The 57,671-nt window shown below is 73.2% G+C and carries 40 protein-coding genes, 1 pseudogene and 1 riboswitch (2 of these 42 running past the window's edge); of the genes and pseudogenes, 28 read left to right on the forward strand and 13 right to left on the reverse strand.

Annotated elements, in window-relative coordinates:
* The 4 genes from LCH29_RS02220 to LCH29_RS02235 all read left to right on the forward strand — a co-directional run.
* Positions 1 to 1,605, forward strand: the 3' portion of a protein-coding gene (locus LCH29_RS02220) for a beta-galactosidase (protein WP_446459959.1). It extends 459 nt beyond the left edge of the window; only the last 1,605 of its 2,064 coding nucleotides appear in the window; the start codon falls outside the window, past its left edge; it ends in the stop codon at positions 1,603 to 1,605.
* Between the two features lie 107 nt (positions 1,606 to 1,712).
* Entirely contained in the window at positions 1,713 to 3,746 is a 2,034-nt protein-coding gene (locus LCH29_RS02225) for an RICIN domain-containing protein (RefSeq protein ID WP_446459960.1), read from the forward strand.
* 144 nt (positions 3,747 to 3,890) lie between these two features.
* Positions 3,891 to 5,789, forward strand: coding sequence for a glycoside hydrolase family 9 protein (locus tag LCH29_RS02230; protein WP_446459961.1), 1,899 nt, complete (start codon positions 3,891 to 3,893; stop codon positions 5,787 to 5,789).
* Between the two features lie 90 nt (positions 5,790 to 5,879).
* Positions 5,880 to 7,214 (forward strand): NAD-binding protein, encoded by a 1,335-nt coding sequence (locus tag LCH29_RS02235; RefSeq protein WP_446459962.1) that lies wholly within the window; start codon positions 5,880 to 5,882, stop codon positions 7,212 to 7,214.
* Between the two features lie 10 nt (positions 7,215 to 7,224).
* Here LCH29_RS02235 and LCH29_RS02240 read toward each other — a convergent pair whose 3' ends face one another.
* Together LCH29_RS02240 and LCH29_RS02245 are read right to left on the reverse strand one after the other, a co-directional pair.
* Complete coding sequence (locus tag LCH29_RS02240; protein ID WP_446459963.1) at positions 7,225 to 9,183, reverse strand: phosphatase PAP2 family protein; 1,959 nt, start codon at positions 9,181 to 9,183, stop codon at positions 7,225 to 7,227.
* A 122-nt stretch (positions 9,184 to 9,305) separates the two neighbouring features.
* On the reverse strand, positions 9,306 to 9,947 hold the full coding sequence (locus tag LCH29_RS02245) for a YceI family protein (RefSeq protein WP_446459964.1): 642 nt from the start codon (positions 9,945 to 9,947) through the stop codon (positions 9,306 to 9,308).
* A 456-nt stretch (positions 9,948 to 10,403) separates the two neighbouring features.
* Here LCH29_RS02245 and LCH29_RS02250 point away from each other — a divergent pair.
* Positions 10,404 to 10,603 (forward strand): annotated as a pseudogene (locus LCH29_RS02250) (FAD-binding protein); the annotation flags it as partial.
* 19 nt (positions 10,604 to 10,622) lie between these two features.
* On the opposite strand, the gene LCH29_RS02255 reads toward LCH29_RS02250, so the two are convergent.
* Together LCH29_RS02255 and LCH29_RS02260 are read right to left on the reverse strand one after the other, a co-directional pair.
* Positions 10,623 to 11,768, reverse strand: a complete 1,146-nt coding sequence (locus LCH29_RS02255) for a Glu/Leu/Phe/Val family dehydrogenase (RefSeq protein WP_446459965.1) — start codon at positions 11,766 to 11,768, stop codon at positions 10,623 to 10,625.
* Between the two features lie 120 nt (positions 11,769 to 11,888).
* A complete protein-coding gene (locus LCH29_RS02260) occupies positions 11,889 to 12,803 on the reverse strand; it encodes a LysR substrate-binding domain-containing protein (RefSeq protein ID WP_446459966.1) in 915 nt (304 codons plus the stop codon).
* A 250-nt stretch (positions 12,804 to 13,053) separates the two neighbouring features.
* Here LCH29_RS02260 and LCH29_RS02265 point away from each other — a divergent pair, with 250 nt between their 5' ends.
* The 3 genes from LCH29_RS02265 to amaB are packed head-to-tail and all read left to right on the forward strand — an operon-like array spanning position 13,054 to position 17,167.
* Positions 13,054 to 14,160, forward strand: coding sequence for an NAD(P)/FAD-dependent oxidoreductase (locus LCH29_RS02265; RefSeq protein ID WP_446460277.1), 1,107 nt, complete (start codon positions 13,054 to 13,056; stop codon positions 14,158 to 14,160).
* 42 nt (positions 14,161 to 14,202) lie between these two features.
* Positions 14,203 to 15,606 (forward strand): 2-oxoadipate dioxygenase/decarboxylase, encoded by a 1,404-nt coding sequence (gene hglS, locus LCH29_RS02270; RefSeq protein WP_446459967.1) that lies wholly within the window; start codon positions 14,203 to 14,205, stop codon positions 15,604 to 15,606.
* Positions 15,607 to 15,637: 31 nt separating this feature from the next.
* Positions 15,638 to 17,167, forward strand: coding sequence for an L-piperidine-6-carboxylate dehydrogenase (amaB, locus tag LCH29_RS02275; protein WP_446459968.1), 1,530 nt, complete (start codon positions 15,638 to 15,640; stop codon positions 17,165 to 17,167).
* Positions 17,168 to 17,170: 3 nt separating this feature from the next.
* On the opposite strand, the gene LCH29_RS02280 is transcribed toward amaB, so the two are convergent.
* Together LCH29_RS02280 and LCH29_RS02285 are read right to left on the reverse strand one after the other, a co-directional pair.
* The gene (locus tag LCH29_RS02280) at positions 17,171 to 18,055 is read right to left on the reverse strand and encodes a fructosamine kinase family protein (protein WP_446459969.1); all 885 of its coding nucleotides are present in this window, start codon (positions 18,053 to 18,055) and stop codon (positions 17,171 to 17,173) included.
* Entirely contained in the window at positions 18,052 to 18,516 is a 465-nt protein-coding gene (locus LCH29_RS02285) for a low molecular weight protein-tyrosine-phosphatase (protein WP_446459970.1), read from the reverse strand. Before LCH29_RS02285 ends, LCH29_RS02280 begins: the two co-directional genes overlap by 4 nt.
* A gap of 68 nt (positions 18,517 to 18,584) precedes the next feature.
* Between LCH29_RS02285 and LCH29_RS02290 the strand changes: the two genes are divergently transcribed.
* Positions 18,585 to 19,076 (forward strand): MarR family winged helix-turn-helix transcriptional regulator, encoded by a 492-nt coding sequence (locus LCH29_RS02290; protein ID WP_446459971.1) that lies wholly within the window; start codon positions 18,585 to 18,587, stop codon positions 19,074 to 19,076.
* A 4-nt stretch (positions 19,077 to 19,080) separates the two neighbouring features.
* On the opposite strand, the gene LCH29_RS02295 is transcribed toward LCH29_RS02290, so the two are convergent.
* The gene (locus tag LCH29_RS02295; protein WP_446459972.1) at positions 19,081 to 20,631 is read right to left on the reverse strand and encodes a carboxylesterase/lipase family protein; all 1,551 of its coding nucleotides are present in this window, start codon (positions 20,629 to 20,631) and stop codon (positions 19,081 to 19,083) included.
* A gap of 151 nt (positions 20,632 to 20,782) precedes the next feature.
* Here LCH29_RS02295 and LCH29_RS02300 point away from each other — a divergent pair, with 151 nt between their 5' ends.
* A complete protein-coding gene (locus LCH29_RS02300; protein WP_446460278.1) occupies positions 20,783 to 20,938 on the forward strand; it encodes a DUF6131 family protein in 156 nt (51 codons plus the stop codon).
* A 17-nt stretch (positions 20,939 to 20,955) separates the two neighbouring features.
* Here the strand turns inward: LCH29_RS02300 and LCH29_RS02305 are convergent, their stop codons facing one another.
* On the reverse strand, positions 20,956 to 21,810 hold the full coding sequence (locus LCH29_RS02305; protein WP_446459973.1) for a LysR family transcriptional regulator: 855 nt from the start codon (positions 21,808 to 21,810) through the stop codon (positions 20,956 to 20,958).
* A gap of 68 nt (positions 21,811 to 21,878) precedes the next feature.
* Between LCH29_RS02305 and LCH29_RS02310 the strand changes: the two genes are divergently transcribed.
* The 3 genes from LCH29_RS02310 to LCH29_RS02320 all read left to right on the forward strand — a co-directional run bounded on the left by LCH29_RS02310 (position 21,879) and on the right by LCH29_RS02320 (position 26,318).
* Entirely contained in the window at positions 21,879 to 22,817 is a 939-nt protein-coding gene (locus LCH29_RS02310) for an EamA family transporter (RefSeq protein ID WP_446459974.1), read from the forward strand.
* Positions 22,818 to 22,886: 69 nt separating this feature from the next.
* Positions 22,887 to 23,086, forward strand: a riboswitch (cobalamin riboswitch).
* A 28-nt stretch (positions 23,087 to 23,114) separates the two neighbouring features.
* Positions 23,115 to 24,215 carry a HoxN/HupN/NixA family nickel/cobalt transporter gene (locus LCH29_RS02315; protein ID WP_446459975.1) on the forward strand — a complete coding sequence of 367 codons (1,101 nt, stop codon included), beginning with the start codon at positions 23,115 to 23,117 and terminating at the stop codon, positions 24,213 to 24,215.
* 126 nt (positions 24,216 to 24,341) lie between these two features.
* Positions 24,342 to 26,318: an aconitate hydratase gene (locus LCH29_RS02320; protein ID WP_446459976.1), complete on the forward strand. Its 1,977-nt coding sequence runs from the start codon at positions 24,342 to 24,344 to the stop codon at positions 26,316 to 26,318.
* Between the two features lie 162 nt (positions 26,319 to 26,480).
* Here the strand turns inward: LCH29_RS02320 and LCH29_RS02325 are convergent, their stop codons facing one another.
* Together LCH29_RS02325 and LCH29_RS02330 are read right to left on the reverse strand one after the other, a co-directional pair.
* Positions 26,481 to 27,167, reverse strand: coding sequence for a GAF and ANTAR domain-containing protein (locus tag LCH29_RS02325; RefSeq protein WP_446459977.1), 687 nt, complete (start codon positions 27,165 to 27,167; stop codon positions 26,481 to 26,483).
* A 40-nt stretch (positions 27,168 to 27,207) separates the two neighbouring features.
* Complete coding sequence (locus LCH29_RS02330) at positions 27,208 to 27,753, reverse strand: aconitate hydratase (RefSeq protein WP_446459978.1); 546 nt, start codon at positions 27,751 to 27,753, stop codon at positions 27,208 to 27,210.
* Positions 27,754 to 27,815: 62 nt separating this feature from the next.
* Between LCH29_RS02330 and LCH29_RS02335 the strand changes: the two genes are divergently transcribed.
* The 8 genes from LCH29_RS02335 (at position 27,816) to LCH29_RS02370 (ending at position 47,188) form a co-directional block, all read left to right on the forward strand.
* Positions 27,816 to 28,829, forward strand: a complete 1,014-nt coding sequence (locus tag LCH29_RS02335) for a glycoside hydrolase family 44 protein (protein ID WP_446459979.1) — start codon at positions 27,816 to 27,818, stop codon at positions 28,827 to 28,829.
* A 445-nt stretch (positions 28,830 to 29,274) separates the two neighbouring features.
* The gene (locus tag LCH29_RS02340) at positions 29,275 to 36,222 is read left to right on the forward strand and encodes an SDR family oxidoreductase (protein ID WP_446459980.1); all 6,948 of its coding nucleotides are present in this window, start codon (positions 29,275 to 29,277) and stop codon (positions 36,220 to 36,222) included.
* A 2-nt stretch (positions 36,223 to 36,224) separates the two neighbouring features.
* Positions 36,225 to 41,366, forward strand: a complete 5,142-nt coding sequence (locus LCH29_RS02345; RefSeq protein WP_446459981.1) for a beta-ketoacyl synthase N-terminal-like domain-containing protein — start codon at positions 36,225 to 36,227, stop codon at positions 41,364 to 41,366.
* 86 nt (positions 41,367 to 41,452) lie between these two features.
* Complete coding sequence (locus tag LCH29_RS02350) at positions 41,453 to 41,752, forward strand: acyl carrier protein (protein WP_446460279.1); 300 nt, start codon at positions 41,453 to 41,455, stop codon at positions 41,750 to 41,752.
* A gap of 2 nt (positions 41,753 to 41,754) precedes the next feature.
* On the forward strand, positions 41,755 to 42,621 hold the full coding sequence (locus LCH29_RS02355; protein WP_446459982.1) for an alpha/beta fold hydrolase: 867 nt from the start codon (positions 41,755 to 41,757) through the stop codon (positions 42,619 to 42,621).
* Positions 42,618 to 43,874, forward strand: coding sequence for a glycosyltransferase (locus LCH29_RS02360; protein WP_446459983.1), 1,257 nt, complete (start codon positions 42,618 to 42,620; stop codon positions 43,872 to 43,874). The genes LCH29_RS02355 and LCH29_RS02360 overlap by 4 nt, the downstream gene beginning before the upstream one ends.
* Positions 43,871 to 44,983, forward strand: a complete 1,113-nt coding sequence (locus LCH29_RS02365; protein WP_446459984.1) for a class I SAM-dependent methyltransferase — start codon at positions 43,871 to 43,873, stop codon at positions 44,981 to 44,983. Before LCH29_RS02360 ends, LCH29_RS02365 begins: the two co-directional genes overlap by 4 nt.
* Positions 44,984 to 45,202: 219 nt before the next feature.
* The gene (locus LCH29_RS02370) at positions 45,203 to 47,188 is read left to right on the forward strand and encodes an RICIN domain-containing protein (protein ID WP_446459985.1); all 1,986 of its coding nucleotides are present in this window, start codon (positions 45,203 to 45,205) and stop codon (positions 47,186 to 47,188) included.
* A 127-nt stretch (positions 47,189 to 47,315) separates the two neighbouring features.
* Here the strand turns inward: LCH29_RS02370 and LCH29_RS02375 are convergent, their stop codons facing one another.
* Positions 47,316 to 47,921, reverse strand: coding sequence for an MFS transporter (locus LCH29_RS02375; RefSeq protein ID WP_446459986.1), 606 nt, complete (start codon positions 47,919 to 47,921; stop codon positions 47,316 to 47,318).
* Between the two features lie 38 nt (positions 47,922 to 47,959).
* Here LCH29_RS02375 and LCH29_RS02380 point away from each other — a divergent pair, with 38 nt between their 5' ends.
* The 7 genes from LCH29_RS02380 to LCH29_RS02410 all read left to right on the forward strand — a co-directional run bounded on the left by LCH29_RS02380 (position 47,960) and on the right by LCH29_RS02410 (position 56,256).
* Entirely contained in the window at positions 47,960 to 49,315 is a 1,356-nt protein-coding gene (locus LCH29_RS02380; protein ID WP_446459987.1) for a hypothetical protein, read from the forward strand.
* A 171-nt stretch (positions 49,316 to 49,486) separates the two neighbouring features.
* Positions 49,487 to 50,314: an SDR family NAD(P)-dependent oxidoreductase gene (locus LCH29_RS02385; protein ID WP_446459988.1), complete on the forward strand. Its 828-nt coding sequence runs from the start codon at positions 49,487 to 49,489 to the stop codon at positions 50,312 to 50,314.
* Between the two features lie 33 nt (positions 50,315 to 50,347).
* Positions 50,348 to 51,715 (forward strand): MFS transporter, encoded by a 1,368-nt coding sequence (locus LCH29_RS02390; protein ID WP_446459989.1) that lies wholly within the window; start codon positions 50,348 to 50,350, stop codon positions 51,713 to 51,715.
* Between the two features lie 24 nt (positions 51,716 to 51,739).
* On the forward strand, positions 51,740 to 52,600 hold the full coding sequence (locus LCH29_RS02395; protein WP_446459990.1) for an isocitrate lyase/PEP mutase family protein: 861 nt from the start codon (positions 51,740 to 51,742) through the stop codon (positions 52,598 to 52,600).
* Positions 52,601 to 52,608: 8 nt separating this feature from the next.
* Positions 52,609 to 53,607, forward strand: coding sequence for a C-terminal binding protein (locus LCH29_RS02400; RefSeq protein WP_446459991.1), 999 nt, complete (start codon positions 52,609 to 52,611; stop codon positions 53,605 to 53,607).
* Between the two features lie 13 nt (positions 53,608 to 53,620).
* Positions 53,621 to 55,489 carry a bifunctional sugar phosphate isomerase/epimerase/4-hydroxyphenylpyruvate dioxygenase family protein gene (locus tag LCH29_RS02405; protein ID WP_446459992.1) on the forward strand — a complete coding sequence of 623 codons (1,869 nt, stop codon included), beginning with the start codon at positions 53,621 to 53,623 and terminating at the stop codon, positions 55,487 to 55,489.
* A 38-nt stretch (positions 55,490 to 55,527) separates the two neighbouring features.
* Complete coding sequence (locus tag LCH29_RS02410; protein WP_446459993.1) at positions 55,528 to 56,256, forward strand: GntR family transcriptional regulator; 729 nt, start codon at positions 55,528 to 55,530, stop codon at positions 56,254 to 56,256.
* 4 nt (positions 56,257 to 56,260) lie between these two features.
* Here LCH29_RS02410 and LCH29_RS02415 read toward each other — a convergent pair whose 3' ends face one another.
* The gene (locus tag LCH29_RS02415; RefSeq protein WP_446459994.1) at positions 56,261 to 57,541 is read right to left on the reverse strand and encodes a DUF1266 domain-containing protein; all 1,281 of its coding nucleotides are present in this window, start codon (positions 57,539 to 57,541) and stop codon (positions 56,261 to 56,263) included.
* Between the two features lie 39 nt (positions 57,542 to 57,580).
* Positions 57,581 to 57,671, reverse strand: partial view of a hypothetical protein gene (locus LCH29_RS02420; RefSeq protein ID WP_446459995.1) — the 3' portion only. 389 nt of this gene lie beyond the right edge of the window; 91 of the gene's 480 nt are visible here — the last part of the coding sequence; the start codon falls outside the window, past its right edge — the gene reads right to left on this strand; its stop codon occupies positions 57,581 to 57,583.

The raw sequence follows: 57,671 nt of genomic DNA on the forward strand, positions 1-57,671 counted from the left end.
CTGGTCGCCTGGCACGTCTCCAACGAGCTGGGCTGCCACAACATCTACGACTACTCCGACGACGCCGCCCGCGCCTTCCGTGACTGGCTGCGCGCCCGCTACACCACCCTCGACGCCCTCAACCACGCCTGGGGCACCGCGTTCTGGTCCCAGCGGTACGGCGACTGGGACCAGATCCTGCCGCCCCGGCTGGCCGCCTCCCACCCGAACCCCACCCAGCAGCTGGACTTCAAGCGCTTCTCCTCCGACGCGCTGAAGGAGCACCTGCGCGCCGAGCGGGACGTCCTGCGCGAGCTCACCCCGGGGATTCCGGTCACCACGAACTTCATGGTGATGGGCGAAACCAAGGGCATGAACTACGCCGACTGGGCCGGTGAGATCGACTTCGTCTCCAACGACCACTACGTCAGGCCCGGCCCGCAGGCCCGCGACGAGCTGTCCTTCTCCGCGAACCTCGTCAGCGGCATCACCGGCGGACGCCCCTGGTTCCTCATGGAGCACTCCACCAGCGCCGTCAACTGGCAGCCGGTCAACGTCGCCAAGCGGCCGGGCGAGCTGGCCCGTGACGCGCTGCTGCACGTGGCCCACGGCGCCGACGCCGTGTGCTTCTTCCAGTGGCGGCAGTCGGCGGCCGGCGCCGAGAAGTACCACTCGGCGATGGTGCCGCACGCCGGGCCCGACAGCGAGGTGTTCCGCTCGGTGGCCGCCCTCGGCCGGACCCTGCGGACCCTCGCCCCGGTGGCGGGCTCGACGCGCGAACCGGCCCGGGTCGGGATCGTCTTCGACTGGGAGTCGTGGTGGGCGAGCGAACAGGACTCCCACCCGACCTCCCGCCTCGACTACCGCCAGGAGGCGCTGGACTGGTACTCCGCGCTCCTCGCCCTCGGCATACGCGCCGACGTCATCACCGCGACCGCCGACCTCGGCCGGTACGAGGTGCTGATCGCGCCGGTGCTGCACATGGTCCCCGCGGCGCTCGCCAAGGACCTCACCCGGTACGCCGAGCAGGGCGGCCACCTGATCGCCACCTACTTCTCCGGGATCGTGGACGAGAACGACCACGTCTGGCTCGGCGGCTACCCGGGAGCCCTGAGCGAGCTGCTCGGCATCCGCATCGAGGAGTTCGGCCCGCTGCTCGACGGCGAGACGGTCGAAATCGAGAGCGCAACAGGCGCCGACGGCACGGCCACCGGCACCCTGTGGACCGACCGGATCACCGTCACCGCCCCCGAGGTGGAGGTGCTGGCCCACTACCGCGACGGAACGTACCCGGGCCGCCCCGCCGTCACCCGCCGCGCGGTGGGCGGGGGATCGGCCGCGTACGTCTCCACCCGGCTGGGCCCGGGCGGCCTCACCGGACTGCTGCCCGCGCTGCTCGCCTCCGCCGGGGTCACCAGCGAACTGCCGGACGGCGCCCGGGGAAGCGTCGAGCTGGCCGTGCGCCGCGACGGCGGCAGCCGCTATCTGTTCCTGGTCAACCGCACCGATACGACGGTGCCGCTGACCGGGCTCGCCGGGGAACCCCTGATCGGCGGTGCCGCGGGCGACGGGGTGTTCGCCCTGGCCCCCAGGGGTGTCGCCGTGCTGCGACAGCCCACGACCTGACGGCGGGATCCGCCACGTCTGTCACCGCCTCCTGAAACTCCGCCGTCGCCCCCGCGGGCACGGCGGCCGGTCCACCGAAGCGTCCGCACACGAGTTGGGAGCACACGTTGGCACGCCGTACCCGCACACGACGCCTCCTGGGAACCATCGGAGTCACCGCCCTGGCCACCGGGGCGGCCCTCATCACCGCCCCGCCGGTGACCGCGCAGGCCACGGCCGATGCCGTCACCGTCTCACCCGATCCCACGTACCAGGCGGACAGATTCGAGGGCTGGGGCACCAGCCTGGTCTGGTTCGCCAACGCCACCGGCGACTACCCCCAGGAGATCCGCGAGAAGCTGGCCCGGCTGCTCTTCGGGGACAGCGGCCTCGCCCTCAACATCGCCCGCTACAACATCGGCGGTGGCAATGCCCCGGACGTCAAGGACTACCTCCGCGCCGGGGGAGCGGTCGAGGGCTGGTGGAAGGCCCCGGAGGGCACCACGCGCGAGGACACCGACTGGTGGAGCGCGGACGACAAGGCCGACTGGAACCCGGACGCCGACGCCACCCAGCGCTGGTGGGTCGACCGCATCAGAGGCGACATCGACCACTGGGAGACGTTCAGCAACTCGCCGCCCTGGTTCATGACCAAGAGCGGCTATGTGTCCGGCGGCTTCAACGCCACCGACGAACAGCTCAAGCCGGAATCCGTCGACGACTTCGCCGCCTATATGGCGGGCGCCACCAAGCGGCTGGAGAAGGCACACGGCATCAAGGTCGACACCGTCGACCCGTTCAACGAACCCAACACCAACTACTGGAGCACCCGCCTGGGAGCCGACGGCGAGCCGGTCGGCGGACGGCAGGAGGGCGCGCACATCGGCCCGGAGGTCCAGCAGAAGGTGATCGGCGCGCTGGCGCCCGCCCTGAAGAAGGCGCGGACCGGCGCGAAGATCTCCGCCATGGACGAGACCAACCCCTCCATCTTCACGCAGAACTGGAACACCTACCCGCAAGCGGTGCGCGACCTCGTCGGCCAGATGAACGTCCACACCTATGGCACCGGCGGCCGCACCAGCGCGCGCGACCTCGCCAAGGCGGCGGACAAGCCGCTGTGGATGAGCGAGGTCGAGGGCGACTGGGGCGACGGCCAGAGCTTCACCGATATGCGGCCCGGCCTCGGCCTCGCCCGGCAGATGGTGGACGACCTGCGCGAACTGGAGCCCAAGGCCTGGGTGTTCTGGCAGCCGGTCGAGGACTACGACAACATGAAGCCCGGCGGGGAGTCGGCCAAGGGCGGGAACTGGGGCAGCATCCAGATCCCCTTCAGCTGCACCTCCAAGGACACGCTCAAGACCTGCCCCATCCGAACCAACACCAAGTTCGACACGGCCCGCAACTTCACCCACTACATCAAGCCCGGCGACCGGCTCATCAAGACCGATGACACCTCCAGCGCCGCGGCCGTCTCCAAGAAGGGCAACGCGGCCACCGTCGTCCACGTCAACAGCGGCGCCGCCGAGCGTGCCGTCACCCTCGACCTGTCCAAGTTCGGCAAGGTCGGCCGCCACGCGACCGTCACCCCCGTGGTGACCAGCGCCGAGGGCAAGCTGGAGCGGCAGGACGCCATCGAGGTGACGGAGAAGAAGGCCACCTTCACCGCGCCCGCCCAGTCCGTGACGACCTTCCTCGTCAAGGGCGTGTCCGGGGTGGCCAAGGACGCCGCCGAGCTGCGCAAGGGCCACACGTACGAGCTGACCGGTGTCCAGAGCGGCAAGGCGCTCACCGTCGCCGACGACGGCACCAAGCTCGTCATCAAGGGCGCGGACACGGCCGCCACCGGCCAGAAGTGGCAGCTGCGCCAGATCAGCGGCGACACCGGCAACCGGCAGCGGTACGTGTTCACCAACCCCGTGGCGGGCAAGCGGCTGGCCGTCCGGGACGGCGCACCGGTGCTGGAGCCGGACCACGGGAAGCGTGACAAGGCCACCCAGTGGATCATGTCGACCACCGGTGACGGCACCTGGACCCTGGTCAACGCGGCCACCGGCCGGCTGCTGGAGGTGGGCGGACAGGCCACGCAGGACGGCGCCGCCGTCACCGTCTGGACCCCGACGTCCGGCGCGAACCAGCGCTGGAAGGTCTCCGACGTGAGCTGATGTCGGTGAGTTGGCGTCTGTGAGCTGACGTCCGGAGTCCCGTCTACCTCAATTGAGGTAGACGGGACTCCGTCGATATGCGTAGCCAGATTTCGACTAAGCGTACGAAGCAGCAGGTCAGGGCCACTTCCTAGGCTCTGGGACATGGCTCTACATGTCGAACGATGCCCGCGCGTGCTGGGCGCGGCCATCGCCACGGCCGTCGCCGCCGGTCTGGCGCTCGGCGCCCTGGCCGCACCCGCCGCCGGGGCCGCGGACGGCCGCACCGCCCAGGGCGCCGAGAAGCCCCGCCCCAAGGCCCACACCGGCTCGCCGGTGCGGGTCAACCAGGTCGGCTATCCGACGTACGGCCCCAAGCAGGGCACCGTCGTGACCGGCGCCACCCAGCCCCTGACGTGGACGCTCAAGGCGGCCGACGGCACCAAGCGGGCCAGTGGCCTCACCACCCCCGCGGGCGTCGACCCCAGCTCCCGGCAGCGCGTGCAGACCTTCGACTTCAGCAAGGTCACCGACGCGGGCGAGGGCTACACCCTCACCATCGGCGGGCAGAAGAGCGAGCCGTTCACCATCGGCGACCACCTCTACGGCGCGCTGCGCGACGACTCGCTGGCGTACTTCTACCACAACCGCAGCGGCATCAAGATCGACAAGGACCTCGTCGGGGCCCGGTACGCCCGCCCCGCGGGCCATGACGAGGCCGCCGCGCACCGCGGCGACACCGACGTCCCGTTCCGGTGGCACGGGTCCGACTACCGGCGCAATGTCTCCGGTGGCTGGTACGACGCCGGTGACCAGGGCAAATACGTCGTCAACGGCGGCATCTCCGTCGCTCAGCTGATGTCCGCCTACGAGCGCACCCGCACCACCCAGGGTGCCAACGGCGACGCGCTGAGTGACGGCAAGCTGCGGGTGCCCGAGCGCGGCAACGGCGTCCCGGACATCCTCGACGAGGCGCGCTGGGAGATGGACTTCCTCATGCGCATGCAGGTCCCCCGGGGCAAGCCGTACGCCGGAATGGCGTTCCACAAGATGCACGACAAGAAGTGGACCGGGTTCCCGACGCGGCCGGACCAGGACAAGCAGCCGCGGGTGCTGCGTCCGCCGTCCACCGCGGCCACCCTCAACCTGGCGGCCGCCGCCGCGCAGTGCGCGCGCCTCTTCCAGCCCTACGACCCGGACTACGCCGCCCGGTGCCTGGAGACGGCCCGGACCGCCTGGGCCGCGGCCAAGAAGCATCCGAAGATGTTCGCCAGTGACAAGGACTCCATCGGGGGCGGCGCGTACGGCGACCGCCACGTCGGCGACGAGTTCTACTGGGCCGCCGCCGAGCTGTTCCTCACCACCGGTGAGGACACCTACCGCACGGCCGTCCTCCGCTCACCGCTGCACGGCGACGTCGACGCGCTCTTCCCGCGCGGCGGCGCCCTGTCCTGGTCGGCGACCGCGGGCCTCGGCGCCCTCGACCTGGCCACCGTCCCCAGCAAGCTCACCGCTGAGCAGCGCGCCGCCGTGCGCGCGACGGTGACGAAGGCCGCCGACGCTTATGCCTCGGACTCCGCGAAGTCGGCCTACGGCGTTCCGTACGCGCCGAAGGGCGGAACGTACGAGTGGGGCTCCAACAGCCAGGTGCTGAACAACATGGTCGTGCTCGCCACCGCACACGACCTGACCGGCAAGCCCCGCTACCGCGACGCGGTGCAGCGCGGCATGGACTACCTGCTGGGCGGCAACCCGCTCAACCAGTCCTATGTCACGGGCTACGGCGAACGGAACTCGCACCGTCAGCACCACCGCTTCTGGGCGCACCAGATCGACGCCAGGCTGCCGAGCCCGGCCCGCGGTTCGCTGGCCGGTGGCCCGAACTCCGGGCTGGAGGACCCGGTCTCGGCCAGGAAGCTGAAGGGCTGCGCCCCGGCCATGTGCTACACCGACGACATCATGGCGTTCTCCACCAACGAGATCACCATCAACTGGAACGCGCCCCTGGCCTGGGTGTCCTCCTACCTCGACGACGTTGAGCATATGTCTGAGCGGCGCCCCTGACCGTGTGGCATCTGTTCATGGTGGCGCGGTGTCCGCACGCCTACCGTGTGCGGGCATACGCCACGGTCGAGCGCGTCGAGGAGGAGCCGGATGCGGGAGGTGCACACCCCCGACACGCTCGGTGAGCGGTACTTCGTCGTGATCGGCGGCGAGGTGGCGCGCAAGGTCTGCGGCTCCCTGCGGGCGGCCGGACACCGGGTGCGCCACTTCGCCCAGCCCACCGACGAGGACCTGCGCCAGGCGCTGGACCGGGAGGTGGCGGGTGTCGCGATCCTGCTCGAGGACGACGCCGAGTCCCTGCGCTACGCGCTCGCGGTGGAACACATCCACCCCAAGGTCACCCTCGTGGTGACGATCTTCGACCGGACCGTGGCCGACCAGCTGGTGCGTGTGGTCCCGAACTGCCAGGTCACCTCCCCGGCCGACGTGGCCGCGCCGGTCCTCCTGGCGGGCTGCCTCCAGCCCGATCTGCTCGCGCTCACCAGGACGGCCTCGGGCCACGCGGGCGCCCGCTGGGACGGGGACACCGTGCGCCTCCAGCCGTACCGGCCACCGCGTTCCCTGCGGTACCGGGCGTGGCTGGGGAAGTTCCGGGGGCAGCTGCGGCCGCACGACGGCAGTTCGCGGATCATGCTGATGGGCTTCGCCGGGCTGCTCGCCGTGCTGCTGACGGACTGGGTCTGGCTGGTGGCCCTGCACCACCGCACCCCCGTCGAGGCGTTCTTCGAGGCGGCGCGCACCGTGGCCGCCGTCGGCCCGGCGCTCGCCCACGGCTCGCACGCGTATCTGATGTTCTCCGGCCTCGCGATGCTCATCACCATCGTCTTCACCGCCGTCTTCACCGCCGGTGTGGTCGACCGGCTGCTCGCCCCGCGGGCGGTCGGCATCGTGGGCCCGCGCGCCCTGCCCCGGGGCGGCCATGTGGTCGTCGTCGGGCTGGGACAGGTGGGGCTGCGGCTGTGCACCCAGCTCCAGGACCTGGGCATCGGTGTGATCGCGGTCGAGCGGAACCCGGCGGCCCCGAACCTCCGGCTGGCCAGGGCGCTCGGAGTGCCCGTCGTCGTCGCCGACGCCACGGACAAGTTCGTGCTGCGCAAGCTCCGCCTCGGGCGGGCGCAGGCGATGGCCGCGGTGGCGTCGGACGACCTGGACAACATCTCCGTGTCGGTGGCGGCGCTGGCCGTCGCGCCCGAGCTGCGCGTGGTGATGCGCGCGGGGGACCACGAGGCCATCGCGGAGACCCGCTCGCTGTTCAAGATCGGTCTGGTGCACGACCTGGGCAGCCTGAGCGCCGCGTACACCACCGCGAGCCTGACCGGACTCCGGCCGCGCGGGGTGCTGGCCCACGGCAAGCGGCTCCTGGTGGAGGGCGCGGACGGCGCGTTCGTGCCGTGGCCGCAGCCGGAGCGCTGCGGCCACCCCTGACCTCGGGGGATCACCTCAGCGTTACGGTGAGCGTGTCCCGGGAGTACGACGGCACGGCGGTGTACGTGTGCCCCTCCGCGCGGACCCTGATGGCGGCGAACCGGCCGTGCAGCCCGCCGCGGGCGTGCAGCACCCTGATGCGGGTGTGCCGGGCGGGGGAGTGGCGGCCGTCCAGCCGGATGTCCAGGACACTGCCGTCGCCGAGCACGGCGGACCGGGCCACCGTGAGCGCCGGCGTACCGCCGTCGGCGGTGGCTGCGACCACCTCCAGCGTGGCGCCGGAGGCCACGACGAGGCCCCGCCGCGCCCGTACCCCGCCGGGCGACGCGAGCCGCAGGGTGCCGCCGTGGACCCGGACCTCGCCGGTGCCCAGGGCTTCCGGAGACCCCGCGGCCAGGGTTCCCGCCTCCACCCGGGTGCCGCCGCCGTAGCGGTTGCGGCCGGTGAGGGTCAGGGTGCCCGTGCCCCGTTTGACGAGGCCGCCGTCGCCGGTGATGTCGTTGCGCCAGGTGTCGGCCGCGCCGAACCCGCCTCGCCCCGCGTCCATCTCCACGCGTACGTCGTGGTCGAAGGCCCCGTAACCGTCCGCCGCGGCGAAGAGGTTGAGCCGCCCCCACTGCTCGGGCCCCTCCAGCAGGGCGTACCCGGAGGGGACGGCGGTGGTGCGCAGCACCTCCCGGCGCTGGTGCGCGGTGAGGTAGGGCAGCCGGGTCTCGATGAGCACTTCGGCACCCTTGGGGACGGTCATCTCGCGGTGTCCGCCGCCCCTGGGCAGGACATAGGTCAGACGTGAGGTGAACGCGCGGGCGTTGGCGGCGCGATCGGCGTACGGGTCGGTGTCCGGGCCCGCCGCGTGCGCGGTGTCCCACAGCGTGTCGGCCGTGGTGCCGGTCCGGGAGCGGAGGTAGTCGGCGGCCTGCCGGCGCGCGGCGGCCTTGAGCCCGGCGTTGGCCGGGTCGTACAGCGCCGCGGCGGCCAGCGCGGTGGCCAGGATGCGGCCCCCGATGACGTCGAGCGCGGAGTGCATGCCGGACAGGATCCGGGTGTGGGAGGCCGCGGAGGCATGGGTCAGCAGTTCCTGGAACCGCTCGGGTATGGCGTACGCCAGCGCGAGACCGGCCAGGTACAGCGCGTTGGTGTGACCGCTCGGGAAACCACCGTCCTCGGCCGGTGTGCTGCCGCGCTGACGCAGCAACTGGGGGGTGACGGCCACCTCGGAGGCGTAGACGGGGAAGCCGAAGGCGTCCGTGGCGCCGGTGGCGACGACCTCGCTGTGCTCCGTCATCCGCCAGGGACGCGGGTACTGGTACCCGTACTTGGCGGGGTTGCCCGACGCGTACGGGCCGCGCAGCCTCTGCACGAGCCGGACGACGTCGCCCAGGTCCGAGTCGGTGGCCCCGGCCCCGATGGCGGAACCGGCGGGTGCGCCGGGCGGCACGGCGTCACTGACGGTGGTGGCCGGCGTGGTGTCCGGGGCGCTGGTGATGCTGGTGACGGCCTTGGCACCGGTGCGGTAGACCTCGGTGAGCGGGCCGAGGCCGCCGGTGGCCGCGTAACTCTGGTCCTGGCGGTCGTAGATGAACGATTCCCGCGCCTGGGCGTCGGTGCGCCGCCCGGTGAGGGCGATCGAGTAGCGCATGTTGGCGCGCAGCACACCGGCCGCGAGCGGGGTGCCGTTGTTCCAGGCCGTGCCGGTGTGCCAGAGCCGCTGCACACCGCTGAGGATGCGGAGGGCCGCGTTGGTCTCGGGGGTGAGGTTGGCCGTGGTGTTGGTCTTGTAGTCGTCGACGAAGGCCGTGAGGGCCCGCTCGGCCGTCTTCTCCGCCGCCCGGGCCAGGGGGCCGGGCAGGAGGGCTAACGCGGTCGGGAGGGTGATCAGACCCGCCGGGACCGAGGCGGAACGCCGGAGGAAACCCCTGCGGTCCAGGGTGGGTTCCGCGGACCGGCCGGGGGAGGTACGCGCCGTCATGCTGCCCTCGCGATTCTCGTCGTAAGCGCTTGCTGAAGACTTGACGCGACGGAAGTGTAGAGGGCCTCCGCGGCAAGGAGTGACGGGAGGCGGCGGTTGTCATGGGGGCGTGCGGCGCGGGGTCAGCCCGCGGCGGGGTTGCGGATGGCCGCGATGTCGAACTGGAGGCGGACCTTCTCGCTCACCATGGCCCCGCCCTGGGCCAGTTTGGCGCTGTAGGTCAGGCCCCAGTCGGAGCGGTTGATGGTGGTCGTGCCGTCGAAGCCGACGCGCTCGTCGCCGAAGGGGTCGGTGACGTGGCCGATGTAGGTCAGCTCCAGGACCACCGGGCGGGTGGCGTCTCTCATGGTGAGGTCGCCGGTCATGCGGTACACGTCCTGGCCCGCGAGCTCCACCTCGCGGCTGCGGAAGCTGATGCGCGGGTAGGTCCGGGCGTCCAGGAAGTCGCGGCTCATCAGGTGGGCGTCCCGCTGCTCGACACCGGTGTCGACGCTGGCGCTGGACAGCACGATCTCGGCCCGGGAGCGGGCCGGGTTCCGGCCGTCGAAGTAGAGGAGGCTCTCATATTCGGTGAACGCGCCGCGCACCGTGGTCACCATGGCGTGCCGGACCGAGAAACCGATCCTGCTGTGCGCCGCGTCGATGATCCATTCCCCGGTGAGGGCCGACAGCCCGGGAGCCGCCTCGGCGGCGCGGTCGGGGGCGGCCGGGGTGTCCTGGGTGGCCGTGGAGCGGGGCGAGAAGTTGCGAGTAAAAAGTTTCATAGGGCATCTAGTTACTGCACGGGTGAGTTTCGCTGCAAGTCCTGTTCTGGAACCGACCCGGGACTGTTGGACGTCACCCTACCGTCCGGTCCGTAATTCCCCTCGCGAAGAACGGTTCCGTGGTCGCGGCTCCGGCACCGGGTCTTCACATGTCAACGGCGGGCGCGGAGTGCCGGATGACGGTGAATCAGCGGACGAAACACTCTTTGCGTACCGGGCTTCGCGCCGAATTCCGGTACCACTGCTTTAACTTTGCGATACCTGCCTTCACTGGTCGTTTCACTTCTTCAAAATATCTCCACGAACCCGTCCGGCTGTGGTGGATCATGTGGGGGTGCCGTCATTCCCGGCCCAGCCAGGTGGTCAGGGCCCACCACCGGCGCAGGGTGTCCAGCGATCCGCCGCGGCCGCCGGGACGGGTGTCGGTCAGTGAGGTGCCGGTGATCTGCTGGAACCGGCCTCCGGACCGATCTGTCAGGGCGTGTCCTGGACGCCACCGGCGGGCCGGTCCCCGGGCTGTACGCGGCGGGGAGGCCGCGGGGTTCGGTGGCGGCGGTGTCCATGGATACCGCTCCCTGGAGGGCACGTTCCTGGGCGGCTGCCTGTTCTCGGGCCGTCGGACGGGGCGGGCCGCGGCGGAGGCCACCGCGACCTGACCCCTCTGATGGGAAGCCCTCAGACGGGCAGGCGTCCCTTGCTGCGCATGGCCGCGCGGACGCGGTCCTCGGCCAGCCCGCGCCCGGCCGCGTGCGGAGTCGTGCCACGGCGCTCGGCCTCGTCCAGGACGGTGACCGCGTTCGCGCGCAGCCGACCGGAGATCGTCTCGAAGATGGTGCGGGTCTCGGGCCGGAACCCGGAGTAGCGGGCGTCCATGGCGAACGCGGCGGCCACGACACCCCCGGCGTTGGCCACGAAGTCGGGCAGCACGGTGATGCCGCGCCCGGCGAGGACTTCCTGGGCCGCCGGGGAGGTGGGCAGATTGGCGCCCTCGACCACCAGTCCGGCCTTGATCAGGTGGGCCGTACGGTCGTCGATGACGTCCTGGAGGGCGGCGGGCACCAGGATGTCGCAGTCGACGGTGAGTTCCTGGCCGGAGGCGAGCACCTCGCCCTCGGTGTGCCGGACGACGAAGTCGTCGCCGTGCTCCTCGCGGGCGGCCAGCAGGGAGCGTACGTCCAGCCCGCTGGGGCCGTGCAGCGCACCGCGGGCCGTGGACACGGCCACGACGGTGGCGCCCAGTTCGGCGAACCGCGCCGCCGCGGCGGCGCCCACCGCGCCGAACCCCTGGATGGCCACCCGGCAGCCGGACAGGGGCAGCCCGCGGCGCTGCGCGGCGGCGTCGGTGGCCTCGGCGATGCCGTAGCCCGTGACCCCGAGCTTGTCGTAGGCGACGCCGCCCAGGTGTTCCGGGGTGCCGACGGCCGCGCCGCGGTCCCCCAGCTCGTCCTGGATGATGGCGGCGTCGCTCTCGGTCAGCCCCATGTCCAGCCCCATGACGTATTCGCGGGGCACCTCGTTGGACAGCGCGCGGGCGAACGCGCGCAGGATCGCCTCCTTGTCGCGGGACCCGGGATCGGCGGCGATGCCCGCCTTGGCGCCCCCGTAGAAGAGGTCGACCCCGGCCCACTTCCACGTCATGACGCGGGCCAGACGGGCGACTTCCCCGACCGTCACCGTGGGGCTCATCCGGGTTCCGCCCTTGGCCGTGCCCCGGGCCGTGTTGTCGATGACCAGCACGCCCTTCATGCCGGTGCGCCGGTGGGAGACGACGACGATCTTCTCGGGACCCCAGTCGTCGACGAGGGAGAGTGCGTCAGCCACGTCCGTCCGTCCTTCTCCGTAGATCGATGGATCCGTGGTCCACCTCACGATGTGGCCGGTGGCACCGCCCCGACAAGGGGCGGCAGGGCGACAGAATTGATACCGCGGAACAAGGGACGCTTATGCTCGCCCGCCCAGCCCCGTCTGCGCCACGGCGCGCAGGACGTCGACGAGCGCCACCACGGTGGGCCGCCGCTCGGCGGCGCAGCGGAACACCACGACGATGTGCCGCTCGACCGTCTCCCGCAGCCGCACCACATCGAAGCGGGAGGGCCGCAGCCTGAGCATCAGATCCGTCACCGTGCTCACCCCCACCCCCGCCTCCACCAGCGCCAGCGTCGCCGCGGTGTCCGTCACCTCGTGCAGCACCTCGGGCTCGACGCCCGCCCGGCGGAACGCGGTGCGCACGGCCCGCCCGTAATAGCTCTCGGCGGACGGCAGGATCCACCCCAGGCCGCGGGTCTGCGCCATGGTGACGCTCTCCCGGCGGTCCATCGAACCCGTCGGCACCGCGAGCGAGAAGCGCTCCCGGTGCAGCCGCATCACCCGCAGGGCCGGATCGCGCGGGATCGGTACGTCCGGATAGTCGAGCCCGAGCGCCAGATCCACGGCCCCGGAGGCCACCGCGTCGTACACCTCGTCCACGTCCATGTCACGGCTGTGGACCGTCAGCCCCGGATGCTCCTCGCGCGCCGTGCGCAGCGCCGGGGGCAGGATCTCGGCGGCGGCCGTGGCGAACAGGCCGACCAGCAGCGTGCCCGAGGCGTCGTTGCGGGTGCGCTCCAGCGCCTCGACGGCCTCGGCCTCCGTGGACAGGATCCGCTCGGCGTGCCGGGCCAGCGTCATCCCCGCGTCGGTCAGCTCCACCCGTCGCCCGGTCCGCCGCAGCAGCTCCATGCCGGTGGCCTTCTCCAGCGCCGCGATCTGCTGCGAGACCCCGCCGGGGGTATATCCGAGGGACTCCGCCACCGCGGTGATGGTGCCGCGCCGGGTCAGTTCGACGAGGGAACGCAGCTGGGCACTCGTCCAGTCCATATAGGAACCCTAATAGATCACGAGCAATAACTGTTCATGGACGTCAACGGTCGGGGTGCTGCACGATGACCGGCAGATAACTGATCGGCATCGTCCTGCACTGCGACAGCCGCGGCGCGCCGGGCCGGAGGTCCCTCCGGCCCGGCGCCCGCCTCGGGAAGGGACCGGCCGCTTGTCCTCCTCGCCCTCCTCGTCCTCCTTCCGCACCGTTCCGCCCGCCGCCGACGTCGTGATCATCGGCGGCGGGGTCATGGGCACCAGCGCCGCCTTCCACCTGGCCGAGGCCGGAGTGACGGACATCGTCGTCGTCGAACGCGGCGACCTGGGCTGCGGCAGCTCCGGCAAGCCCATCGGCGGCGTCCGCGCCCAGTTCTCCGACCCCCTCAACATCCAGCTGGGCAGCCGGAGCCTGCGCGCCTATCAGGACTTCCCGCACCGCCCCGGCGCCGACATCCGGCTCGACAGCGTCGGCTACCTCTTCCTGCTCACCAGCGAGCAGCAGGCCACGGACTTCGAGGCCTGCGTCAGGACCCAGAACGCCCTCGACGTGCCCAGCCGCATGATCGGCCCGCAGGAGGCCCGACGGCTGTGCCCCTACGTCAGCACCGAAGGACTCGTGGCCGCCGTCCACTCGCCCACCGACGGCCACGCCCGCCCCGGTCTGGTCATCGAGGGCTACGCGCGCGCCGCAACCCGGGCGGGCGTGCGCGTAGCCACCCACACCGCCGTCACCGCCATCGACACCGCGGGCGACCGGATCACCACCGTGCACACCGACCACGGGCCGATCTCCTGCGCCACCGTCATCTGTACCGCGGGCGCCTGGTCGGCCCAGATCGGGGACATGCTGGGCGTCCACCTCCCGGTGCGTCCGGTGCGCCGTCAGATCGCCTTCACCGCCCCGCTCACCCCGCCCGCCCCGCGCATCCCGTTCACCATCGACTTCGCGTCCACGGCCTACTTCCACAACAGCGACGACGGGCTGCTGTTCGGTCTCGCCGACCCCGGCCAGGCAGACGGCTACGACACCACCTGGACCCCGGAGTGGCTGGAGCTGTTCCGCGCCGCCGCACGGCGTCAGGCCCCGGCCCTGGCCGACATGGAGACGGTCGACGGCTGGGCCGGGCTCTACGAGATCACTCCGGACCACAACGCCCTGATCGGCCGTTCCGGCGAACTCGGGAACTTCCTTTACGCGACCGGGTTTTCCGGGCATGGCTTCCTCCAGGCCCCGGCGGTCGGTGAGATCGTCCGGGACCTGTACCTGGACCGCACACCGCATCTCGACGTCACACCGTTCAGCGCCGACCGCTTCACGACCGGCGCGGAAACGCGTCCCGAAGCCCATGTGGTGTAACGCCAACTGGTGTGAACCGCCAACCGAAAGGCAGCACTCTCGATGACCAGCCGGACACTCCGCCAGTGGCAGCTGCGCGCCGCGTTCGCCGCCCGGCTCTCGGACATGTACGGGCGGGAGGTCCCCGCCTACACCACCCTCGTGGACGTCTCCCGCGAGGTCAACGACGACGTGCTGCGCGCCCGGGGCGCCGACGCCGAGCGGCTGGGCTCCATCGGCCGGGTCACCGCCGAGCGCCACGGCGCGATCCGGGTCGGCACCCCCCAGGAGATGAACCAGGTCGCACGCGTCTTCGGCGCCCTCGGCATGCGTCCGACCGGCTTCTACGACCTGCGCGAGGCCGCCGCCAGCGCGGTACCCGTCATCTCCACCGCCTTCCGCCCCACCGACGGCGAGGAGCTGGCGCGCAACCCGTTCCGCGTCTTCACCTCCATGCTCACCCCCGCGGACCCGCGGTTCTTCGACGACGACCTGCGCGCCCGGCTGGAGACCTTCCTCGCCGGGCGCGAGCTGTTCCCCCCGGAGCTGCTCGCCCTCGCCGACCGGGCCGAGGCGACAGGCGAACTGCCGGAAGCGGAGGCCGAAGACTTCCTCCGGCTGGCCGTGCGCGCCTTCGAGCTGTCCACCGAGCCGATCGACCAGGGCTGGTACGCGACGCTGGAGCGGGTCTCCGCCGTCGCCGCGGACATCGGCGGCGTCCGCAGCACCCACATCAACCACCTCACCCCCCGCGTCCTGGACATCGACGAGCTGTACCGGCGCATGACCGACCGCGGCATCGAAATGATCGACACCATCCAGGGACCTCCGCACTGGGACGGCCCCGATGTGCTGCTGCGCCAGACGTCCTTCCGCGCCCTCGCCGAACCCCGGGCCATGCGCACCGCCGACGGCGACGTGACCAGCGGCTCCCTGCGGGTGCGGTTCGGCGAGGTCGAGGCGCGCGGCATCGCCCTCACTCGCGAGGGCCGGGCCCTCTACGACCGGCTGCTGACGCAGATCGACCAGGAGGCCGCCGCCCGCCCCGACGCGGACCGCGGTGACATCGCCCGCGCGCTGTGGGCGGAACACCTCCCCGCCACCGAACGGCAGCTCGCCGAGCGGAAGCTGGGTTACTTCACCTACCACGTGGTGCCCGACCGGCCACGGGACGGCAGCCGTCCGCCCGCCGACGTCGGCGAGCTGGTGGACCGGGGCTGGCTGCGCGCCGAACCCATCGTCTACGAGGACTTCCTGCCCCGCTCCGCGGCCGGCATCTTCCAGTCCAACCTCACCGGCGAAGGCGCACGCAACAACGACCACGCGGGCACCGCCTACGACAGCGCCTGGCTGTCCGGCGCCATCGGCCGCGACGTCCTCGACCCCTTCGCCCTCTACGAGCGGCAGCAGAACGACTCCATCGCCCGGGCCGCCCGAGCGCTGGAACTCGACGGCGCGCTCGGCTGACTACGGACCCGACACTTCCCGAGGGAGCCCCATGACCAGCACCGCCCTTCCCACCACCGAGGACCTGCGCGGCCGGGCCCGCACCGCCCTGGAGCGCGTCGGCGTGACCGTCCCGGAGGGCAGCGGACTCACCGCGCGCACCCCGATCACCGGCGACCACCTCTTCGAGCTGGCCGCCGCGACCCCGGCCGACGCCGAGGACGCCATCGCAGCCTCCCGTGCGGCCTTCCTCACCTGGCGCACCACCCCCGCCCCCCGGCGCGGTGAACTCGTGCGCCGTCTGGGCGAGTTGCTGCGCGACCACAAGAGCGACCTGGCCGACCTCATCACCATCGAGGCGGGCAAGATCCGCTCCGAGGCGCTGGGCGAGGTCCAGGAAATGATCGACATCTGTGACTTCGCCGTCGGCCTCTCCCGCCAGCTCTACGGACGCACCATCGCCTCCGAACGCCCCGGCCACCGGCTCGCCGAAACCTGGCACCCGCTCGGCGTGGTCGGCGTCATCTCCGCGTTCAACTTCCCCGCCGCCGTCTGGTCCTGGAACACCGCCGTCGCCCTGGCCTGCGGCGACACCGTGATCTGGAAGCCCTCCGACCTCACCCCGCTGATCTCCCTGGCTTGCGACCGGCTCCTCGCCCGGGCCGCCGAGGACGTCGGCGCGCCCCGCGACGTCCACCGGCTGCTGCTCGGCGACCGCGCCGTCGGCGAGAAGCTCGTGGACGACCCCCGCGTCGCCCTCGTCAGCGCCACCGGCTCCACCCGCATGGGCCGCGAGGTCGGCCCCCGCGTCGCCGCCCGCTTCGGCCGCAGCCTGCTCGAACTCGGCGGCAACAACGCCGCGATCGTCGCGCCCTCCGCCGACCTCGACCTCGCCGTCCAGGGCATTGTGTTCGCCGCGGCCGGCACCGCCGGGCAGCGCTGTACGACGCTGCGCCGCCTCATCGTCCACCGCGACATCGCCGACACCCTCGTCGCCCGGCTGACCGCCGCCTACCACAAGCTCCCCATCGGCAACCCCTTCGACGAGGACACCCTCGTCGGCCCGCTCATCTCCACCGCGGCCCTCGACACCATGCGGAGCGCCCTCACCCGCGTCCAGGCCGAGGGCGGCAAGGTCCTGGCGGGCGGCAACCGCCGCCTGGCCGACGCGCTCCCGCAGGCCGCCTACGCCGAACCCGTCATCGTCCGGGTGGACGAGCAGAGCGAGGTCGTACGGGAGGAGACCTTCGCGCCGATCCTGTACGTGCTGACGTACGACACCCTCGAGGAGGCCATCGCCCTGCACAACGACGTCCCCCAGGGCCTGTCGTCCAGCATCTTCACCCGCGACCAGCAGGAAGCCGAACTCTTCCTCTCCGCCGAGGGCTCCGACTGCGGCATCGCCAACGTCAACATCGGCACCTCCGGCGCCGAGATCGGCGGCGCCTTCGGCGGCGAGAAGGAAACCGGCGGCGGCCGCGAGTCCGGCTCCGACTCCTGGCGCGCCTACATGCGCCCGGCCACCAACACCATCAACTACTCCAGCCAGTTGGCCCTCGCCCAGAACGTCAGCTTCCTCTGACGGTCAGCCCGCCAGGGCGGTGCGGGCCGCCGCGAGGGCCTGTTCGGCGTAGCCGCGTCCGAACAGCACCGCGTGCACCAGCAGCGGGAAGAGCTGGTGCAGCCCGATGCGGTCCGCCCAGCCGTCGGCGAGCGGCGACGCCTCCTGGTAGCCCTCCAGCACCCGGTCCAGATGCGGACAGCCGAACAGGTGCAGCATCGCCAGATCGGTTTCCCGGTGTCCGCCGTGCGCGGCCGGGTCGATCAGCCACGCCTGCCCGTCGGCGCCCCACAGCACGTTGCCGTTCCACAGGTCGCCGTGCAGCCGGGCGGGCGGCTCGGCCGGGCCCGCCAGGGCGGGCAGCCGCTCGCAGACGCGCTCGATCGTGGCCGCCTCGGTGGCGCGCACCGTGCCGTCGTCCACGGCGCGGCGCAGATAGGGCAGCACCCGGTGCTCGGCGTACCAGCCCGGCCAGTCGTCGCCGGTGGCGTTGCGCATCGGGGCGAGCCCGATGTACGCGTCCTCGGGGCCACCCGGCGGCGGGGCACCGAACGCGGGCGCGCCGGACGCGTGCAGCGCCGCCAGGTCGCGGCCGAACCGCGCCGCCGCGGGGGCGCCCGCCCGGCCGGACGGGACCCGCTCGGTCACCAGCCAGCGCGGATCGTGGCCGTGCACCACCGGGACGCGGACCGTGCCGGTGTCGGCCAGCCAGCGCAGCCCCGCCGCCTCCGCCTCCACCGCGCCGGGGTCGTCACCGCGCTTGACCATCACCGCCTGCCCGCCGTCGAGGGTGACTTCGGCGAGCGCCCCGGACATCGCGCGCTCGCCGGTCACCGGGCGCCCGGTGAGGCGGGCCGCCGCCGCGCCCGGGCCTTCGCCGGTTCCGGCCGGGTCCGGACCGGCGGTCATGCGTCCACGCGCTCGCGCGCCCAGGCGAGCAGGCCGGGCGTCGCGGCCTCGATCATGTCCAGCACCGTGTCGAATGCCTCCGGGCCGCCGTAGTACGGATCGGGCACGTCCAGGTCGCCCGTCGCGTGCGGGTCGAAGGACCGCAGCATCCGGACCCGCGACGGATCGTCGACCAGGCGGCGCAGCGCCCGCTCGTGGCCGCCGTCCATCGCCAGGAACAGGTCGGCGTCCAGATGCTCGGCGCCGACCTGCGCCGCGACGTGCTCGACCGGATACCCGCGCCGCACCAGCACCTCACCGGCCCGTTCGTCGACGGCCTCGCCGACGTGCCAGGGGCCGATACCGGCACTGGTGACCCGCACCGCGCCGTCGAGCCCCGCGCGGCGCAGATGCTCGGCGAAGACCAGCGCGGCGGACGGCGAGCGGCAGATGTTCCCGCTACAGACAAAGCAGATGTGCACGGCCACCAGGGTAGGGGGTGGGCCGCGAGCTGTGTCCCCGCCTGCCGCCGAACGGTACCGTCACGATCATGACCCCGTTAACCGATGGCCTCACCGACCAGGCCCCGGCCGATCCCGCCGCCACCGACGACATGCTGGCGAGCCAGCCGGTCGGCTACTGGACCGGCCTGGCCCACACCACCGTCACCCGGCATCTGCGCGACGCGATGGCCAGGATCGACGTCACCCAGCCGCAGTACTGGGTGCTCAACTGCGTGCACTCCTGGCCCACCGCGCCGAGCCGCGAGGAGGTGGCCGACCGGCTGACACCCGTCGCGGACGGCCCGCACGAGATGCCCCGCGTCGTCGACCAGCTGCTGCACCGCGGCTGGCTCCGCGCGGACGCCGACCGCCTGCACCTCACCGACGCGGGCGAAGCCGCCCGCGTCCGGCTGCGCGCCCTGGTCACCGAACTGCGGGCCGTCGTCCACGAGGGCGTCGGCGACGAGGAGTACGCCGCCGCGCTGAAGGTGCTGCGCACGATGGTCGCCGACGTCCAGCGCGCCGAAGGCGTGACGTGAGCGGTCAGCCGAGCAGCGGCAGGGCCGGGAAGGTGTGGTCCTGCCAGAGGAGCCGGGAGGTCTCCTCCGGGTAGGCGGTGATCTCGGGCTCCGCGTCGAAGACCTGGGTGAGGCGGCGGTCGGGGTCGTACGCGGGCCAGCCCGGGTCGCCCGTCGTGGCGAACGCGGTCCAGGCCGTACGGAAGCGGGACGACAGGGCCTCGGCCTCCGGCGAGGGCCCGGAGCCGTCGAACAGCAGCAGGCCGAGGTCGGCGTCGAAGGTGCCGAACAGCAGCGGTATGTCCAGGCCGTGGCAGGCGCCCATGACGCCGCCGCCCGCCGGGGCGGGCCAGGTCAGCTCGTACACGTGCGCCCGGCCGCCCCCGGCCACCTGGGCCTCGGCCAGCCGCAGCGAGGGCATGTGGAACAGCCAGTCGGACTGGACCCGCTCGTGGAGTTCGGCGGGGGAGGCTTCGGGGAAGGCGGCGCGATAGGCCCGTTCGCCGTCCGGGCCCGGCCCGAACGCGCGCAGCGCCGCCGCCGCTTCCTCCTCGCCCGCCAGGCCGAGCTGCTCGCCGAGCGCGAGGAACAGCCGGTACTCGTCCCGGTTGTGCCCGGCGATCAGCTCCACGTCGCGGGCCGAGCCCGCCGCCAGCGCCTGCCACGGGGTGGTCGGCAGCACCTCGCCGTCCACGACGGGCGCGAAGGGGGTCAGCGTGTGCACGACCTGCCCCCACCGCTCCTCGTACCGGCGCATGGCGGGGCCCAGCGCCTCGCCCGCGGAAGGCAGTTGCCGCGGATCCACCGTGGACAGGTCGGCGGCCGTCGGCCGCCGACCCGCCTCGGCGGCGAGCGCGCCCGCGATGTCCCGGGCCAGCTCGGCGGAGAAGTACGTGCCCGGCACGCTCTGCGCGATGGCGCGCCGGAACAGCCCCGCCGCGCTCGGCATGGCCAGCAGCGAGGCCACCGATCCGGCTCCGGCCGACTCCCCGAAGACGGTGACCCGGCCGGGGTCGCCGCCGAACGCCGCGATGTTCTCCCGCACCCATTCCAGGGCCGCGACCTGGTCGAGCAGGCCGCGGTTGGCGGGCGCCCCGTCGATGTGGGCGAAGCCCTCGATACCGACCCGGTAGTTGAGGGTGACCACGACGACGTCGCCGTCACGGGCGATGCGCCGGGCGTCGTAGCCGGGGCTGCCGGAGTGGCCGAGCTTGTAGGCGCCGCCGTAGAGCCACACCATCACGGGGCGGCGGGCGGCCGGGTCCGGCTCGGGCGTCCACACGTTGACCGTCAGCCAGTCGTCGCCCGTCGGCGCCTCCAGGACCCCGGCGCGGCCCACGAACCCCGACTCCTGCGGGGGCGGCGGCCCGAAGACGTACGCGTCCCGCGTCCCCTCCCAGGAGCGCACGGGGCGCGGCGCCTGAAACCGCGCGTCCCCCACCGGCGGCTCGGCGAACGGGATGCCGCGGAACACGGCCAGACCGCCCTCCCGGCGGCCGCGCACCGCACCGGCGGCGGCGCGCACCACGGGCCCGGCGGTCCCGGTCGCCGACTCGCTGGACTCGGCTGTCGTCATCGATGACTCCTCACGGTTCCTGGTGAACACGTCGGGAGCCACGATGCCCGAGCCGCGCCCGGATGCCCCCGGCGGGGTGCGATCTGTTGGCACGGCAGGCGGAAGAGGCAGATAGTGGAGGTGGAGCACTCTCGTGAAATCGGAGGACGCCATGATTGTCCTCGGGATCATTCTCCTCATCATCGGTCTGCTGACCGGCATCGCCGTTCTGTGGACGATCGGCATCGTCCTTCTCGCCATCGGGGCGGTCCTGTGGGCCCTGGGCGCTACCGGTCACGCGGTCGCCGGACGCCGGCACTTCTACTGAGGCGCAGACCGACGGGGTCACCCCGTGCGGTACAGGGCGGTGATCAGCTCGATCACCGCCTGCCCCGCGGGGTGCGGATCGTCCCGCCACCAGCCCAGCCGCACCGCGATCGGCTCGGCGTCGCGCACGGGCCGGTACACGATGCCGGGCCGCGGATACTGGTGCGCGGTCGACTCCGCCGTCATCCCCACGCAGCGGCCCGTGGAGATCAGGTTGAGCCAGTCGTCGACGTCGTGCGTCTCCTCGGTGTCCGGGCGGGAGCCGGGCGGCCACAGCTCGGGGGTGGTGGTGCCGGTCCGCCGGTCGACCAGCAGCGTGCGGTCGCTGATGTCGGCGAGCCTGATGGAGCGGCGCCGGGCCAGGGGGTCGTCCGCCGCCATCGCGCACAGCCGCCGCTCCAGCCCCACGATGGCGGAGTCGAAACGCTGGTCCTCCAGCGGCCTGCGCAGCACGGCCAGGTCGCAGGCCCCTTCCGCCAGACCGGCCGTGGTGGCGTTGACGCGGACGAGGTGCAGATCGGTCTCCGGATGGGCGGCGGCCCAGCGGCGCTGGAAGGCGGGGGTGTGACTGCCCAGCGCCGACCACGCGTAACCGATCCGCAGCCGTGTGTGACCAGACGTGGCCTCCCGCACCAGGTGGTCCACCTCGCCCAGCACCCGCCGGGCCTGCGCCACCACCCGCAGCCCGGTGCCGGTCGGGGTCACCGTCCGGGAGGTACGCCGCAACAGGCGCACCCCGAGGGCGCGTTCGAGCGAGGCCAGCGTGCGGGACACGGCCGCCTGGGAGACCCCGAGCGCGATCGCGGCGTCGGTGAAGGTGCCCTCGTCCACGATCGCGACGAGACAGCGCAACTGCCGCAGCTCCACATCCATAACCCAAGCGTATAGGTACGTCGTCCAACGCATTTTGCGCAACGGCCGCGCGACCGCACGATCAGGGTATGGACGCAGCCCACGCCCCCGCTTCCGCTCCTGCTCCCGCCCAGCCGACCGCCACGTCACACCGCGCCGGTCCGGACCTGCCAGACGCCCCGGGCCGGAAACCGGCCGGGCACCCGCTGGCCGGTGTGCTCACCATGGCCGGCAGCGGCCTGTCCAACCAGACCGGCGCCGCGATCGGCTCCCTCGCCTTTCCCGTGCTCGGGGCCTCCGGTGTCGTCGCGGTACGCCAGTACGTCGCCGCCATCGTCCTGCTGGCCGTCGGCCGCCCCCGCATGCGGTCCTTCACCAAGCAGCAGTGGTGGCCGGTGCTGCTGCTGGCCCTGGTCTTCGGCGCGATGAACCTGTCCCTGTACAGCGCCATCGACCGCATCGGCCTCGGGCTCGCGGTGACCCTGGAGTTCCTCGGCCCGCTCACCATCGCCCTGTCCGCCTCCCACCGCCGCACGGACGCGTGCTGCGCGCTGGTCGCGCTGGCGGGAGTGGTCACCCTGATGCGTCCTCAGCCCTCCACCGACTACCTGGGCCTCGGCCTCGGGCTGCTGGCCGCCGCCTGCTGGGCGTCGTACATCCTGCTCAACCGCACCGTCGGCCGCCGCGTCCCCGGGGCGCAGGGGTCGGCGGCGGCCGCGGCGGTCTCCGCCGTGCTGTTCCTGCCCGTGGGCATCGTCATCGCCGTGCAGCACCCGCCGACGCCGGGGGCGGCCGGTTACGCCATCGCGGCCGGTGTCCTCTCCTCCGCCGTGCCCTACCTCGCCGACCTGTTCACGCTGCGCCGCGTCCCCGCCCAGACCTTCGGGCTCTTCATGAGCGTCAACCCGGTCCTCGCCGCCGTCGTCGGATGGATCCTGCTCGGCCAGGGCCTGGGGTGGACCGAGTGGGCGAGCATCGGCGCCATCGTCGCGGCCAACGCGCTCAGCATCCTCACCTCGCGCGCGTGACCGCTGCCGAACCGCACGTGCGTGACCGCTGCTGAAAGTGCGGCACTTGCCGGTTTTGCGGGGTGCCGCCTACAGTTGCCGCGCCGTGGTGTTCGGGAAGCCGGTGCGAAACCGGAGCGGCCCTCGCCACTGTGATCGGGGAGTTCTCGTCCCGTTCCGCGGCCGCAGGACCGGGCCGCGGAGCCACTGGCCGCCTCGCGCGGCCGGGAAGGCAGGGGCGGTCGCGTCGACCCGTCAGCCAGGAGACCGGCCGCGGCATCTCACGAAGTGATCCACGAGGTGCTGGAGCGTGACCGCATGACCCTGCCCACCGCATTCGCATGGCGGCGCGAGGACACCGTCCGGACCGCCGGGCTGCTGGCGGTGATCGTCGCCCTGCACGCCGTCGCCTTCGGACTGCTCTTCCTGGTGGTCACGCCGCAGCACTACGAGGTCGGCGCCAAGACGTTCGGCGTCGGCCTCGGGATCACCGCGTACACCCTGGGCATGCGGCACGCCTTCGACGCCGACCACATCGCCGCCATCGACAACACCACCCGCAAGCTGATGGCCGACGGCAAGCGGCCGGTGTCGGTGGGCTTCTGGTTCGCGCTCGGCCACTCCAGCGTCGTGGTGCTGCTGGCCGCGCTGGTCGCCGGGGGTACGCAGCTGGCGGGCGCCCTGGTGAACGAGGACTCGGGCACCCACCAGGTCCTCGGGGTCATCGGCACCACCGTGTCCGGGACCTTCCTCTACCTCATCGCCGCGCTCAACCTGGTCGCCCTGCTGGGCATCCTGCGGGTGTTCCGGGCGATGCGCGCCGGGCAGTTCGACGAGTCGGAGCTGGAGGCGCACCTGGACTCGCGCGGCTTCATGAACCGTGTCCTGGGCCGCTTCACGAAGTCCATCACCCGGCCCGGCCAGATGTACCCGCTCGGCTTCCTCTTCGGGCTCGGCTTCGACACCGCCACCGAGGTTACGCTGATGGTGATGGCCGGGAGCGGCGCCGCCGCGGGACTGCCCTGGTACGCCATCCTGTGCCTGCCGCTGCTGTTCGCCGCCGGGATGAGCCTGTTCGACACCCTGGACGGCACCTTCATGAATTTCGCCTACCAGTGGGCGTTCTCCAACCCCGTCCGCAAGGTCTTCTACAACCTGGCCATCACCGGCCTGTCGATCGCGGTGGCCTTCCTCATCGGTACCATCGAGCTGGTGGGCGTGCTCCACGACAAGCTCGCCCTGCGGGACGCCGTCACCGGCTGGATCTCCGGGCTGAACCTGGACAACGTCGGGTTCATCATCGTCGGCCTGTTCGTCGTGGTGTGGGCCGCGGCGCTGGCCTACTGGCGGATCGCCAAGGTCGAACAGCGCTGGGCCGTCCGCACCGCCCCGGCCGCCGCGGACGCGGACGGCGGCTGACGCCGGGCCCGGGGCGCCCGTCCGGGTGACTGTGCCGGGGGGCCCGGCATGGCGGCCGCGGAACGGGAACCCGCATGGTGGCGCCCGGACCGTCCGGCAGCGCCACACCGGGAAGGCGGTACCGCTATGGGTCTGCCCCATGGCCACGCACACGGCACCGTGACGCAGCGGCTGATCGGCGACCACCTCGTGTCCGGCAGCATGCGGCCGGGGGAGGAAATCGCGCTGCGCGTGGACCAGACGCTCACCCAGGACGCCACCGGCACCCTGGTGATGCAGGAGCTGGAGGCGCTGGCGCTGGACCGGGTCCGTACGCAGGTCAGCGTCCAGTACGTCGACCACAACATCCTCCAGGCCGACGAGCGCAACGCCGAGGACCACCTCTTCCTGCGCTCGGCCGCCCGCCGCTTCGGCCTGTGGTTCTCCAAGCCCGGCAACGGGGTCTCCCACCCGACGCACATGCAGCACTTCGGCGCCCCCGGCAGAACGCTCGCCGGATCCGACTCCCACACCTGCGCGGGCGGCTCCCTGGGCATGCTGGCCATCGGCACCGGCGGCCTGGAAGTCGCCCTCGCCATGGCCGGACGGCCCCTCCACCTCACCATGCCGGCGATCTGGGGCATCCGGCTGACCGGGGAACTGCCGCCGTGGGTCAGCGCCAAGGACGTGATCCTGGAGATGCTGCGCCGTCACGGGGTGCAGGGCGGCGTCCACCGCGTACTGGAGTACCACGGGCCCGGCCTGGCCTCCCTCACCGCCATGGACCGGCACGTCATCGCGAACATGGGGGCGGAACTCGGCGCCACCACCACCGTCTTCCCCTCCGACGGCGCGGTGCGCGACTTCCTGGCGGGGGTGGGGCGGGGCGAGGACTTCGTGGAGATCGTCGCGGACGAGGACGCCGCTTACGACCTCGACGAGGAGATCGACCTGTCGTCCCTGGAGCCGCTGATCGCACGGCCCACCTCCCCGGGCAACGTCGTGCCGGTCCGGGAGGCCGCCGGGGAGCCCATCGGGCAGGCGGTCCTCGGCTCCTCCGCCAACCCCGGTTTCCGCGACTTCGCCGTCCCGGCGGCCATGGTGGCGGGGCGGCAGACGGCGCCCGAGGTGAGCTTCGACATCAACCCGACGTCCCGCGAGATCCTCCAGGACCTGACGCGCTCGGGTGCCACGTTCGACCTGATCGCCGCCGGTGGCCGCATCCATCAGTCGGGCTGTCTGGGCTGCATCGGCATGGGCCAGGCCCCCGCGGCGGGGCGCAATTCGCTGCGTACGTTCCCGCGCAACTTCCCCGGCCGCTCCGGCACCGAGGACGACGCGGTGTGGCTGTGCTCACCGGAGACCGCCACGGCCTCCGCGCTGACCGGCGTCATCACGGACCCGCGCGACTGGGCCGACCGCCTGTCCGCGGCCCCGCCCACCCCGGACGTCCCCGCACCGGCGTCGGTCAACGTCGCCATGCTGGAGCCGCCGCTGCCGCCGGACGAGGCCCGCCGCGTCCAGCTGCGGCGCGGCCCCAACATCTCCGCGCTGCCCGACCTCGATCCGCTGCCCGACACCCTGGAAGGCCCGGTCCTCCTCAAGGCCGGTGACGACGTCTCGACCGACGAGATCTCCCCGGCCGGGGCGAAGGCCCTGCCGTACCGGTCCAACATCCCCAAGCTGGCCGAGTTCACCCTGACCCGGCTGGACCCCGACTACCCCCGGCGCGCCGCGTCGGTCCGGGACGACACCGGACACCTCATCGTCGCCGGGGCGAACTACGGTCAGGGCTCGTCCCGCGAACACGCCGCCATCACCCCGCGCTACCTCGGCCTACGGGCGGTCATCGCCAAGTCGTACGCCCGCATCCACTGGCAGAACCTCGCCAACTTCGGCGTCCTCGCCCTCGAATTCGACGACCCCGGCGACTACGAGCGCATCGGGACCGACGACCGGCTGCGCCTGCCCGGGCTGCACGCGGCCCTCGCCCGGACGGACGACCCGACGCTCCGGGTGCGCAATGACACCCGGGACGAGGAGTACCTGCTGCGCCACCGGCTCTCCCCGCGGCAGTGCGAGGCGGTCCTCGCGGGCGGCATCATCCCGGCCCTGGCCCGCTGACGGGACATCACTCATCGGGCCCGGGCGCGCATGCATACGGCTCCGGGCGGCGGGTACTCGCCGCCCACGCTGTCGGCGAGACCCCCGGGGGAAAGCGACGGCCAGGCTCTTCCGGTCCAGAATGCGGGCCGGTGGAGCCGCCCGGCGGCGGCATGGCGGCGGTCAGTCGTCGATGCCGCCGCTCTCACAGACCCGCCGGGCGATCTCCCGCAGCTTGATGTTGCGTTCCTGGGACACCCGCCGCAACACGTTGAAGGCGTCGTCCTCGCTGACCTTGAGGCGCTCCATCAGGATGCCCATGGCCTCGCCGATGGTGTGCCGGGTGGAGAGCGCCTGCTGGAGCTGGTCGGCGGTGCGGGCGCTGGAGAACGCGACCGCGGCGTGCGAGGCCAGCAGCCAGCCCGCCGTCTCACTGCCCTTGGTGAAGATGCCCGTGCTCCGCGAATAGAGGTTCAGGGAGCCGAGTTCCTCTTCCCGCGTGTAGAGCAGGAATCCCATCATGCTGCCGACACCCAGGTCGCGGGCCCGGTGCCCGAACTCGGGCCATCGCTCCTGCGGCTCGGCGAAGTCCTGGATCCGGTAGACGGGCTCGCTGCGGAGCGCGGCGTCGAAACACGGGCCCTCACCGGTCCGCTCCTGCAATTGGTCGGAGCGGACCACCAGCCCGTCGGTCGGGGCCAGGGTTTCCACCCGCTTTCCATGGAGGACCAGGATTCCGGCCGCGTCGCACCCCTCGACGATCTCCACGGCGCATTCGGTGATCCGCTCCAGCGTCCCGTCCACCGAGTCCTGCGCCAGCAGGTCCCGCGCCATCACGGCCAGCTGCTCCGCGAAGCTCTCCCAGTCCATGCACACCGCTCTCTTTAGAGGTCATCCGCCCGCAGGGCCATCATGGGCCCTCGAGGGAGCGGCGGACCACGTAGGGCAGGATCCCGCCGTGGCGCAGGTAGGCGAGTTCCTGCCGGGAGTGGATGCGCAGCCGCAGCTCCGCTGTGGTGTGGCGATCGTCACCCCCGTGGAGACGCAAGATCACCCGGTTGGTCCCGACGCGCAGCTCGCCGAGTCCTTCGAAGGAGAGGTCCTCTTCTCCGGTGAACGCGTGGGCCGCGGCGCTGTCGCCCTCGGCGAACTCCAGCGGCATGACGCCCATGCCGATCAGGTTGCTGCGGTGGATGCGCTCGTACGACTCGGCGACGACCGCGCGCACCCCCAGCAGGGCCTGGGCCTTGGCCGCCCGGTCGCGGCTGGAACCGGCGCCGTAGGCGCGGCCCGCGACGACGACCAGGTCGTAGCCCGCGTCGCGGTAGGTGGGCGCGGCCTCGTACACGGGCAGGACGCGGGTGCGGTCGGCCGTGTACGTGTGCGCGCCCGCACCGGACCGGATGCCGGGCAGCAGGTTGGTCACCGCCGGGTTGGTGAACGCGCCGCGCAGCATGGCCTCGTGGTTGCCGCGGCGGGTGGAGTACGCCGCGCACCCCCGGTGAGGGTGCCGTCGTGGTGGTCGACGGAGGAGCCTCGCTGAGCACCGCCCTCAGCGTCGACACCACCACCGGCCGCAAGGCCATCGACCCGCACATCTACGGGATCAACTTCGCCGACGAGGCGCTGGCCGAGGAGCTGCGCCTGCCGGTCCGGCGGTGGGGCGGCAACGCCACCAGCCGCTACAACTACCAGTTCGACGCGTACAACGCGGGCCACGACTGGTACTTCGAGAACCTGTACTACGAGAACGGAACCGCCCAGCTGCCGGACGGCTCGCAGGCCGACAAGTTCGTCGAGCAGGACCGCCGCACCGGCACCGACACCGTGATGACCGTGCCGATGAGCGGCTGGACGACCGCGGCGCGCAACGCCGCCTGCGGCTTCAGCGTCGCCACGTACGGGCCGCAGAAGGCGAACGACGCGCAGTGGCGCCCGGACTGCGGCAACGGTGTGAAGACCGACGGCACCAACGTCACCGGCAACGACCCGAAGGAAACCAGCGTTCCCGCCGGCCCGGAGTTCACCAAGGGCTGGGTCGAGTATCTGAAGCGCACCTACGGCGCCGCGGACGACGGCGGGGTCGGCTTCTACAACCTCGACAACGAGCCCGACCTGTGGTGGAGCACCCACCGGGACGTCCACCCGGAGGGCACGGGCTACGACGAGATGCGCGACAGCACGTACGCCACCGCCGCCGCCATCAAGGACGCCGACCCGCTCGACATCCTCAAGGGCGCCTGGGTGGTCGTACGACGCCTGGGCGTCCCCGATCTGACGACCACCGTGCTCACCCTGACCCTGACCGGCCTCGCCGCCGACTCCACCACCGCCGGGGGCACCGGCGGCACGGCCCGCCGCATGCTGCCCGTCCTCGCGATGTTCCTCGGGGCCCTCGCCGGCGCCTGGCTGTTTCTGCGCTGGGGTCTCGCCGCCACCCTGGGCCCGGCCCTGACGCTGCTCGCCGTCACCGCCGTCCTGGCCCACCGCCTCTCGGCGGACGACGCGGTCTGGGCCCGGCCGGGAAACTGAGCGGTTGCGTCCGCGGGTTGATTCCGGCCGCACTTTCCGGCGATGCGCCGCATGTGCGCGTAATTCAGAATGCGGAACGTGGTCCGCCGATTGGGTTCGATCGGCGCGCTCGAGCGGTTTTCCCGGCGGGACTCCCGCTGGGTAAATGGTGTATTCGAGGGGCACAAGGGACGCCGGTGGCACGCTCTCTTCCGCCCCAGCTCACGCAAGGTACATCAATATTTAACAAAGAAAGAGAGGGGCGGCACCGCGATCGATCTCCCCGCCTATGGCGAGATCCAGCCCGTCCTGGCAGGTACGGCGCTCGCAACTTGTTGACGGCTCAGTAACCGGATCGCTAATTTCGCCTCCGCGTCGTTTTGTGTAAAAGGCGCAAGCCGTACGTTAGACGTGCATGTCAGAATTATCTCCCTTTCGCGGCTACAGCGATTTATCCGGAGAAAACATGTCATCCGTTGCGTATCCTGGCGATCTGGTTATAGGCATCACTCCGTTCGGGGAACCGGACCCCCGGCTCGCCGCGGCGGTCAGCCGCGCGGGCGGCCTCGGCGTCCTCGACCTGGGAACGACGCGCCGCACGGCACTGGACGCGTGGGAACGCGTCCACGACTGGGTTGCCGACGGGCGGTACGGCGTACGCGTGGCGGCGGGCTGCCCCCTGACGCCCGCGGATCTGCGGTACGCGGCACCACCGGACACCGGGCCACCGGGGGACGGCGGCGAACCCGGGCCGCACACCGTGATCCTCGGCGCGGGCGCGCCCTGGCCGCTCGACGCCGTCGTCGGGCGGCATCGCGTGCTGGTCGAGGTCACCGACCTCGACCAGGCACTCGAAGCGGTCCGGGACGGGGCACACGGGCTGATCGCCCGCGGCAGCGAATGCGGCGGGCCGGTGGGTGAACTGAGCACCTTCGTCCTGCTCCAGCGGCTGTTGGCCGAGCCCGGGGTGTCCGTACCGGTGTGGGCCTGCGGCGGCATCGGCCCGCGCACCGCCGCCGCGGCGGTCATCGGGGGCGCGGCCGGGGTCGTCCTGGACACCCAGCTGGCCCTGCTCGCCGAATCGGGGCTCCCCGAGGACCGTGCCGCGCTGCTCCGCCCGATGGACGGATCGGAGACCACCGTCGTCGACGGGCGCCGCACGCTGCGCCCGCGGGCGCGCTCCCCGCGGCCCGGGCCACCGCCCCTGACGGTGGGTCAGGACGGGTTCCTCGCGGCGCGCTTCGCCGCGCGCTGGCGTGACGTCGGCCGCGCCGTCCGGGGCATCACCGACGCCATCCGGGGCGTCGTACGGCATGCTGCGCCCGGGGCCCCGTTCCACCTGCCCGTCGCGCAGGGCCCGATGACGCGGGTCAGCGACCAGGCGGGGTTCGCCTCCGCCGTCGCGGCGGACGGCGCGCTGCCGTTCATCGCGCTCGCCCTGGCCGGACGCGAGCAGGCGCGCACCCTGCTGGAGGACGCCGCTGCCGCGCTGACCGGGCGCCCGTGGGGGGTGGGCGTCCTCGGCTTCGCCCCGGAGGACATCAGAAGCGCCCAGCTGGAGGCCGTACGGGAGATCCGCCCGAGCCACGCCATCATCGCGGGCGGACGGCCGTCCCAGGCCGCGGCGCTGGAGCGGGACGGCATCACCACCTATCTGCACGTGCCCTCGCCCGGACTGCTGCGCCAGTTCCTGGAGGGCGGGGCGCGGCGCTTCGTCTTCGAGGGCTCCGAGTGCGGCGGCCATGTGGGTCCGCGCGCGAGCTTCCCGCTGTGGGAGGCCCAGATCGCCGTCATCGAGGACTTCCTCGACGACCCCGCGCACCGGGCCGACGGCGCGGGCATCGAGGTCTACTTCGCCGGTGGCGTGCACGACGAACGGTCCGCCGCGATGGTGGCCGCGCTCGCCGCCCCGCTGACCCGGCGCGGCGTCGCCGCGGGGCCGCTCATGGGCACCGCGTACCTGTTCACCGAGGAGGCCGTCGCCCACGGCGCCGTGCGACCCCTCTTCCAGCGCCAGGTGCTGGCCGCCGAGCGCACCGCGCTGCTGGAGACCGCGCCCGGCCACGCCACGCGCTGTGTGCCGAGCCCCTTCACCGAGAGCTATCGCGCCCTCAAGGAGCGGCTGCGGGACGAGGGCGTGCCCGACCGGGAGCTGTGGGAGCGGCTGGAGCGGCTGAACGTGGGGCGGCTGCGCATCGCCAGCAAGGGCCTGGAACGCGGCCCCGACGGCCGGCTGGCCGAGGCCGACGAGCAACGCCAGCTCTCCGACGGCATGTTCATGGCCGGACAGGTCGCGGTGCTGCGCTCGGCCACCACCACCATCGCCGCGCTGCACCACGCGGTGGGCCCGGCCGCGGCGGACTTCCTCGCCGCGCGGGCCGGGGCGCTGTGCGCGCCGCTCGGCGTGGCCGGAGCCCCCGCGACGGCTCCGGCGCCCGCACCGCTGGACGTGGCCGTGGTCGGCATGGCCTGCATGTTCCCGCAGGCGCCCGACCTCGCCTCGTTCTGGGCCAATGTGGTGGGCGGCGTCGACGCCATCACCGAGGTGCCCGCCGAGCGCTGGGACCCCGCCGTCCACTACACGGGCGACGAGGACGGCGCCTCCGCCTCCCGGTGGGGCGGCTTCCTGCCCCGCATCCCCTTCGACCCGCTGCGCTACGGCATCCCCCCGGCCTCCCTCGGCAGCATCGAACCGGTCCAACTGCTGGCCCTGGAGGCCGCCCGCCGGGCGCTGGACGACGCCGGGTACGGCGACCCCGGGGACGGGTGCCGGGCGTTCGACCGCGCCCGCACCTCCGTGGTGTTCGGCGCCGAGGCGGGGAGTGACCTGTCCAACGCGCAGACCCTGCGCGCCGTCCTGCCCTCGTACTTCCGCGAGGTGCCCGAGGACCTGGCCGGGCAACTGCCCACACTCACCGAGGACTCGTTCCCCGGCATGCTCGCCAACGTCATCTCCGGACGGATCGCCAACCGGCTCGACCTCGGCGGCGCCAACTACACCGTGGACGCGGCGTGCGCGTCCTCGCTCGCCGCCGTCGACGTCGCCTGCAAGGAGCTGACCGCGGGCACCAGCGACCTCGTCCTGTGCGGCGGCGCCGACCTGCACAACGGCATCAACGACTACGTGCTCTTCTCCTCCGTGCACGCCCTGTCCCCGACCGGCCGGTCCCGGGCGTTCGACGCGTCGGCCGACGGCATCGCGCTCGGCGAGGGCGTCGCGTGCGTCGTCCTCAAGCGGCTGGCCGACGCCGAACGCGACGGCGACCGGATCTACGGCGTCATCAAGGGCGTCGGCTCGTCCAGCGACGGCCGCTCGCTCGGGCTGACCGCGCCGCGCCCCGAGGGCCAGCGGGCCGCACTGGAGCGCGCCTACGCGAGCGCCGGGATCTCCCCGGCGCGTGTCGGCCTGGTCGAGGCGCACGGCACCGGTACGGCGGTGGGCGACCGTACCGAACTCACCGTCCTCGGCGAGGTGTTCGCCGAGGCGGGGGCGGCCACCGGCGGCTGCGCGCTCGGCTCCGTCAAGACCCAGATCGGGCACACCAAATGCGCCGCCGGGCTGGCCGGGCTGGTGAAGACCGCGCTCGCGCTGTACACGGGCGTCAAGCCGCCGACCCTGCACCTGACGCGGCCGAACCCGGCGTGGGACGCGGAGCACGGCCCCTTCGCCTTCCACACCGAGGCGCGGCCGTGGGCCACGGCGCCCGCGGACCGGGTGGCCGGGGTCAGCGCGTTCGGCTTCGGCGGGACCAACTTCCACGTGGTGCTGGCGGCACACGGCAAGGGCGCGCCGCCACCCGCGCACACGCTCGACGCCTGGCCCTGCGAACTCTTCCTCTTCCGCGGGGCCGACCGGGGGGCCGCGCTGCGCGCGGTCGAGGACACGCTGCGGCACACCGAGGCCAACGACGCGGCGGGGCGGCCCCGGCGGCTGCGCGACCTCGCGCTGACCGCGTCCCGGCGGGCCGACTCCGGCCACGAACCGGTGCGGGTGGCGGTGGTGGCCACGGACCTGGACGACCTGGCGGAGCGGTTACGGCGGGTGCTTTCGGGCGACGCGGCCATCTCCGGGCGGCCACCCAGACCGGGCGGGCGGGACGAGGGGCTGTACGTGGCCGACACGTCCCCGGACGCCGACCCGGAGGACCCGCCCGGCAAGGTGGCCTTCCTCTTCCCCGGGCAGGGCAGCCAGCGGCCCGGGATGTTCGCTGACGTGTTCGTGGCCTTCCCCGAACTGCGGCGGCATCTGCTCCACGGTTCCGGCTACGCCGATGTGCTGTACCCTCCGGCCGCCTTCGACGAGGCCGGGAAGGCGGCGCAACACGCCGCCCTCACCGACACCCGGGTGGCCCAGCCCGCCCTGGGCATCGTGGGGCTCGCCGCCCACGCCCTGCTCACCTCCGCCGGAGTACGGCCCGACATGGCGGCCGGACACAGCTACGGCGAACTGGTCGCGCTGTGCGCCGCGGGCGCCCTCGACCCGCGCACCCTGCCCCGGCTCAGCGCCGCGCGGGCGGCCGCCATCCTCGACGCCGCCGAGGCCGCCGGACACGAGCCCGGCACCATGGCCGCCGTGACCGCCCCGGCCGACACCGTCGAGCGGCTGTTGAGGGAAGCCGGGCTCGCCGAGCACGTGGTGGCCGCCAACCACAACGCACCCCAGCAGACCGCGATCTCCGGTCCCGAACGGGAGGTGGCGGAGGCGGTCACGCTGCTGCGGGAGGCCGGGCACACGGTCCGGCGCCTCTCCGTGGCGTGCGCCTTCCACAGCCCACTCGTCGCCGGGGCCGGGCCACGCTTCGCCGAGGCGCTGGCCGAACACCCTTTGCGGGCACCGGAGTTCCCCGTCTGGGCCAACCGCACCGCCGCCCCGCACGGCGCGGAACCGGACGCCATCCGCGCCGAACTCGCCGCCCAGATCGGCGCCCCGGTCCGCTTCCGGGACCAGATCGAGGCCATGTACGCGGCGGGCGCCCGGATCTTCGTCGAGGCCGGTCCTGGCACCGTACTGACCCGGCTGGTCGCGGAGATCCTGGGCGACCGGCCGCACCGTACCGTCGCCTGCGACGCGCGACGGGCCCGTACCGAGGGGCGGGGAGGCGGCTTCGAGGGGCCGCGCGGGTTCCTCGAAGCCCTCGCCCAGCTGGCCGTCGCCGGGGTTCCGGTGCGTACGAGCTGGCTGTTCCGCGGCCGTGACGCCGTGGACGCGGCGTCCACCGCACCACCCAAGCGGCCCGGATGGACGGTCGACGGACAACTGGTCCGCACCGCGGACGGTGACCTTCTCCCCGGTGCGCTGGCACCGGCCCGACGTGTCGTGGAGGCAACGGTGAGCCAGACGGACCGCAAGGGCGATGGAGGATACGGGGACCGGGATGCCCTGATCGCCGAATACCTGAGAACGAGCCGGGAGATGATCGCCGCCCAGCGCGACGTCCTGCTCACCTACTTCGGCGGGGCGGCGGGGGAGCGGCCCACGGCCCCGCCGCCGATTGCCGCCGCACCCCTGCCCCTGGCCACACCCGCCACCGCACCGCCCCTGCCCGCGCAGCCCGCGGCGGACACCCCCGCCCCGGTCGTCGTTGAACCGGCCACCGCCGAACCGGCCGCGTCCGCCACCGGGCCCGAAGTCCTGCGCGCGGTCTCCGAGATCATCAGCGAACGCACCGGCTACCCCGTCGACATGATCGAACCCGATCTCGACCTCGAGGCCGATCTCAGCATCGACTCGATCAAACGCGCCGAGATCGCCGGTGAGCTGGCCCGCCGCCTCGGTGTCGCGGGCGCCGGAACCGCCGCGCTGGGCGACGAGGAGCTGGAGGAGCTGGCCAAGGCCCGTACGACCGCGGCCGTCACCGACTGGCTCACCGCGCGCCTCGCCCCCGCCGAGGCCGACCCCGCAGGTGTCGCACAGGAGGAGCCCGCCGCCGCGCCGGGCGTCGCGCCCCGGCGGATGCGGCTGGTGCCCGTACCCCTGGAGGAGCGGGAGGACACGTCGCCCGACCTCACCGGCAAGCGCTTCGCCCTGCTCGGCGGGGACACGGACGGGGCGGCCGCCGCCGTCGCCGCCCGGCTGGCCGGATACGGCGCCGAGGCCATGCCCCTCGCCGCGGGCCATCTGCTCGCCGAGGACGACGGCCCGGTGGACGGCGTGCTGCTGCTCGACCCGCTGACCGGGTCCGGGGCGCCCCTGCTGCCCGGGGCGTTCGCCGTGCTCCAGGCCGCGCTGCGGCGCGGACCGCACTGGCTGCTGGCCGTGCGCGCGGCCGACCCGCTCGACCCGCGCCCGGCGGGGTTGCGCGGGGTGTTCCGTACGGTGGCCAGGGAGTACCCGGACACGGCCGCCACCCTGGTGGAGCTGGCCGCCGGCGCGCCCGCGTCCGGCGACGACGTGGCCGCCGCACTGCTCGACGAGCTGTCCGCCACCGACCGTGCGCCCGTCGTCCTGCGCACCGCCGACGGGCGACGGCACCGGCTGGACCTGACCCACGCCCCGCTCGGGCCGCTCGCGGCCTCGGGCGCCGGGCCCGCCGGGGACGGCGCGGCGGAGGCCGCCGCGCTCGGCCTGGACCGGGACTCCGTGGTGGTCCTGGTCGGCGGGGCGCGCGGCATCACCGCCCGCTGCGCCCTCGCCCTCGCGTCCGCCGCCCGCTGCCGGATCGAACTGCTCGGCCGTACGCCGGAACCCACCGGACCGGAGGCCCCGGACACCGCCGCGGCACGCGACGAGACGGCGCTGCGCGCCGCGCTCGCCGCCCGGGGCGCCGCGACACCGGCCGAGATCGAGCGGGAGGTGGCCCGGATCCTCGCCCGTCGCGAAGTCGCCGCCACGCTGGCGGAGTTGACCGCCCTGGGCAGCCGGGTGCGCTACCGCGCGGTGGATGTCCGGGACGACGCGGCCGTGCTCCGGGCCGTGAAGCAGATCCACGCCGACCACGGGCGGCTGGACGGTGCCGTGTACGCCGCCGGTGTCATCGAGGACCGGCTGATCGCGGAGAAGTCCGCCGAGTCCTTCGGGAGGGTCTTCGGCACCAAGGTGGACGGCGCGCGGACCCTGCTGGACGCCCTCGCGGAACTGCCCGAACCTCCGGCGTTCACGGTGCTGTTCGGCAGCATCTCCGCCGCCCTCGGCAACCGCGGCCAAGTGGACTACGCCGCGGCCAACGACGCGCTGGAAACCCTCGGCGCGCAGTGGCGGGCGCGCACCGGCCGCCGGGCGCTGACCGTGCACTGGGGGCCATGGGCCCCGACCGGCACCCACGGCGGGATGGTCACACCGGAACTCGGCCGGGAGTACGCCCGGCGCGGCATCGCGCTCATCGACCCCGAAGAGGGCGCGCTGGCGCTGCTGCGCGAGCTGGCCTGGGGCGAGGAGCCGGACCCGGCCGTCGTCTACACCGCCTCGGGCTGGTGACCATGACCGGCCGTCACCAGACGCCACCGGTGGCCATCGTCGGGATGTCGGTCCTGCTGCCCGGCTCCCCGGACCTGGACACCTACTGGCGCAACCTGACCGGGGGCGTGGACGCCATCACCGAGGTCCCGGCCGGGCGGTGGGACACGGGGTTCTACGATCCCCAGGGCCCCGGTACCCCGGCCGCCCCCGACCGGGTGTACTGCCGCCGGGGCGGCTTCGTCGACACGTACGCGCAGGTGGAGGCCGCCCGGTTCGGCATCATGCCGAACTCGGTGTCCGGCACCGAACCCGACCAGCTGATCGCCCTCGGCGTCGCGGCGGCCGCCCTCGCCGACGCGGGCGGCGACGACCGGCTGCCCGACCGGGAACGGGTGGGCGTCGTCCTGGGCCGGGGCGGCTACCTCACGCCCGGGCTGGTCCGGCTCGACCAGCGCGTCCGCACCGCGCACCAGCTCGTACGCACCCTCGGCGAGCTGCTGCCCGGTCTCGGCCCCGGCCACCTGGACCGGATCCGGGACGCCTTCACCGAGCAACTCGGCCCGGACCGTCCCGAGGCGGCCATCGGCCTGGTGCCCAACCTCGCCGCCTCCCGCATCGCCAACCGGCTCGATCTGCGCGGGCCCGCCTACACCGTGGACGCCGCCTGCGCGTCGTCGCTCGTCGCCGTCGACCAGGCGGTGGCGGAGCTGGCGTCCGGGCGGTGCGACGTGATGCTCGCGGGCGGTGTGCACCACTGCCACGACATCACCCTGTGGAGCGTCTTCGCGCAGCTGCGCGCCCTGTCGCCGAGCCAGCGCATCCGGCCCTTCGACCGCGCCGCCGACGGCCTGCTGATCGGCGAGGGCACCGGCGTGGTCGTCCTCAAACGGCTCGCCGACGCGCGGCGCGACGGCGACCGCGTCTACGCCGTGATCCGCGGCACCGGCGTGGCCTCGGACGGCCGCGCCACCGGGCTGGTGAACCCGGACCCGGGCGGCCAGACCCGCGCCGTACGGCAGGCCTGGCGCGCCGCGGGCCTCGACCCGCGCGAACCGGACTCGATCGGCCTGCTGGAGGCGCACGGCACGGCCACCCCTGCCGGGGACGCGGCCGAACTCACCACGCTGGCCGAGGCGTTCGGGCCCGGCGGTTCTTCTCGTGGCGAGTCTGCCGTCATCGGCTCCGTGAAGTCGATGATCGGCCACACCATGCCCGCCGCCGGTGTCGCCGGGCTGGTCAAGGCCGCCCTCGCCGTCCATCACGGGTGGCTGCTGCCCACCCTGCACTGCGACGACCCGCACCCGGGGCTGGCGTCCACCCGCTTCCGCACCCTCGACGCGGCCACGCCCTGGGAAGCCCCCGTGCGGCGCGCGGCGGTCAACGCCTTCGGGTTCGGCGGGATCAACGCGCACGTGGTGCTGGAGCAGGAGTCGACCGCGCCGGTGAAACGGCGCCCGGCCACCGTCGTGACCGAACCCGAACGGGTGCTGGCCCTGGCCGTGGACACGCCGGAGCGGCTGGCCGAACTGCTCGCGGCCGACGATGCGACCGTACGGGCCTCCGGGGCCGTGCCCGCGTCGGGCCGGGGCGCCCGTACCCGGCTCGGCATCGTCGACCCCACCGCCAAGCGGCTCGCCCTGGCCCGGCGCGTGGTCGCCAAGGGCCGCCCGTGGCGCGGCCGCAACGACGTCTGGTTCACCACGGAGCCGCTGCTCGCGACCGCCGGGAAACTGGCCTTCGTCTTCCCCGGCCTGGAGGCCGAGTTCCAGCCCCGCACGGATGGGATCGCCGAGTACTTCGGGCTGTCCCGGCACACCAGTGACCGCCCCGGCGAGCGGTACGGCGAGGCGGCCCGCGCCGGTGACATCGGCCGCCACGGCGTCGGCGTCTTCGGCGTCGGGCGCCTGCTCAACGCGGCGCTCCGACGCATGGGAATCGTGCCGGACGCGGTCGCCGGACACAGCGTCGGCGAGTGGTCCGCCATGGCCGCGGGCGGACTCTACGCGGGCGAGGCTGTCGACGCCTTCCTCGACTCCTTCGACCCCGAAGCGCTGCGCGTCCCCGGGGTGACCTTCGCCGTTCTCGGCACGGGCGCGGAACGCGTCCTCACCGCGCTCGCGGAGCGGCCGGAGCGCCGGATCGTGCTCTCGCACGACAACGCGCCCAGCCAGTCGATGGTGTGCGGGCCACGGGCCGACGTCGGGGAGTTCGTCCAGGCGATGCGCGCCACGGGCGTGATCGCGCAGGTCCTGCCCTTCCAATCCGGCTTCCACACGCCCATGCTGGCCCCCTACCTCGACCCCATCCGGACCCTGGCGGAGCGCTTCGAGCTGCTCCTGCCGCCCCGTATCCCCGTCTGGTCCGGAACCACGGCCGCGCCGTATCCGGAAACCGAGGCGGAGGTGCGGCAGTTGTTCGTGCGGCACCTCCTGGAACCGGTGCGGTTCCGGCTGCTGACCGAGGCCCTGTACGACGCGGGCTTCCGCGCGTTCGTCCAGATGGGCACCGGCCAGCTGGCCTCGCTCATCGGCGACACGCTCCAGGGGCGCGACCACGTCGTGGTGGCCGCCAACTCGCCCCACCGCGACGGCGTCGCCCAACTGCGCCGCGTCGCCACCGCGCTGTGGACGGAGGGCGCGCCCGTGGACCCCGCCCTGCCGCGCCCCGGCTCGGCGCGGCCGTCGGCCCCGGTGCGTCTCTCCCTGGACGGCGCGCTCGTTTCGCTGAGCGGGCGGCGGCTGGCGGAGTTGCGGGGGATGCTGCCGGCTGGTCTTTCCCCCACCCCGCCCCTTCCCGAAACCGGGGAGCTCCGCCCCCCGGCCCCCCATCCCACACCGGCGGCTGGTCCGGGCCAGGTTGCGCCGCCGCCAGACGTGGCGGTGGCGGGTTCGCAGTACGCCGCATCGCACGCGGTGACAGTGGGTGCGGGCCAGGGCGCGTCGCCACTTCCGGCGGCCTCGCACCACCTCGCGCCGCCGTCTCCGGCGGGCGCGGGTGTGGTCGAGGTGTCGCCTTCGGCGGTGGCTGGTTCGCAGTACGCCGAGCCGTCGCACGTGGCGACGATGAGCACGGGTCAGGTCGCGCCGGGCTCACGCCCCGCAGCGGACCCGCAGTCGCCCGCGGCGCCGTACCCGGCGTCGGGTAGCGCCCACGCTGCGCCGCCGCATGGGGTGACGGCGCACCTCGCGCCGCCGTCTCCGCCGGGCGCGGGTGAGGCCGGGGCGCCGCACCCGGCGGTGGCGGGTTCGCAGTACGCCGCATCGCACGCGGCGACAGCGGGCGTGGCCGCAGCAGGCACGCGTCCGGTGGCGGGACCGCAGCCTTCCGCGCCGCCCTACCTGGTGGCGGGCACCGCCCACGCCGCGCCGCCGCACGCGGCGACGGCGGCTGCTGCGGACGCGCGATCGGCAGCGAGCCCGCAGCACCCCGCGCCACCGTCTCCGGCGCCGGGTGCGGCTCAGGCCGTACCGCCGTACGCGGTGGTGGGGGCCTGGGCTGCCGAACTCGACGCGTTGCTCCGGGAAACGGCCGATGCGGCGGCCGCGCTGGTGGCGGCGGGGCGGGCCCGGCCGGTGGTGCCTCGTGCGCGTACCTACGACGTGCGCGTGTCCACCGAGGCCATGCCCTACCTCCGCGACCACTGCTTCTTCCCGCAGCGGTCCGGGTGGCCCGATGAGGGGGATCGGTGGCCCGTGGTTCCGGCGACCACGATCGTGCAGCACCTCATCGACGCGGCGGAGCACACGGCCGACGGCCCGCACGTGGCCGTGGCCGTGCACGGCGCGCGCTTCGATCAGTGGGTGACCGCGACGCCACCCAGCACCGTCCAGGTCACCGTGACACCGTCGGCCACCGCCCCCGGCCACTACACCGCCACGTTCGGCCGAAGCGCGCGTGGCACCGTTCAGCTCGCGCCCCGTTACCCCGACGCCGCCGAACGCCCCGCGCCGTGGCGCTTCGACCCCGCCACCGAGCGGATACCCGAGCACACCGCGGCGCAGATCTACGACGAGCGCTGGATGTTCCACGGTCCGGCGTTCCAGGGCCTCACCCGGCTCGCCGCGATCGGTGAGATGCAGGTGCGCGGCACGATCACCACCCCGGCGGCGCCCGGTGGGCTCCTGGACAACGTCGGTCAGCTGCTCGGGTACTGGATCATGGCGACCCGTACCGAGCGCTCCGTCGTCTTCCCGGTCGGCATGCGCCTGATGCGCTTCTACGGTCCGCCCCCACGGCCCGGCACCGCGGTGGAGTGCCTGGTCAGGATCGTCGCGCTGACCGATGCGGCGCTGGAGGCCGATGTTCAGCTGCTGATCGGCGGCGAGGTGTGGGCGGAGCTGCACGGCTGGCACGACCGCCGGTTCGACAACGATCCGCAGACCCGCCCGGTGGAGCGCTTCCCGCAGCGCAACACGCTGTCGCGGCCCCAGCCGGGCGGCTGGTCACTGGTGTACGAGCGCTGGCCGGACCTGGCCTCGCGCGATCTGATCATGCGCAATCACCTGGGCAGCGCCGAACGCGCCGAGTACGCACGGCAGTCACCGCTCGGGCGTCGGCAGTGGCTGCTGGGCCGGATCGCGGCCAAGGACGCGGTGCGGCGGTGGCTGTGGGAGCAGGGGGAGGGGCCGGTCTTCCCGGCCGAGATCCGGGTGTGCGAGGACCAGCACGGCCGCCCGTACGCCGTCGGCGTCCACGGCCGGACCCTGCCCCCGCTGGACCTGACGCTGGCGCACCGGGCCGAGGCCGGGGTCGCCCTGGTGGCGCCGCGCCACCCGAGCGAGCAACGCCGTCCCGGCATCGGCATCGAGGAGATCGAGGAGATCGCCGAGCGGGACGCGGCGTTCGGCCCGGTGGAACGCGCGCTCCTCGCCACCGTCACCGCCGCGGGCGACGCGTCCGCCACCTGGTGGGCCGCCGCCTTCCGCGCCGCGAAGGACGCGGTGGCGAGGGCCGACGGCACCGGCCGGGACACCGCGGTGGTCGGCGCGGAGCACACGGACCTCACCGTCGAGGTGGCCACCGCCCCCGGACACCCGCCGCGCCGCTACCGGGTGCGCTGTACGAGGACCGCCAACCCGTCCGGGCTGCCGGGCAGGGAGTACGCCGTGGCCTGGACGACCGGTCCGGGCCACCGGGATCAGGACGAGGAGACCGATCAGTGACCACCGTCGAACCCACCGTCGAACCCACAGCCCCGGCACCCGCAACCGCACCGGACGCACCGGCCGTGCTCGCGGACGTCGCCGGAATGCTCCGGACCATGCTCGACGAGGACGGCCTCGACGACATCGAGGTCGCCATGGACACCCGCTTCACCGATGACCTGGAGCTGGAGAGCATCGACCTGGTGACCCTGGCGGGCAGCCTCCGGGACCGCTACGGGCAGGAGGTCAACTTCGCCGAGTTCGTGGCCGATCTGGAGCTGGACGAGATCATCGGCCTCACCGTCGGGCAGCTCGTGGAGTACATCGTGCGGTGCCTCAGCGCGGTCGAGGCCGGAGCGGCCGAGGCCGGAGCGGTCGACGCCAGAGCGGTCGAGGGGAGCTGACCATGGCGATGATCCAACTCGGTGGCCCGCCCGGCACCGGCGACGGACCGGACGGCCTCCGCCTGCACGTACAGCGGCTGTCCCCGCCGGACGGCCGCCCGCCCACCGCCACCGTCGTACTCGTCCACGGCCTGCTCACCGACTCCCTGGCCAGCTGGTACTTCACCGTGGCCCCGGACCTCGCCGCCGCCGGACTGGACGTGGTGATGTACGACCAGCGGGGGCACGGCCGCAGCGAGCGCCCGGGATCCGGCTACCGGCTGGAGACGTTCGTCAGCGATCTGGAACGGCTGCTTGACCAGCTGGATATCACCACCCCCGTCCACGTGGTGGGCAACTGCTTCGGCGGCACGGTGGCCTACGGATACGCCCTGCGCCGCCCGGAACGGGTGGCCGGTCTCGCGACGATCGAGGCGAAACCCGCCACCCCGAGCTGGCTGACGGACATCAGCGGGATCATGCGGCGCATCGTGGTCGAACTCGTCGCGCACGAGGCCGAGTCGCTGGCCTGGGTCACCGCCCACCGGGGCGCGCACACCGCGCGGCTGGCCAAGTCGGCGGCCCGGCTGGTGCGTACGACCACGATCGCCGAGGACGTGGCGGCGAGCCGGACGGTGAGCGAGGAGCGGGTCCGCGCCCTGCGCTGCCCGGCGCTGGCCGTGTACGGCGCCGACTCCGAACTCGCCGCCGAGGACGGCTGGCTCGGGGCGCTTCCGCCCGGCACCCGGACGGTCATGCTGCCGGGGGAGGGGCACTCGGTGCTGGCCGAGGCGCCCGCGCGGATACGCGCGCTGCTGCTGTCCTGGATCGGCGAACAGGGCACCGCCGTCCCGGTGGCGGCCGGGCTCGAGGGAGCAGATGCCTCATGACCGCGGCATCCGCCACGTCCCCCACCTCCTCGGGCCGCCGCTTCCTCTTCGTCGTGCCGCCGCTCGTCGGCCACGTCAACCCCACCGTCGGCGTGGCGGCCGAACTGACGGCCCGTGGCCACCAGGTGGCCTGGGCCGGGCTGCCGGAGGTCGTGCAGCGGCTGGTCGGCCCCGGTGCCACGGTCCACCGCTGCGCCGGGCCGGTGATCGGTGAGGGCGGGGCGGAGCGCCCGCCCGAGGTGCGCGGCCCGGGCGCGCTGAAGTTCCTGTGGGAGGACTTCCTGGTGCCGCTCGCCGAGGCCATGGCGCCCGATGTGGCGCGGGCCGTCGAGGAGTTCCGCCCGGATGTGGTGGTGGCCGACCAGCAGACCGTGGCGGGCGCGCTGGTGGCCGAGCGGCTGGGCGTACGGTGGGCCACCTCCGCCACCACCTCGGCGGAGTTCACCGGCGCGCTGGACGGCATGCCCAAGATCGACGCGTGGCTGGACGGCCTGCTGGCCGGGTTGCGGGGCCGGATCGGCGATCCGCGCGGCACGGCCGACCCCCGGTTCTCGCCCGATCTGGTGCTGGCGTTCACCACGGAGGAACTGGCCGGGCGGCCCGTCCGGGCGGCCGACCACATCCGGTACGTGGGCCCGTCCATCGCCCGGCGCCCGGCCGAACCGGACTTCCCGTGGGAGTGGCTGGACCCCGCCCGCCCCACCGTCCTGATCACCCTCGGCACCGCGAACACCGACGTTGGGGCGCGTTTCCTCGCCGCCTCGCGGGAGGCCGTACGCGCCCGCGCCGACCGCTTCCAGACGGTCATCGTCGACCCGGCGGGCACCCTGGGGCCACCGGCCACCGACGGGGACAAGAACCTGCTGACGGTCCCGCGGATCCCCCAGCTGCGCCTGCTGGAGCGGGTGGCCGCGGTCGTGTGCCACGCGGGCCACAACACCGTGTGCGAGGCCCTGTGGCACGGCGTCCCGCTCGTGGTGGCCCCGATCCGGGACGACCAGCCCGTGGTGGCCGCCCAGGTGGTGGCCGCGGGCGCGGGCGTCCGGGTCAGGTTCGGCAGGGCGCGGGCGGCGGCGCTCGGCGAGGCCGTCGACGCGGTGCTGGACGAACCGGGCCACCGCGCCGCCGCCGAGCGCGTCGGCGCGTCCTTCCGCGCGGCGGGCGGCGCCCGCGCGGCCGCCGCCCACCTGGAACGACTGGCCGCCACCGCGGCCACCACCCCGCCCACCACGACCCCCGAGGGGGAACGATGAGCCAGGACAACGCCACCTCCGGCAGACTCGGCGCGGAAGCCCCGCGGCCGTCCCGCGCCGAGGCCGTGGCCGCCCTCCGGCCGCGCTACCGGGCCGACCTGGACCAGGGCACCGAGCGGTTCTTCGAGCCGCGCCGCACGGACTGCCCGTGGTGCGGCTCGACCCGGCTGAAGCGGCGGCTGCGCACCAAGGACCGGTTCCAGAACAAGCCGGGCCGCTTCTGGCTGGACACGTGCCGGGACTGCCGCCTGGTGTTCCAGAACCCCCGGCTGAACGGCGACGGGCTGGAGTTCTACTACCGCGACTTCTACGACGGCCTGGGGGAGGAGGGCATGGGCAACGTCTTCTCCGGGCGGCGGAAGATGTACCGCAGGCGCGCGGAGGCCCTGAAGCCCTCCGCCGAGGCCCCGGCGAAGTGGCTCGACGTCGGCACCGGCCACGGCCACTTCCCCGAAGTGGCCCGCACCGTCTTCCCCACCACCGTCTTCGACGGGCTGGACTTCACCGAGGGCGTCGAACTGGCCGAGCGGGAGGGGCGGATCGACCACGGCATCCGGGGCAGCTTCCCGGAGCTGGCCGGGGAGCGGCTGGCCGGGGCTTACGACGTGGTGAGCATGTTCCACTACCTGGAGCACAGTACGGACCCCCGCGCGGAACTCCGTGCGGCCCACCGCGCCCTCGGCCCCGGCGGCCATGTGCTCATCGAAGTGCCCGACCCGGAGTGCTGGTTCGCCCGCCTCTTCGGCCGCTTCTGGCTGCCGTGGCTCCAGCCCCAGCACCTGTACTTCCTCCCGGTGGCGGGGCTGCGGAAGGAACTGGAGGCGCTCGGCTTCACCGTGGTCCTGGAGCAGCACCGCGAGTCGTCCGACACCGTCGACCTGCTGGGCGCGGTGTGGCTGGCGGCCAACGCGGTCCTGCCACCCGACGACGCCCCCTGGCTGGCCCAGCCGCCCGGCCGCGGGCGGTGGCTGCTGCGCTGCGCGGGCCTGGTGGCGGCCATTCCCGCCCTCGTCGTGGCCACCACACTGGACCGGCTGCTGCTCAAGCCACTGGCCGGGCTGGGGAAGGTGTCCAATGCCTACCGTCTGGTAGCCCGGCGCAATGGGTGAATTCGTTCGCCACTTTGCATTTCGCAACGTAAATCGTCACCTCAGTGGCCCTTGGTGGTGCTCGAACTCCAAAAATGTGAACTCCCTTGTTCCGCATCGGTTCCGTATGCAAAGGTGCAGGTGTCGCCACGTGGGCCAGGTGTTTCTGAGCGCCGCCGGCAGGGCCGACACTCCTAATTGGTACGGACTTTTCTCGCTGCCCTGTGAAAGGGAAAAGACGTGAACGATGCCGCCCTGACGGACTTCTTGACTCCCACCCCCCTGTTCGGCGTGACGGATGAACAGCTCACGGCCGAACTCAAGAAGGGCTCGGGGAAACTGTCCGAGCATCACCCCGTCGGGGAGCTGCTGGGCCGCCACTGGGAGGCGGCCTTCTCCTACGCGAGCCAGTGCACCATCGGCACCCACCCGGCGGGGATCCTCACGTCCGCCGCGTTCACCAGGCTCTTTGGGGAGGCGCTGCGGCGGACCGCACCGGCCACCGCGTGGCGGCCACGGGTGCTGGCCACCGTGCGGGGCATAGCGGAGGAGTGGAACGCGGGCCCGCGGGGCGCGTTGCTCCATCCCGGTCTGCGGGCCGACCTCGGGGCGCGGGGGCGCGGGGACGGGCGGCTCCGTCCGCCGGAGAACAGACGCCTGGTGTTCCGCGCGTTCCAGCGACTCCCCGAGGCGGCCCGCTGCCTGCTGTGGCACACGGAGGTCGAGGCCGACCAACTCGCCGTACCAGCAGGGCTGTTGGGACTGCACGACGATGTCCCCGGCGAGCTGGAGCGGGCCCGTCTGCGCTGGCGTCAGGCCTGCCTGGAGGCCCATCGCGACACGGCCCCCGAGGAGGAGTGCCGGCACTACAGCCGGCTGCTGGACGTCTCGCTCCGCCGCGGCGACACCTGGCTCGACCCCGATCTGCGGCAGCACCTGGCCACGTGCGAGCACTGCCGTCAGGCCGCCGACCAGCTGGACCACTCCACCGGACGGCCCGCCGTCCTGCTCGCCGAGGCGGTCCTGGGGTGGGGCGCGCGGGAGTACCTCGACTCCCGGCCGGGCCGCCGCATCCCCGACCCCGCCACGGCCGTGGATCCCCCTCCCATGCCCCGCACCCCGCCACGCGGCGGCGGCCCTCGCCACTCGGCGCGGAAACACCCCTGGTGGAAGGCCCTCCCGGCGGCGCTCCCGACGGCGCGTCCGGCGGCGCGCACGAGGCGGCCGCGGCTCACCGGCGGCCGGTTCCTCTTCGTGGCGGCGGCCAGCGGCTGTGTCCTGGTGTCCGTGGCGGTGGCCTCCGTCCTCCCGTCCGGCGGTGGCGAGGACGCGGCGTACGAGCGCGACACCCCGTCCACGACACCGGGCGCGGGTGACACGACGGCCCCCGGTTCGGATCCCTCGTGGATCGGCGCCGACGGCCGCCCGGCCGACACCCTGCGCGGACGGTTGCGCGACGCGGCGAGCGGGCTGTGCCTCGACATCGTCGGAGACAAGCCCGCGGCGGGCGCCGAAACCGTGGCCACGCCCTGCACCTCCGCGGACACCCAGCAGTGGTCGTACGAGGCCGACGGCCTGCTGCGCAGCGCTGCCTCCCCCGGACTCTGCCTCAACTCCCGGCTGAGCTTCTCCATCCGGCTGGGCCCCTGCGAGACCACCTCACGGCGGGACGCCGCGAACGTGCGGTACGACTTCACCCTCCAGGGCACCCTGGTGCCGCGCTGGAACCAGGAGCTGGCCCTGACCCCGGACTCCACGGAGAAGGGGGCCGCGCTGGTCCTGAAGACACGTGGCGACTCCGCGACGGCACAGCGCTGGTTGGCGGGCGGCGCGGCGGACGACAACCGGTACCGGACCGAGACGGCCCGCCCGGACCGGGAGACGGCGCCCCGTCAGGTGTCCGTCGTCCACCCGAAGAAGCCCGCCCGCACCGAGCCCCCGGCGCACACGCCCGAGCCCCCGGCGCCGCAGCGGTCCGCACCGCCGAAACGGTCGCACCCCGCGCCCAAGAAACCGCACCGCCCCAAGCCCCCGGCGGGTCCGCCCCCGCGACAGGCGGGCTCCTGGTACGGCCAGCAGGGACAGCAGGGCCAGCGCGGATGGCACGGTCGGCCGGGCCCGTACGGACGGCAGGGGTGGCCTGGGCAGTACGGGCAGGGGCAAGCCCCCTGGGCCCCGGACCGGGCCGGATACGACCGCGGCTGGGGGCGAGGGGGTTACCGCTGACGACGGGACGCGAGAGGACCTACTCCACGGTCACTGCCGACCGCGTGGCCGTGGGGTGTGCGGGCCGGTCGGGGTCGGTGGTCCCGGACGCGAAGTACACGTCGGACGGCCGGATGCGCGAGGCCGCTCAGACGCTGACGACCGCGGTGGCCGCCAGATAGCCGCAGGCGATCCACGGGGCGCCGTGTCCGAGCGCGAGGAAGGTGGTCATGAGCAGCGGTGTGATGCCGGAGGCGTAGGCACCGGACAGCTGGTAGACCACGGACATACCGGTGTACCGCACCTCCGCCGGGAACAGGGAGGCGAACAGGGTGCCCTGAGCCCCGTAGAACGAGGCGTGGACCACGCCCAGGGTCAGCGCGATCGCCGCGGCGAACCCCCAGATGCCGGTGGAGTGGAACAGCCAGAAGGCGGGGAACACGCTCAGCCCGAACGGCGCCATGCCCACCATGTACATCCGGCGCGCGCCCTGCCGGTCCACCAGGGAGCCGGACAGCGGGATCAGGACGGCCATCAGCAGCGCGCCGAAGGTGAGGGCGAGCAGGACCGGGGTGCGCGGCAGGTCCAGCGTCGACGTGGCGTAGACCCGGCCGCGATGTGCGGGTCCTCGACCAGCCGTCCGTCCGGCAGCTCCTGCCGCAGCTCGTCGATCAGCACGCCCGGACCCCCGCCCCGTCGTCGCATCCGTACCGGCACGCGTGCCGGCTTCCGTACCGCATGAGAAACCCCCCAAAGCTCGCAATATGCACAATATGGGCTAGCGTCGTAGGTATGAAGACCGTACGACGCGTCTTCCGGATGGCGCTGGTGCTTCCGCTGGTCGTGGCAGCGCTGCTGCTCGCCGCCGTCGCCGCGGCTCCCGGCGCACGGGCCGCCGACTCCCTCGACACCGCGGCGGCGTCCCTGCGCAACGGGCCCGTCTACGTCGATCCCCGCGCCCGGGACATCCTGCCCCGGAGCGAGGCCGACGCCCTGTCAAGGAAGATCGAGAAGGCGGACAAGCCGGTCTTCGCCGTCGCGTTCCCCGCCGCCGAGAAGCACGACCGGTCGACCCTGCTCCAGGATCTGCGGACGAAGGTCGGCGTCACCGGCGTGTACGCGGTCGCGCTCGGCGACCGTTTCGACGCGGGCGCCGACCACTCCGTCCTCTCCCGCGACGCCGTGGAGAACCTGACCGGCGCCGCGCAGCGGTCCCACCCCGGCGACTCCGGGGCCATGCTCACCGACTTCGTCGACCGGGCCGTGGAGCAGGCCAAGGGCGACGCGCCCGCCACGTGGGACAACGGCGCCACCACGCCCAGCGGAAGCACCGGCGCGCTGGGCCTGCTGGTCACGCTCGGCGTGCTGGTCATCGTCGGCGTCGGCGGCACCTTCCTGGTGAGCAGGCGCGTCACCAGGCGGCGGCAGCAGGAGGACCGGGCCCGGCTGGAGGAGCTCCGCCCGGTGGTGGACGAGGACATCACCGCCTTCGGCGAGGAGTTGACCCGGATCGGCTTCGAACCGGCGTCCCCGAAGGCCGACGACGCGATGCGCGAGGACTACACCCGGGCCCTGGACTCCTACGAGCACGCGAAGACCGTGATGGAGAGGGCGCAGTCCCCCAGGGAGGTCCGGGACGTGACCGAGGCGCTGGAGGACGGCAGGTTCTCGCTCGCCACCCTGGAGGCCCGGCTGGACGGCAAGCCGCTGCCGGAGCGCCGTCCTCCGTGCTTCTTCGACCCACGGCACGGCCCCTCGGTCGAGGACCGGCGGTGGACCCCGAAGGGCAGCACCTCCGAGCGGACCGTTCCGGTCTGCGCGGCGGACGCCGCCCGGCTGGACGACGGCGAGGAGCCGATGGCCCGGGAGGTCGACACCTCCGCGGGGCGGCGCCCGTACTGGGAGGCCGGACCGACCTACGCCCCCTGGGCGTCCGGCTACTTCGGCGGCGCGCTGCTGCCGGGCCTGCTGGTGGGCACCCTGCTCGGCACCTCGCTCGGCTCGCCCTACGCGTACGGGGACTACTACGGCGCCGGTCCGGCCGGTGACTACTCCGGCGGCGACCACTCGGGCGGCGACTTCGACCCGGGCGACTTCGGCGGGGATTTCGGCGGCGGCTTCGGCGGGGGAGACTTCGGCGGAGGCTGATGCGGAGGCCGACACCGCCCCGCGGCCCGGCCCGCACCACGGTGCGACACATCGCGCGAACAATCTCGTGCCCGCATCTTGTATCCCAGATTGCCGAACTCTAGTGTCCCAGTCTCAGTGGCCCGGCCTGCCCACCCTCTCCGGCCGGGCGCTCCGACGAAAGGGACGAGAGTGGCAGACCTCAGCGGTCTCTGCGTCGCGGTCACCGGTGCCGGGCGCGGCATCGGACGGTCGATCGCCCTGCGGCTCGCCGCGGCGGGCGCGCATCTGGCCGTCATTGACCGCGAGGCCTCCCGCGCCGAGGCCGTGACGGCCGAAGTGGCCGCCCTCGGCCGCCCGGCGCTGGCCGTCGCGGGCGATGTGACCCGTGCCGCCGACTGCACCGAGATGGTGCGGTGCACCGCCGACGGCCTCGGGCGGCTCGACGTCATGGTCTGCAACGCGGGCATCGTGCAGGTCAAGCCCTTCCTGGACATCACCGAGGAGGACTGGGACGCCACCTTCGCCGTCAACGTCAAGGGCACGTTCCTGACCATGCAGGCCGCGGCCGCCTGGATGCGCGCGCAGGACCCCCTGAGCGCCGCCGATGCCGCCGACCGCGCCCGTCCGCGCGGGAAGATCATCACGATGTCGTCGATCGCCGGACGGTACGGCGCCGGCGCGATGGCACCCCTCACTCCCCACTACCGCGCCAGCAAGGCGTCCGTCATCAGCCTCACCCAGACCGCGGCCTACGCGCTGGCGCCCGACATCACCGTCAACGCCATCTGCCCCGGACTGGTCGGCACCGACATGTGGCGCCAGATCGACCAGGAGTGGTCCGCCACCGAGGGGTGGACCACGGGCGAGGCGTGGAAGCGGCGCACCGCCGTCGTCCCCATGGGCCGCCCGCAGACGCCGGACGACGTCGCGGGCCTCGCCCTCTACCTCTGCTCACCGGATTCCGACTACATGACCGGCCAGGCCGTCAACATCGACGGCGGACTGATCATGAGCTGAGCCGCCCTCCTCCCCGCACGATCGAGGAAGCACATGACACACGCACCCAGCGGCACCCCCGCCACGACTCTGGACGAGGCCGGGCAGCGGGCAGCCGTCTCGCGCATCTCCTGGCGCATCCTTCCGCTCATCGCCGTCGGCTACGTCATCGCGTACGTCGACCGCACCAACATCGGCTTCGCCCAGCTGGGCATGGGCACCGAACTGGGCATCAAGGCCGCCGCGTACGGCCTCGCCGCCTCGATCTTCTTCGTCGCGTACTTCTTCTTCGAAGTGCCGAGCAATCTGCTGCTGCGCCGCTTCGGCGCCCGCGCCTGGCTCGCCCGCATCATGGCGACCTGGGGGATCATCACCGTGATCACCGGGTTCACCACCAACGTGCAGATGCTGTACGTGATGCGCTTCCTGCTCGGCGTCGCGGAGGCCGGTTTCTTCCCCGGCATCATCGTCTACCTCACCCTGTGGTTCCGCTCCGGCGACCGGGCCGTCGCGCTCGGCTGGCTGGTGCTGGCCCAGCCCATCTCGTTCATCTGCGGCGGGCTCCTCGGCGGCCTGATCCTGGACCACACCGGCTGGTTCGACATGGCGGGCTGGCGCTGGCTGTTCATCCTGACCGGCGCCCCCGCGATCCTGATGGCCGTCGTGACGTACGCCTTCCTCCCGGACTCCCCGGCGACCGCGCGCTGGCTCGCCCCCACCGACCGCGACTGGCTGCGCCGCTCCCTGGAGTCCGAGCAGGGCACCGGCCACGACGAGGGCGTACGGGCGCAGCTCGCAGCCCTGCGGAACCCGCGTGTGCTGCACCTGGCCGCCACCCATCTCGCGCTCGCCGTCGGCACCTACGGGTTCAACCTCTTCCTGCCGCTGATCATCAAGCAGATCAACCCCGCCTACTCGGCCACCAACATCGGCTTCACCGCAGCCATCCCCTACCTCTGCGCCGCGCTCGCGCTGCTGGTCACCGCCCAGCTGTCCAAGCGCGCCCGCGAGCGCAAGTACCTGGTCGCCGTGCCGCTCGCCATGGGCGCCATCGGCCTCGCCGCGGTGATCGCCCTGCGGCACCAGCCCGGACTCGCGGTGGTCGCGCTCGCGGTCACCGGGATCGGCGCCTTCGCCTGGCTGCCGCCGTTCTGGGCGCTCACCACCGACAGCCTGTCCAAGACCCACGCCGCGGTCGGCATCGCCGCCATCAACTCCATCGGCAACCTCGGCGGGTTCTTCGGCCCGTACATCGTCGGCAAGGAGACCGACGGCGACACCGTCACCGCGGGCCTGCTCATCCCCGTCGTGTCGCTGGCCGTCTCGGTCGTGCTGATCCTCCTGTGGCGCAGCCCCGCGCGGCAGCCCGGCTCCGAAACCGGCCCGGCGGCGGTGGCCGACGCACCCGCCGCCGCCCGCTGACCCCTTCGTCGAAAGGAGCCGACCGTGTCAGCCGCCACGTCGCTGGGCGCCCTCCTGAACGGTCCCGGCATCGTCCGGGCCCCGGGCGCACCCGACTCGGCCACGGCCCGCCTCGTCCAGGCCGCCGGTTTCCCGGCCGTCTACATGACCGGCTTCGGGGCCACGGCCAGCCGGTTGGGCACCCCCGACATCGGGCTGCTCACCCAGACCGAGATGACCGAACACGCCCGCAACATGACCCGCGCCGTGACCATCCCGGTCATCGCCGACGCCGACACCGGCTACGGCGGCCCCTCCAACATCCACCGCACCGTGCGCGAGTACCTCCAGGCCCAGGTGGCGGCCATCCACCTGGAGGACCAGGTGGCGCCCAAGCGGTGCGGCCAGATGAGCGGCATCCGGCTGATGGACGAGGACGAGAGCGCCGCCCGGATCGCCTGCGCCGTCGAGGCCCGGGGCGGCGACGACCTGCTCGTCATCGGACGCACCGACGCCCTGCCCGCCGCCGGGATCGGGGCGGCGGTACGCCGCGCCAACCGCTACCGCGACGCGGGCGCCGACCTGGTCTTCGTCGACGGCATCAAACGCGTCGAGGAGGTGGAGGCCGTCGCCAAAGCCGTCGAAGGACCCAAGGTCGTCTCCATCGTGGACGGGAACGAGACCACCCGGCTCACCGCCACCGACCTGGCCGACATGGGGTTCCGAATCGTCTTCTACGCGGTCACGGCGCTGTTCACCGCCACCCGCGCGGTCGCCGACGCATTGGACCACCTGCGCACCGCCGGAACCCCCGCGGGCGGCCCGGCCCAGCACACCTACGCCGAGTTCTGCGACCTCGTCGACCTCGGCTTCCACCAGGACCTCGACCACCGCTTCGGGAGCTGAGCGCCATCATGTTCACCGTGGTCGTCACCGACTACGAATTCGCCGACCTCGAGCCCGAGCGGCAGGTCCTGGAAGCGGCCGGGCTCAACCTCGTCCCCGCCCAGGCCCGCACCGAGGACGAGCTGATCGAGATCTGCGCCGACGCCGACGCCGTGATCAACCAGTACGCACCCGTCACCGCCGAGGTCATCCGCCACCTGAACCGCTGCCAGGTGATCTCCCGCTACGGCATCGGGCTCAACACCATCGACGTCCCGGCGGCGACCGCCGAGGGCATCGCCGTCGCCAACGTGCCGGACGGCTCCCTGGAGGAGGTGTCCGACCACGCCGCCGCGCAGATCCTCACCCTCGCCCGGGGACTGCACCGCTACGACGCCGCCGTCCGCCGCGGCACCTGGGACTACACCGTCGCGAAACCGCTGCGGCGGCTGCGCGGACGCACCCTCGGGCTCGTCGGATTCGGCCGCATCCCGCAGCGGCTCGCCGAGAAGATGGGCGGCTTCGGGATGACCCTCCTCGCCCACGACCCGTTTGCCGACGCCGCCCGGGCGGCGGCGCTCGGCGTCCGGCTCGTGGACCTCGACACCCTCTGCCGCGACGCCGATGTGGTGTCCGTACACGCCCCGCTGACGGCGGAGACCGAAGGGATGATCGGGCCCGGGCAGTTCGCCGCGATGAAGCCGACCACCTGCCTGGTCAACACCGCCCGCGGCCCGGTCGTGGACGAGACCGCGCTCATCGAGGCGCTGCGCTCGGGAGGCATCGCCGGGGCCGCGCTGGACGTCTTCGCCCACGAACCCATCGGCCCCGACAGCCCGCTGGCGCGGTGCGAGAACGTGGTCCTCACCCCGCACACCGCCTGGTACTCGGAGGACTCCGAGAGCGAGATCCGTACGAAGACGGCCCGCAACGTGGTAGAAGTCGCCCAGGGGCGGCTGCCCACCTACCTGGTCAACCACGACGTCGACCACCGTGTCATCGCCGCCCCGCACAGCATCGCCCGTTGACAGGAGGACCTTGATGACGCCCACGACCGCGGTCGCCACGGTGTGCCTGTCGGGAACCCTGGACGACAAGCTCACCGCCGCGGCGGACGCCGGTTTCGCCGGGGTGGAGATCTTCGAACCCGACCTCGTCGCCTCCCCGCTCGCCCCCGCCGCGATCCGGGACCGCTGCGCCGACCTCGGCCTGTCCATCGACCTCTACCAGCCCTTCCGCGACCTCGACTCCACCTCGCCGGACCGCTTCGCCGCCAACCTCGGCCGCCTGGAGCGGAAACTGGAGGTGATGCGGCAGCTGGGCACCGACACCCTGCTGGTGTGCTCCTCGGTCTCCCCGGACGCGGTCCCGGACCCCGATCTGCTCGCCGGGCAGCTGCACACCGCGGCCGGGCGCGCCGCGGACCACGGCATACGCATCGCCTACGAGGCCCTCGCCTGGGGCGCCCACATCGACACCTACGAGGCGTCGTGGGACGTGGTCGCCCGCGTCGGCCACCCGGCGCTCGGGCTGTGCCTGGACAGCTTCCACATCCTCTCCCGCGGCTCGGACCCGGCGGGCATCCGGGACATCCCCGGCGAGAAGCTGTTCTTCCTCCAGCTCGCCGACGCGCCCCACCTCGACATGGACGTCCTCCAGTGGAGCCGCCACCACCGGCTCTTCCCCGGCCAGGGCGCCTGGGACCTGTCCGCGTTCCTCGCCCACGTCCTGGCCGCGGGCTACCGCGGGCCCCTGTCGCTGGAAGTCTTCAACGACGTCTTCCGCCAGGCCGACCCGGGCCGTACGGCCATCGACGCCCACCGCTCGCTGCTGGCGCTGCGGGACGCCACCGCCCGCAGCGCGCCTGTGCGGTCGGCGGGCGCCGTACCGCCCCTGCCCAAGGGGCCCGCGCCCACCGGCGTCGCGTTCGCCGAAGTCGCCGTCGACGCGGAGTCCGGGCCGCTGATCGCGCGGGCGCTGGACGGGCTCGGCTTCACCCACACCGGCCACCACCGCACCAAGCCCGTCCAGCTGTGGACCCAGGGCGAAGCCCGGCTCCTCCTCAACACCGGCGTCACCCGCCCCGGCGGCGCGATCAGCGCCCTGGGCCTGCACACCGCCGACCCCGGCGCCTCGGCCGCGCGCGCCGAAGCGCTGCTCGCACCGGTCCTGCCGCGCACCCGGGGCCCGGCCGAGGCCGACCTCGCCGCCGTCGCGGCCCCGGACGGCACCGAGGTCTTCTTCTGCGGCACCGGGGACGACTGGCTGGCCGACTTCACCCCCGCCGCCGAAGCGCCGGACCGGCCCGGCGCGGGCGTCACCCGCGTCGACCACATCGCGCTCACCCAGCCGTTCGACCACTACGACGAGGCCACGCTCTTCTACCGCGCCGTCCTCGGCCTCACCCCGCAGCCCACCGCCGAATACGCCGCCCCCTTCGGCCTGGTCCGCAGCCGGGCCTTCACCGACCCCGCCGAGCGGGTCCGCATCGCGCTGTCGGTGACCCTGCTGCGCCGGGGCGACTGGGCACCGCCGGTCGCCAGCCCCCAGCACATCGCCTTCGCCACCGACGACATCGTGGCGACCGCCCGTGCCGTACGCGACCGGGGAGCCCCCCTGCTGGCCGTCCCGGACAACTACTACGACGACCTCGACGCCCGGCTCGGCCCCGACCCGGCGCTCCTCGCCGACCTCCGTGAGCTGGGCATCTTCTACGACCGCGACGCCGACGGCGCGTTCCTCCACTGCTACACGGAGATCCTGGGCGGCGCGGTCTTCTTCGAACTCGTCCAGCGCGTCGGCGGCTACACCGGCTACGGCGCCCCCGACGCCCCCGTCCGCATGGCCGCCCACCGCACCGCCCGCCTCGCCCAGGCCGGGCCGGATCCGGCGATACGGCAGCTACGGTAACGTTCGGGATACTCATGGACATACGCGCTGGGAGAGGCATGGCACGCACGACGGGCGGCGGACGGTCCTCGTCACTGGCCTCGGAGGTGGCACGCCGCCTCCGCGCGGCCATCGTGGACGGCGAGTTCGACCTCGGCGAGGCGCTCTCCGAGGACGGTCTCGCCTCCGCCCTCGGGGTGAGCCGCACACCCGTCCGCGAGGCCCTGCGCATGCTCCAGCTCCAGGGCCTGGTCGAGATCGTGCCCAAGTCCGGGACGTACGTCTTCCAGCCCACCGAGGACGAGATCTTCGAGCTGTGCGAATACCGCACCACCCTGGAGATCCGCGCCGCCCAACTGGCCCTCGAACGCAACCCGGACGCCGCCCTCGCCGCCATGCGCCGCGCCGTCGAGGCCATGACCGACGCGCTGGCGGGCAACAACACCAAGGCGTACGGCATCGCCGACACCGCCTTCCACGAGGCGTTCTTCGCCCACTGCGGCAACCGCTACCTCAGCGACGCCTACCAGATGAGCCTGGCCCGCGTGTCGGCCCTCCGCGTCCACCTCACCTTCCGCGCCACCACCGAACCGGCGCGCTCCTTCGAGGAACACCGGCGGATCATCGAGATCTTCGCCGAAGGGCGCCTGGCGGAACTGGAGGAGATCCTGAAGGCGCACATCATGCGGACGCGCGAGAACTACGTGCTGGCCCTGCGCGACCGTGCCGCCCGCGACACCGAATCCAAGGCGGCGGGCCTCCGCCGCAAGCTCGGCCTGTCCAGCTGACCGCTCACTGCTTCCAGGGGATCGTCAGCCAGGGGCTGGTGGGGTCGGTGGTGAGGATGCGATGCGCTTCCAGCATGTCCTGGTACCAGCTGCCGAATTCCTCTTCGTCGAAGTGGAGGCAGCGGCCCAGGACGTAGGACGCGGAGAACTCTTCCCAGGAGCGGTAGTTGGCCCGGCCGAGCCTGCCGGCACGGAGGATCGCGTTCTCGGCTTCCTGCTGGTCGCAGTAGCGGGCACCCAGTCCCCAGCGGGCCATTCCGACGGCCCGCCCGTAATCCCATGCCTCCACGGTGGGGATGAACTTCCCCTCCGCCAGCAGCCCGTCGGCGCGGAAACGCTTCTCGTAGCGGGCGATCCGGCCGATGAGCCGCTGCACTCCCGCGATCTGCGCCGTCACGTCGGCGCTGTCCCGGGGACCGACCTTGGTCACCCCGTCAGCGCTCAGCCGGTACTCGGTCCCCTCGGCGCCCCGCCGCAGCACCTGTTCGGCCGCCTTGCGCCACTGGTCCACCTCGACGTATCCGCCGAACTCCCGGGACAGCGCCCGCCGGACGCCGAGTACGAACTCCCAGGCGCCGCTGACCATGTCCGCCTCCAACAGGCGCTGCTGGCAGTCCCGCCACTCCTCGCGGCTGGTGATGCCCCACCACTCCTTGAGCCGCCTCTTCTCCCCGGTGTATCCCGTGCCGTGATAGGCCCTGGTGTTCCACAGATCACCGTTGCTGACGGACAGCAGCCCGATCAGCCCCAGCCCGTGCGCCAGCGCTCCCGAGGCCGCCATGTCTCCCTCCAGGGCGCGCAGCCGCATGCTGTCGTGAGACCGGCCGCAGTCGCATCGCGCGATGCGCTGCACATGCTGCCGCCACAGGGCGCGATGGGCCGGTGTCGCGGGGAAGAACACCTCGCACGGGCTTCCCGGATTGACCACGATCCATGAGATGGCGCTGTCCTGCCAGCTGTTCGCCAACCACTCCAGGTCGGCATAGGTGAACACGGTCTCCGGGTCGGGAGCGGGCAACATGCCCTCCGTGAGGAGCGGCAGGCAGTTGGCCCGCACCTGGGAATACCAGTAGCCGTTGGACCGGACCCTCCCCGGATGGGCGTCGACCCACTCCCGGGATTCGGCCATGAAGAGATCCGCATCGGCCAGCGCATCGAAGAACGCGGGCCAGTCACCGCGCAGCTTGGCCTCGTACAGCGTCCGCTCGACCGCACCCGGCGCCTGCCACGCGGGCGGCGCCTGGTGTTCCGTCCGGCCGACCGCGATTCCCTCCCCGTCACCCATGACAGGAGACTCTATCGAGCGCCGGCGGCCCGTCTTCCCCTACCCCGCGATCACCATGGCGAGGACGTACGCGACGAACGCGGCGGGCAGCAGTCCGAAGAGGGCGCCCGCACGCAGGAAGAGGGGCTTG

The organism is Streptomyces sp. BRA346 (assembly GCF_052851135.1).

Bases quoted from the DNA above. Each gene is read 5' to 3' on its own strand.
- LCH29_RS02230 (WP_446459961.1), top strand. From the start codon at position 3,891: ATGGCTCTACATGTCGAACGATGCCCGCGCGTGCTGGGCGCGGCCATC.
- LCH29_RS02235 (WP_446459962.1), top strand. From the start codon at position 5,880: ATGCGGGAGGTGCACACCCCCGACACGCTCGGTGAGCGGTACTTCGTC.
- LCH29_RS02240 (WP_446459963.1), bottom strand. From the start codon at position 9,183: ATGACGGCGCGTACCTCCCCCGGCCGGTCCGCGGAACCCACCCTGGAC.
- LCH29_RS02245 (WP_446459964.1), bottom strand. From the start codon at position 9,947: ATGAAACTTTTTACTCGCAACTTCTCGCCCCGCTCCACGGCCACCCAG.
- LCH29_RS02260 (WP_446459966.1), bottom strand. From the start codon at position 12,803: ATGGACTGGACGAGTGCCCAGCTGCGTTCCCTCGTCGAACTGACCCGG.
- LCH29_RS02265 (WP_446460277.1), top strand. From the start codon at position 13,054: ATGGGCACCAGCGCCGCCTTCCACCTGGCCGAGGCCGGAGTGACGGAC.
- hglS (WP_446459967.1), top strand. From the start codon at position 14,203: ATGACCAGCCGGACACTCCGCCAGTGGCAGCTGCGCGCCGCGTTCGCC.
- amaB (WP_446459968.1), top strand. From the start codon at position 15,638: ATGACCAGCACCGCCCTTCCCACCACCGAGGACCTGCGCGGCCGGGCC.
- LCH29_RS02280 (WP_446459969.1), bottom strand. From the start codon at position 18,055: ATGACCGCCGGTCCGGACCCGGCCGGAACCGGCGAAGGCCCGGGCGCG.
- LCH29_RS02290 (WP_446459971.1), top strand. From the start codon at position 18,585: ATGACCCCGTTAACCGATGGCCTCACCGACCAGGCCCCGGCCGATCCC.
- LCH29_RS02295 (WP_446459972.1), bottom strand. From the start codon at position 20,631: ATGACGACAGCCGAGTCCAGCGAGTCGGCGACCGGGACCGCCGGGCCC.
- LCH29_RS02300 (WP_446460278.1), top strand. From the start codon at position 20,783: ATGATTGTCCTCGGGATCATTCTCCTCATCATCGGTCTGCTGACCGGC.
- LCH29_RS02305 (WP_446459973.1), bottom strand. From the start codon at position 21,810: ATGGATGTGGAGCTGCGGCAGTTGCGCTGTCTCGTCGCGATCGTGGAC.
- LCH29_RS02310 (WP_446459974.1), top strand. From the start codon at position 21,879: ATGGACGCAGCCCACGCCCCCGCTTCCGCTCCTGCTCCCGCCCAGCCG.
- LCH29_RS02315 (WP_446459975.1), top strand. From the start codon at position 23,115: ATGACCCTGCCCACCGCATTCGCATGGCGGCGCGAGGACACCGTCCGG.
- LCH29_RS02320 (WP_446459976.1), top strand. From the start codon at position 24,342: ATGGGTCTGCCCCATGGCCACGCACACGGCACCGTGACGCAGCGGCTG.
- LCH29_RS02325 (WP_446459977.1), bottom strand. From the start codon at position 27,167: ATGGACTGGGAGAGCTTCGCGGAGCAGCTGGCCGTGATGGCGCGGGAC.
- LCH29_RS02330 (WP_446459978.1), bottom strand. From the start codon at position 27,753: ATGCTGCGCGGCGCGTTCACCAACCCGGCGGTGACCAACCTGCTGCCC.
- LCH29_RS02340 (WP_446459980.1), top strand. From the start codon at position 29,275: ATGTCATCCGTTGCGTATCCTGGCGATCTGGTTATAGGCATCACTCCG.
- LCH29_RS02345 (WP_446459981.1), top strand. From the start codon at position 36,225: ATGACCGGCCGTCACCAGACGCCACCGGTGGCCATCGTCGGGATGTCG.
- LCH29_RS02350 (WP_446460279.1), top strand. From the start codon at position 41,453: ATGCTCCGGACCATGCTCGACGAGGACGGCCTCGACGACATCGAGGTC.
- LCH29_RS02355 (WP_446459982.1), top strand. From the start codon at position 41,755: ATGGCGATGATCCAACTCGGTGGCCCGCCCGGCACCGGCGACGGACCG.
- LCH29_RS02360 (WP_446459983.1), top strand. From the start codon at position 42,618: ATGACCGCGGCATCCGCCACGTCCCCCACCTCCTCGGGCCGCCGCTTC.
- LCH29_RS02365 (WP_446459984.1), top strand. From the start codon at position 43,871: ATGAGCCAGGACAACGCCACCTCCGGCAGACTCGGCGCGGAAGCCCCG.
- LCH29_RS02380 (WP_446459987.1), top strand. From the start codon at position 47,960: ATGAAGACCGTACGACGCGTCTTCCGGATGGCGCTGGTGCTTCCGCTG.
- LCH29_RS02390 (WP_446459989.1), top strand. From the start codon at position 50,348: ATGACACACGCACCCAGCGGCACCCCCGCCACGACTCTGGACGAGGCC.
- LCH29_RS02400 (WP_446459991.1), top strand. From the start codon at position 52,609: ATGTTCACCGTGGTCGTCACCGACTACGAATTCGCCGACCTCGAGCCC.
- LCH29_RS02405 (WP_446459992.1), top strand. From the start codon at position 53,621: ATGACGCCCACGACCGCGGTCGCCACGGTGTGCCTGTCGGGAACCCTG.
- LCH29_RS02410 (WP_446459993.1), top strand. From the start codon at position 55,528: ATGGCACGCACGACGGGCGGCGGACGGTCCTCGTCACTGGCCTCGGAG.
- LCH29_RS02415 (WP_446459994.1), bottom strand. From the start codon at position 57,541: ATGGGTGACGGGGAGGGAATCGCGGTCGGCCGGACGGAACACCAGGCG.